At 68.6% G+C, this 55,744-nt stretch carries 56 protein-coding genes, 1 tRNA gene and 1 pseudogene (1 of these 58 cut by a window edge); 39 read left to right on the forward strand and 19 right to left on the reverse strand.

All coding sequences use genetic code 11. The features are described 5' to 3' along the window. Positions 1–200: 200 nt before the first annotated feature. Positions 201–686 carry a DUF4265 domain-containing protein gene (locus QNO09_RS33010; protein ID WP_283973908.1) on the reverse strand — a complete coding sequence of 162 codons (486 nt, stop codon included), beginning with the start codon at positions 684–686 and terminating at the stop codon, positions 201–203. Positions 687–1,048: 362 nt separating this feature from the next. On the opposite strand from QNO09_RS33010, the gene QNO09_RS33015 reads away from it, so the two are divergent. Continuing rightward, the gene (locus QNO09_RS33015) at positions 1,049–3,514 is read left to right on the forward strand and encodes an nSTAND3 domain-containing NTPase (RefSeq protein WP_283973909.1); all 2,466 of its coding nucleotides are present in this window, start codon (positions 1,049–1,051) and stop codon (positions 3,512–3,514) included. A gap of 344 nt (positions 3,515–3,858) precedes the next feature. Here QNO09_RS33015 and QNO09_RS33020 read toward each other — a convergent pair whose 3' ends face one another. From QNO09_RS33020 to QNO09_RS33030, 3 genes are read right to left on the reverse strand one after another with little or no spacing between them, the layout of a single operon-like run. After that, positions 3,859–4,245, reverse strand: a complete 387-nt coding sequence (locus QNO09_RS33020; protein WP_502962376.1) for a hypothetical protein — start codon at positions 4,243–4,245, stop codon at positions 3,859–3,861. After that, positions 4,239–4,664, reverse strand: coding sequence for an ATP-binding protein (locus tag QNO09_RS33025; RefSeq protein ID WP_283973910.1), 426 nt, complete (start codon positions 4,662–4,664; stop codon positions 4,239–4,241). The genes QNO09_RS33020 and QNO09_RS33025 overlap by 7 nt, the downstream gene beginning before the upstream one ends. A 46-nt stretch (positions 4,665–4,710) precedes the next feature. Beyond that, entirely contained in the window at positions 4,711–5,118 is a 408-nt protein-coding gene (locus QNO09_RS33030) for an NUDIX hydrolase (RefSeq protein WP_283973989.1), read from the reverse strand. Positions 5,119–5,225: 107 nt separating this feature from the next. On the opposite strand from QNO09_RS33030, the gene QNO09_RS33035 reads away from it, so the two are divergent. The 12 genes from QNO09_RS33035 to QNO09_RS33090 all read left to right on the forward strand — a co-directional run bounded on the left by QNO09_RS33035 (position 5,226) and on the right by QNO09_RS33090 (position 16,608). Further along, positions 5,226–6,014: a GntR family transcriptional regulator gene (locus tag QNO09_RS33035; protein ID WP_283973911.1), complete on the forward strand. Its 789-nt coding sequence runs from the start codon at positions 5,226–5,228 to the stop codon at positions 6,012–6,014. Positions 6,015–6,180: 166 nt separating this feature from the next. Continuing rightward, positions 6,181–6,537 (forward strand): SCO3933 family regulatory protein, encoded by a 357-nt coding sequence (locus tag QNO09_RS33040; protein WP_030851889.1) that lies wholly within the window; start codon positions 6,181–6,183, stop codon positions 6,535–6,537. Further along, complete coding sequence (locus tag QNO09_RS33045) at positions 6,537–7,913, forward strand: FtsK/SpoIIIE domain-containing protein (protein WP_283973912.1); 1,377 nt, start codon at positions 6,537–6,539, stop codon at positions 7,911–7,913. The genes QNO09_RS33040 and QNO09_RS33045 overlap by 1 nt, the downstream gene beginning before the upstream one ends. Positions 7,914–8,000: 87 nt before the next feature. Further along, positions 8,001–8,663 carry a DUF2637 domain-containing protein gene (locus QNO09_RS33050; RefSeq protein WP_283973913.1) on the forward strand — a complete coding sequence of 221 codons (663 nt, stop codon included), beginning with the start codon at positions 8,001–8,003 and terminating at the stop codon, positions 8,661–8,663. A 16-nt stretch (positions 8,664–8,679) separates the two neighbouring features. Then, a complete protein-coding gene (locus tag QNO09_RS33055; RefSeq protein WP_283973914.1) occupies positions 8,680–8,862 on the forward strand; it encodes a hypothetical protein in 183 nt (60 codons plus the stop codon). Positions 8,863–8,866: 4 nt separating this feature from the next. Continuing rightward, a complete protein-coding gene (locus QNO09_RS33060; protein ID WP_283973915.1) occupies positions 8,867–9,058 on the forward strand; it encodes a mobile element transfer protein in 192 nt (63 codons plus the stop codon). 15 nt (positions 9,059–9,073) lie between these two features. Beyond that, complete coding sequence (locus QNO09_RS33065; RefSeq protein WP_283973916.1) at positions 9,074–9,268, forward strand: hypothetical protein; 195 nt, start codon at positions 9,074–9,076, stop codon at positions 9,266–9,268. Between the two features lie 24 nt (positions 9,269–9,292). After that, positions 9,293–9,532 (forward strand): SpdD protein, encoded by a 240-nt coding sequence (locus QNO09_RS33070; protein WP_283973917.1) that lies wholly within the window; start codon positions 9,293–9,295, stop codon positions 9,530–9,532. Between the two features lie 139 nt (positions 9,533–9,671). Further along, the gene (locus tag QNO09_RS33075; protein ID WP_283973990.1) at positions 9,672–10,973 is read left to right on the forward strand and encodes a replication initiator; all 1,302 of its coding nucleotides are present in this window, start codon (positions 9,672–9,674) and stop codon (positions 10,971–10,973) included. Further along, a complete protein-coding gene (locus QNO09_RS33080; protein WP_086602848.1) occupies positions 10,966–11,148 on the forward strand; it encodes a helix-turn-helix domain-containing protein in 183 nt (60 codons plus the stop codon). Before QNO09_RS33075 ends, QNO09_RS33080 begins: the two co-directional genes overlap by 8 nt. Further along, entirely contained in the window at positions 11,148–12,299 is a 1,152-nt protein-coding gene (locus tag QNO09_RS33085; RefSeq protein WP_283973918.1) for a tyrosine-type recombinase/integrase, read from the forward strand. The genes QNO09_RS33080 and QNO09_RS33085 overlap by 1 nt, the downstream gene beginning before the upstream one ends. Before the next feature lie 658 nt (positions 12,300–12,957). Beyond that, entirely contained in the window at positions 12,958–16,608 is a 3,651-nt protein-coding gene (locus tag QNO09_RS33090; protein WP_283973919.1) for an NACHT domain-containing protein, read from the forward strand. 216 nt (positions 16,609–16,824) lie between these two features. Here QNO09_RS33090 and QNO09_RS33095 read toward each other — a convergent pair whose 3' ends face one another. Together QNO09_RS33095 and QNO09_RS33100 are read right to left on the reverse strand one after the other, a co-directional pair. Continuing rightward, positions 16,825–17,499, reverse strand: a complete 675-nt coding sequence (locus tag QNO09_RS33095) for a YdcF family protein (protein ID WP_283973920.1) — start codon at positions 17,497–17,499, stop codon at positions 16,825–16,827. Beyond that, entirely contained in the window at positions 17,496–18,290 is a 795-nt protein-coding gene (locus QNO09_RS33100) for a GntR family transcriptional regulator (protein WP_283973921.1), read from the reverse strand. The genes QNO09_RS33095 and QNO09_RS33100 overlap by 4 nt, the downstream gene beginning before the upstream one ends. Positions 18,291–18,680: 390 nt before the next feature. Between QNO09_RS33100 and QNO09_RS33105 the strand changes: the two genes are divergently transcribed. The 15 genes from QNO09_RS33105 to QNO09_RS33175 all read left to right on the forward strand — a co-directional run bounded on the left by QNO09_RS33105 (position 18,681) and on the right by QNO09_RS33175 (position 30,204). Next, positions 18,681–18,860, forward strand: a complete 180-nt coding sequence (locus QNO09_RS33105) for a hypothetical protein (protein WP_283973922.1) — start codon at positions 18,681–18,683, stop codon at positions 18,858–18,860. A gap of 94 nt (positions 18,861–18,954) precedes the next feature. Further along, on the forward strand, positions 18,955–19,224 hold the full coding sequence (locus QNO09_RS33110) for a DUF6284 family protein (protein ID WP_283973923.1): 270 nt from the start codon (positions 18,955–18,957) through the stop codon (positions 19,222–19,224). Continuing rightward, the gene (locus tag QNO09_RS33115; protein ID WP_283973924.1) at positions 19,224–19,649 is read left to right on the forward strand and encodes a hypothetical protein; all 426 of its coding nucleotides are present in this window, start codon (positions 19,224–19,226) and stop codon (positions 19,647–19,649) included. Before QNO09_RS33110 ends, QNO09_RS33115 begins: the two co-directional genes overlap by 1 nt. Further along, the gene (locus QNO09_RS33120) at positions 19,646–20,092 is read left to right on the forward strand and encodes a Pycsar system effector family protein (RefSeq protein ID WP_283973925.1); all 447 of its coding nucleotides are present in this window, start codon (positions 19,646–19,648) and stop codon (positions 20,090–20,092) included. The genes QNO09_RS33115 and QNO09_RS33120 overlap by 4 nt, the downstream gene beginning before the upstream one ends. Before the next feature lie 56 nt (positions 20,093–20,148). Beyond that, complete coding sequence (locus QNO09_RS33125) at positions 20,149–21,201, forward strand: conjugal transfer protein (protein ID WP_502962377.1); 1,053 nt, start codon at positions 20,149–20,151, stop codon at positions 21,199–21,201. After that, entirely contained in the window at positions 21,201–21,548 is a 348-nt protein-coding gene (locus tag QNO09_RS33130; protein WP_283973927.1) for an RRQRL motif-containing zinc-binding protein, read from the forward strand. The genes QNO09_RS33125 and QNO09_RS33130 overlap by 1 nt, the downstream gene beginning before the upstream one ends. A 2-nt stretch (positions 21,549–21,550) precedes the next feature. Then, positions 21,551–21,868: a hypothetical protein gene (locus QNO09_RS33135; RefSeq protein WP_283973928.1), complete on the forward strand. Its 318-nt coding sequence runs from the start codon at positions 21,551–21,553 to the stop codon at positions 21,866–21,868. 104 nt (positions 21,869–21,972) lie between these two features. Then, positions 21,973–24,090, forward strand: coding sequence for an FtsK/SpoIIIE domain-containing protein (locus QNO09_RS33140; protein ID WP_283973929.1), 2,118 nt, complete (start codon positions 21,973–21,975; stop codon positions 24,088–24,090). Between the two features lie 212 nt (positions 24,091–24,302). Then, complete coding sequence (locus QNO09_RS33145) at positions 24,303–24,764, forward strand: hypothetical protein (RefSeq protein WP_283973930.1); 462 nt, start codon at positions 24,303–24,305, stop codon at positions 24,762–24,764. 11 nt (positions 24,765–24,775) lie between these two features. Beyond that, positions 24,776–25,243 (forward strand): hypothetical protein, encoded by a 468-nt coding sequence (locus tag QNO09_RS33150; RefSeq protein ID WP_283973931.1) that lies wholly within the window; start codon positions 24,776–24,778, stop codon positions 25,241–25,243. 90 nt (positions 25,244–25,333) lie between these two features. Continuing rightward, the gene (locus QNO09_RS33155; RefSeq protein ID WP_283973932.1) at positions 25,334–26,062 is read left to right on the forward strand and encodes a DNA cytosine methyltransferase; all 729 of its coding nucleotides are present in this window, start codon (positions 25,334–25,336) and stop codon (positions 26,060–26,062) included. Next, the gene (locus tag QNO09_RS33160) at positions 26,059–26,907 is read left to right on the forward strand and encodes a bifunctional DNA primase/polymerase (RefSeq protein WP_283973933.1); all 849 of its coding nucleotides are present in this window, start codon (positions 26,059–26,061) and stop codon (positions 26,905–26,907) included. Before QNO09_RS33155 ends, QNO09_RS33160 begins: the two co-directional genes overlap by 4 nt. Positions 26,908–26,910: 3 nt before the next feature. After that, positions 26,911–28,386 (forward strand): AICE element replication initiation protein, encoded by a 1,476-nt coding sequence (locus QNO09_RS33165; protein WP_283973934.1) that lies wholly within the window; start codon positions 26,911–26,913, stop codon positions 28,384–28,386. Positions 28,387–28,864: 478 nt separating this feature from the next. Then, positions 28,865–29,062, forward strand: a complete 198-nt coding sequence (locus QNO09_RS33170; protein WP_033271141.1) for a helix-turn-helix domain-containing protein — start codon at positions 28,865–28,867, stop codon at positions 29,060–29,062. Next, positions 29,062–30,204 carry a tyrosine-type recombinase/integrase gene (locus tag QNO09_RS33175; protein ID WP_283973935.1) on the forward strand — a complete coding sequence of 381 codons (1,143 nt, stop codon included), beginning with the start codon at positions 29,062–29,064 and terminating at the stop codon, positions 30,202–30,204. Before QNO09_RS33170 ends, QNO09_RS33175 begins: the two co-directional genes overlap by 1 nt. A gap of 1,278 nt (positions 30,205–31,482) precedes the next feature. On the opposite strand, the gene QNO09_RS33180 is transcribed toward QNO09_RS33175, so the two are convergent. The 3 genes from QNO09_RS33180 to QNO09_RS33190 all read right to left on the reverse strand — a co-directional run bounded on the left by QNO09_RS33180 (position 31,483) and on the right by QNO09_RS33190 (position 35,083). Next, positions 31,483–31,558: transfer RNA gene (locus tag QNO09_RS33180), tRNA-Arg, on the reverse strand. 165 nt (positions 31,559–31,723) lie between these two features. After that, a complete protein-coding gene (locus tag QNO09_RS33185; protein WP_283973936.1) occupies positions 31,724–33,652 on the reverse strand; it encodes an IclR family transcriptional regulator domain-containing protein in 1,929 nt (642 codons plus the stop codon). 183 nt (positions 33,653–33,835) lie between these two features. Continuing rightward, positions 33,836–35,083 (reverse strand): M6 family metalloprotease domain-containing protein, encoded by a 1,248-nt coding sequence (locus QNO09_RS33190; protein ID WP_283973937.1) that lies wholly within the window; start codon positions 35,081–35,083, stop codon positions 33,836–33,838. Positions 35,084–35,456: 373 nt separating this feature from the next. On the opposite strand from QNO09_RS33190, the gene QNO09_RS33195 reads away from it, so the two are divergent. Next, complete coding sequence (locus QNO09_RS33195) at positions 35,457–36,101, forward strand: TetR/AcrR family transcriptional regulator (RefSeq protein WP_283973938.1); 645 nt, start codon at positions 35,457–35,459, stop codon at positions 36,099–36,101. A gap of 369 nt (positions 36,102–36,470) precedes the next feature. Next, complete coding sequence (locus QNO09_RS33200; protein ID WP_283973939.1) at positions 36,471–38,012, forward strand: MFS transporter; 1,542 nt, start codon at positions 36,471–36,473, stop codon at positions 38,010–38,012. A gap of 93 nt (positions 38,013–38,105) precedes the next feature. Here QNO09_RS33200 and QNO09_RS33205 read toward each other — a convergent pair whose 3' ends face one another. Then, positions 38,106–38,639 (reverse strand): MarR family winged helix-turn-helix transcriptional regulator, encoded by a 534-nt coding sequence (locus tag QNO09_RS33205; protein ID WP_283973940.1) that lies wholly within the window; start codon positions 38,637–38,639, stop codon positions 38,106–38,108. 87 nt (positions 38,640–38,726) lie between these two features. Between QNO09_RS33205 and QNO09_RS33210 the strand changes: the two genes are divergently transcribed. Then, positions 38,727–39,512: a dioxygenase family protein gene (locus QNO09_RS33210; protein ID WP_283973941.1), complete on the forward strand. Its 786-nt coding sequence runs from the start codon at positions 38,727–38,729 to the stop codon at positions 39,510–39,512. Between the two features lie 41 nt (positions 39,513–39,553). On the opposite strand, the gene QNO09_RS33215 is transcribed toward QNO09_RS33210, so the two are convergent. After that, entirely contained in the window at positions 39,554–40,072 is a 519-nt protein-coding gene (locus QNO09_RS33215; protein WP_283973942.1) for a GNAT family N-acetyltransferase, read from the reverse strand. A gap of 194 nt (positions 40,073–40,266) precedes the next feature. Here QNO09_RS33215 and QNO09_RS33220 point away from each other — a divergent pair, with 194 nt between their 5' ends. Together QNO09_RS33220 and QNO09_RS33225 are read left to right on the forward strand one after the other, a co-directional pair. Continuing rightward, positions 40,267–41,265 (forward strand): sigma-70 family RNA polymerase sigma factor, encoded by a 999-nt coding sequence (locus tag QNO09_RS33220; protein ID WP_283973943.1) that lies wholly within the window; start codon positions 40,267–40,269, stop codon positions 41,263–41,265. 594 nt (positions 41,266–41,859) lie between these two features. After that, positions 41,860–42,558, forward strand: a complete 699-nt coding sequence (locus tag QNO09_RS33225) for a TetR/AcrR family transcriptional regulator (protein ID WP_283973944.1) — start codon at positions 41,860–41,862, stop codon at positions 42,556–42,558. 90 nt (positions 42,559–42,648) lie between these two features. Here QNO09_RS33225 and QNO09_RS33230 read toward each other — a convergent pair whose 3' ends face one another. Continuing rightward, positions 42,649–43,632, reverse strand: a complete 984-nt coding sequence (locus QNO09_RS33230; RefSeq protein WP_283973945.1) for a helix-turn-helix transcriptional regulator — start codon at positions 43,630–43,632, stop codon at positions 42,649–42,651. A 62-nt stretch (positions 43,633–43,694) separates the two neighbouring features. On the opposite strand from QNO09_RS33230, the gene QNO09_RS33235 reads away from it, so the two are divergent. The 5 genes from QNO09_RS33235 (at position 43,695) to QNO09_RS33255 (ending at position 49,726) form a co-directional block, all read left to right on the forward strand. Further along, the gene (locus QNO09_RS33235; RefSeq protein WP_283973946.1) at positions 43,695–45,203 is read left to right on the forward strand and encodes an MFS transporter; all 1,509 of its coding nucleotides are present in this window, start codon (positions 43,695–43,697) and stop codon (positions 45,201–45,203) included. A 321-nt stretch (positions 45,204–45,524) separates the two neighbouring features. Continuing rightward, a complete protein-coding gene (locus tag QNO09_RS33240) occupies positions 45,525–46,286 on the forward strand; it encodes a DeoR/GlpR family DNA-binding transcription regulator (protein WP_283973947.1) in 762 nt (253 codons plus the stop codon). Continuing rightward, positions 46,283–47,230 carry a 1-phosphofructokinase gene (gene pfkB, locus QNO09_RS33245; protein WP_283973948.1) on the forward strand — a complete coding sequence of 316 codons (948 nt, stop codon included), beginning with the start codon at positions 46,283–46,285 and terminating at the stop codon, positions 47,228–47,230. The genes QNO09_RS33240 and pfkB overlap by 4 nt, the downstream gene beginning before the upstream one ends. A 145-nt stretch (positions 47,231–47,375) precedes the next feature. After that, positions 47,376–49,430: a PTS fructose transporter subunit IIABC gene (locus tag QNO09_RS33250; RefSeq protein ID WP_283973949.1), complete on the forward strand. Its 2,055-nt coding sequence runs from the start codon at positions 47,376–47,378 to the stop codon at positions 49,428–49,430. A gap of 140 nt (positions 49,431–49,570) precedes the next feature. Further along, entirely contained in the window at positions 49,571–49,726 is a 156-nt protein-coding gene (locus tag QNO09_RS33255; protein ID WP_283973995.1) for a hypothetical protein, read from the forward strand. A gap of 185 nt (positions 49,727–49,911) precedes the next feature. On the opposite strand, the gene QNO09_RS33260 is transcribed toward QNO09_RS33255, so the two are convergent. The 4 genes and pseudogenes from QNO09_RS33260 to QNO09_RS40110 all read right to left on the reverse strand — a co-directional run. Then, the gene (locus QNO09_RS33260) at positions 49,912–50,658 is read right to left on the reverse strand and encodes a DUF6227 family protein (RefSeq protein WP_283973950.1); all 747 of its coding nucleotides are present in this window, start codon (positions 50,656–50,658) and stop codon (positions 49,912–49,914) included. 191 nt (positions 50,659–50,849) lie between these two features. After that, positions 50,850–52,076, reverse strand: a complete 1,227-nt coding sequence (locus tag QNO09_RS33265; protein WP_283973951.1) for a L,D-transpeptidase — start codon at positions 52,074–52,076, stop codon at positions 50,850–50,852. A 205-nt stretch (positions 52,077–52,281) separates the two neighbouring features. Continuing rightward, positions 52,282–53,310 (reverse strand): P1 family peptidase, encoded by a 1,029-nt coding sequence (locus tag QNO09_RS33270; protein WP_283973952.1) that lies wholly within the window; start codon positions 53,308–53,310, stop codon positions 52,282–52,284. 76 nt (positions 53,311–53,386) lie between these two features. After that, positions 53,387–53,665: pseudogene (locus tag QNO09_RS40110) on the reverse strand (low temperature requirement protein A); the annotation flags it as partial. On the opposite strand from QNO09_RS40110, the gene QNO09_RS33280 reads away from it, so the two are divergent. Next, on the forward strand, positions 53,664–53,843 hold the full coding sequence (locus tag QNO09_RS33280; protein ID WP_030845027.1) for a hypothetical protein: 180 nt from the start codon (positions 53,664–53,666) through the stop codon (positions 53,841–53,843). The pseudogene QNO09_RS40110 and the gene QNO09_RS33280 overlap by 2 nt on opposite strands. Positions 53,844–53,859: 16 nt before the next feature. On the opposite strand, the gene mscL is transcribed toward QNO09_RS33280, so the two are convergent. The 3 genes from mscL to QNO09_RS33295 form a co-directional block, all read right to left on the reverse strand. After that, positions 53,860–54,309 (reverse strand): large conductance mechanosensitive channel protein MscL, encoded by a 450-nt coding sequence (gene mscL, locus QNO09_RS33285; RefSeq protein ID WP_451523785.1) that lies wholly within the window; start codon positions 54,307–54,309, stop codon positions 53,860–53,862. Positions 54,310–54,441: 132 nt separating this feature from the next. Continuing rightward, positions 54,442–54,951, reverse strand: a complete 510-nt coding sequence (locus QNO09_RS33290; RefSeq protein ID WP_283973991.1) for a hypothetical protein — start codon at positions 54,949–54,951, stop codon at positions 54,442–54,444. Between the two features lie 331 nt (positions 54,952–55,282). Further along, positions 55,283–55,744, reverse strand: partial view of an S-methyl-5'-thioadenosine phosphorylase gene (locus tag QNO09_RS33295; RefSeq protein WP_283973954.1) — the 3' portion only. 399 nt of this gene lie beyond the right edge of the window; only the last 462 of its 861 coding nucleotides appear in the window; the start codon falls outside the window, past its right edge — the gene reads right to left on this strand; its stop codon occupies positions 55,283–55,285.

Here is a 55,744-nt window from a genome sequence, read left to right on the forward strand (position 1 = left end):
AGGCACCAGCCGCTCAACGATCCCCACGGGCGATAGCCTACCGAGTCAGCCAAATGAGATGACTTCTTAGTGAGCTGGGTATTTGCTGGTCAGGGGCGGTGGGCTGGGGCGCCTGCTGGTCGTCGTTGGTCGTCATTGGCCACTGTCGAGCGGCGTCGGACGGCCCAGGGACGGCCCAGCCATGGGTCGCGTGGACGGCGTCAGTCGGCGGAGGCGGCTCGCCATTGCGCGGTGATGCACCCTTCTTCCATGTCCCACCACTCCTTGGCCACACCGTGGTTGAGCAACCGTTGCACCTTGGCGAGATCGGCGGTGGGAGGGACGTCCAAGGCGACCATGCGGAAGCGTTCTATGCCCTCGCCGCAGACGCCGAGTTCGTGAAAGGCGTTGAGCACGCTCTGCCGTGCGGCTTCCGAACCGCTGTCACGAAGCACGATGAGGCGGATGGTGCAGTTCTCCGAACGCCGAACGACCTCGCCGGCCCACAGCACGCCCTCCTCGTCGGGCTCCGTGGCCACGATGTCCCCGCAGGCAATGCCTCGGACGAACCAGGGGATGTTGTCGAGCCGCGCAGTGCCGTCGCCTTGGTCGACCGCCCACAGACTCTCCACCGATGCCGGGGGCCAGTCGTCCTTGATCTCGAGTCGGAAGTGCACCTTCACGTACTGGCCCTCGGGGTTCGTCATGGTGCCCAGGATGCACAGCCCTGTCGCGCCGGCCGCGGGCGGGTGACGATGACATCTGCTCAAGCTGAATACGAGTTCGTCTGTGCCTCAGCCGACGACAGTTAGCCACGGCGTCGGGTGCGCCGATCGATCACGCACGCGTATGTCTCGCTGCACCCCCACCGGCCTCCGCCACGCTGCCGGTGCCGTCGACCAGAGCAAGCCACGACGGCCGACCCGCAATGACGCTGCCTGAGCCCTCAGCTTGGGGACTGCGAGCACCAAACACGTCGCTCCTGGGGCCCTCAGACGTAGCACCTTGGTTGCGTATTCCGACCACTAACAGACACACTTCGCGTCAGGGTTCGGGGAGGCGTTTCAGGATGTACCAGTGGGGGAAACTTTCGGACCGCGACGCGGAGGAGATCGTTTGCGATCTCCTGTCCGCAGAATGGGGCGTTCACGTAGAGAGGTTCCAAGCAGGGGCGGACGGGGGCGTTGATCTAAGGGTCAATGGACCGTGCGCCCCTCCCCTGAAGCTGCCGGAGGGAAGTTATGCGGTAGCACAGGTTAAGCACTATCCGACGGCAGCCCTAGCTCGCCTAAGGGCAACTTTTCAAAAAGAGGCAAAGCGCGGCGTCCATCGCCTCAGCTTTCGCTATTTTGCCGTCACAACTGCGCCTCTCAGCATCCATGGAAAGAACGAAATTGCCAAGCTATACAGTGAAGAGTTTCCCGTCTCTCAAATTCTAGGCCGGGAAGATCTTGAGTCCATGCTGGCCCGGCATCCCCGAGTGGAGCAACGTCATTTCAAGCTCTGGGTGGGCAATACGCTGAATCTGCAGCGCGTCCTTCGCTCAAAAGAAATCAGGCGAAGTAAGCACCTTGTAGAAGAACTTGCCAGGGACAGCGCTTATCTCGTTAACACCCGTGACGTCGACAGAGCAAGAAGCATTCTTGAATCGGAGGGTGCAGTAATTCTGTCGGGGCCGCCAGGCGTGGGAAAGACTTCGGCTGCGAAAATTCTGATAGGCGAGTGCATTTCGGCTGGGTGGGATCCTGTCGTCGCAGTCAACAACATCGATGAGGCGGAAGAGATTCTGGACGATGAAAGACGGCAGGTTGTCTTCTACGATGACTTTCTAGGATCCTCCCTCCGGACCGCCTTCCTGAATGGAAAGAATGAAGACGCCCGCATCGTCGGACTGCTCCAGGACGCCCGCCGTTCAGACAATTTGCGTCTGATCCTGACTACGCGGGAATACATCCTGACGAATGCGAAAATGCACCATCAGAGACTTCAGGATACTAGCGTAGATCTATCTCGCCTTATCATGGACTCCTCGGATATGACGGCGCTGGAGAGGGCGGAAGTTCTATATCGGCAGATCTTTTTTTCCGGAGCCAATCCAGTGTTGCAGCAACCTCTAGCAGAGGCGGAATGGGTTGAGGTTATCAAGCATCGAAACTTTAACCCACGGTTGTCGCACTTCTATATCGACCGTGTGGCGAGCGTTGCACGTGGAGAAGATGCGTCGGCTCTAACCAGTCGAGAGCTTGCGCTGGGGCTTCTGCAGTCGTTCGAGTCGCCTCTGGATCTATGGAAGGGGATCTACGATGATCAGCTTACCGAGCTCCAGAGGTGCGTTCTGCAGGTGCTTAGCACGTTTCGTACACTGCTTTTCGATGACGCGGTGGAGATTACGACGCGATACACGCAAGAAATTGGCGAGCCAGCCACCAAAAGTGAAATTCGCCAGGCTATGCGTGCGATAGATGGGGACTTCATCGAAATAAGCGACTTCTATAGTTTGCCACTGGTGGGGTTTGCCAACGCGTCCATCGGTGACTACGTGGCCTTTCGGCTCTCTGCCGACACTGCAGCCATCGAAGGGCTTCTGGCCAGTGCTGTCACATTTTCGCAAGTGGAAGTGCTGGCAGGCCTCGTGACTCCAACAAGCGAGAAGGAGGCCTGGCTGGATGATGGGTCAGTGGATGAGGCGGCCCAAATTAGCATCGACCGGTTCGCTTCTCCCGTAGCTATTTCGGGCCCGAAAGGGAAGGCGACGCGCAGGGCATTCGTCGAAGCTATGCTACGACTGTTCCCTTCCGGGATTTATGAATTTCATCCCGCTTATGGCAATGGATCGCAGCGGTGGAAAGTCATGCCGCCGTTGTCTGCTGAGCGCAGGATGAAAGCCATCTGGGATTTCGTCAGGAGCCATCGAATGGAGCAAGAGGCTTGGATCCCAGAGTCGCTGACCCAAGCCTTTCCCTCCGCACGCATTGCGAGCAAGGAAGGGATGTTGTCCCACCTATGGTTCACGCGCGGCATGTCTGATCATTCGCGCTGGAGTGAATTTCGCGAATGGCTCATAGATCATCTACGCGATTACTTCTTCAGTCAGGTGTTTGCTCCGGCCCACTTCTCTACTGCTCGAATCTATGCCCAGCGATATCGGGCACCGGGGCAAGTCGAGAGAGCCTCCCTTCGTCTTAATCTAGGACAAGCAGCATGGAAGTTTCTCGATGATCTGGAACATGAAGTGATTCGGATTAGCCAGGGTGACCTCCATGAAGATGTTGATTGTCTTATCACTGCGGCAGAATGGCTGGGTGTAGATATTGGGCAATTGGTTGCAGGTATTCGAGAATTTGAGGCCGCAACTTACGCTCGCGACTCAGCTCTCAAGGATCATGGGTCATCGCTGGAATTGGAAGCCGATGACCTCTTTCTCCAGGGTGATGACTTGCAGGGTGATTATTCGAGTGCACCTATCCGAATCTACCCGGCCAGCATTAGCAATCATGGCCTAGTTGTCGCGGCCAGAATTCTGGGGCGGCCATGAGAGGTCGGCGGAGCGGCTTTGGGGTGGCGCTGCTTTGGCGCGAGTGATCATGGCCCCGTAAGCTTGCGGCGCGTCGGGCAGTCTGTGGACCTGCCCGGTAAAGCACGACGTTGGGGCCATGATCTTCGAGGCTCGCGCCAAAGTGGCTTCGTAAAGCCGTGTAGCCGACCGCCCCAGCCACGACGTGCCCCTTCTCTGAGGGCAAGCGGCTGATTGCTGTGCGCGCGGCACGGGCGCCGGCCGGGCTGGAGCGGGGCGGAGACAGGAGCGCAGGCCCGGCCGGGGGCCGGGCCGCGCGCGGGGAGCGGAGCGAGCCGCCTTGAACCAGTAGAGAAAGTTGTAACTCAGTCTGTGGTGTGGGGCTTGAAGTCGTATGCGCAGGCTGGGAGTTCGACATCTTGGCGGTGAGCCATCGGTAGGAAGATCACTGGCCGGATCCTCCAGGTGATGCGGGTGCTGGCGTGGGTCACCGAGACTGTGCAGGGTTCCATGCGTAAGAGGGCTCGTCGCGTGTCAATGCGGCCGTCGTAGAGCCAGGCCCAGGCCTCATCGGAGGCGTCTGGATCGAGTGCCGGTGAGATCGTGCGCAGGGCGACCGCTACCCATCTGTCTGCCTGCGGCGCCGAGTATGCGTCGAAGGATGCCCGGAGTGCTGGCGACCCTGCCTCGTCGTTGACGTCCTGCGTCCAGCACTCGCACCAGAAGCCCCGCCGGGGCTTGTCCATCAGCACGGGCGTCCTCCCGGCTGGGTGTCCGTGAAGAGTTCGGCGGTGACGGTGTAGCCGCTGTGGCTGCCGTGGACGACGACCCGGTGTGCGATGACGCTGACCATGCCCAAGCCGCGGCCGTGTACCGCGTCCACGCTCGGCTGCTCGACCTTCGGAGCGATGCCCGTCCCACCCTCGTCGGTGACCGACAGGGCAACCACCTTGGGGGAGACAGCCAGGGCCAGGTGAAAGCTGCCCAGCCCGCCGCTCGCCGTGTGAAGGATCGCGTTCGCGCTCAGCTCGCTCACGATCAACTCGGCGTCATCGGCCAGGGGAGATCCCCGCAGGATGTCCCGCGTCCAGCGTCGGGCCCGGCTCACCTCTTCCGGAAAACCTGGGCAAGTGAGTCCCCAGACCCGGGCGGTGCTCGTATACTCGTGCATACAAGTTCCTTCGTGCTGGTAGGCCGCCATGTGCAGCGGGTTCGGGCTAGACGAGTTTCACGCCGTCGTGGGCGCGGATGGCCGGCGGGGATACCGCGTCCAATGCGTCCAGGACGCGGATCGCGTATGCCTCGTCGGCGAGTTCGATGACTTCTTCGCGGGTGGCCCAGCGCAGTGCGCGGGTCTCGTCCCCGGTGGCGGGCGTGCCGTCGGCGGCCTCACAGCGGAAGACCATGGAGACGATCAAGCCCTTCATGTTCTTGTAGATCCCGGTCAGGGTCGCGGGAAGTGCGATCTTGATGCCGGTTTCTTCGAGAACTTCGCGCTGGAGGGCCTCGGGGATGGTTTCCTCGCGTTCGAGGATGCCGCCCGGGGGTTCCCAGTGGCCGTTGTCGCGGCGTTTGATCAAGAGGGCGCGGTCCTGGTCGTCGACGATGACTCCGGCGACGCTCACGGAGTGCGGACGGTCGGTGCTCACGTTCCTCTGCCCTCTCGGATGGCTAGGCTCTCCACCGTAGCAACAAAGCTCGCCCACTCGTCTAGATACCTAAAGGAGTACACGTGCCCCCTCTTTCCTCCGGCCTCCTCGGCGACCTCGACCCCACGAGCGATCGTGCGGTCTTCCGGCAGATCGCCGACCAGCTGCGCGAGGCCATCGACCGTGGGCGATTCCGCGAGGGCGAAAAGCTGCCCTCCGAGGCCGAACTAGTCGAGCATTACGGGGTTTCCCGTATGACGGTTCGAAACTCCTTCTCCGTCCTCCAGGGCGAGGGCCTGGTGCACGCCGAGCACGGCAAGGGCGTCTTCGTGCGACCACGCCCGCCTGTCAGGCGGCTCGCCTCCGACCGGTTCGCCCGGCGCCACCGCGAGCAGGGGAAGTCCGCGTTCATCGTCGAGGCCGACGCCGCCGGCAGTCACCCGCAGGTGGACAGCCTGGAGGTCAAGGAAGAGAAGGCCAGCCAGGACGTCTCCACCAGGCTCGGGTCCGTGCGGCGAGTGCTCGCCCGGCGTCGCCGGTATCTGCTGGACGGGCGACCCGTGGAGTTCGCCACCTCGTATCTGCCGCTCGACATCGCGCGGGGCACACCGATCGCCGAGCCGAACCCCGGGCCCGGTGGCATCTATGCCCGGCTTGAGGAGCTGGGGCACCGCCTCGACCACTTCGAGGAAGAGATCCGTGCCCGGATGCCCTCGCCCGATGAGGTGCGGACGCTGCGGCTGGCCTCCGGCGTGCCGGTCATCCACCTGATCCGCACCGCGTTCGACCAGGAAGGGCGGGCCGTGGAGGTCTGCGACACGGTCATGGCAGCCGACGCGTACGTCCTGTCGTACCAGCTCCCGGCGACGTGATCGCCTGACCGGTGGTGGTGCGCGGGGAGGCTCCTCCGAACTCGTACACCCCAACAGGCATACTCGTATAGACGAGTGGGCAAGTGGTGTGGCAAGGTGGTTGCCGTTCCCGGGAGATCGGGTTCGAACGCCGCATCTTGTATAGACGAGTAGATGGGAAGAAGTCTTGCGCACCATCCGTGTAGAGACCTCGGCCGCAACGATCCTGCTGACCGAGGCCCCCGAGCCCAAGGTCCGCGACCGGCAGACGGGCGAGATCGCCAAGGACGCCACCAGCGGAGAGGCGCTGATGACGATCGGCGTCGTCTACCTGGAGGACGGCGAATCGTCGCTGATCAAGGTCACCGTTCCCGAGAGCGGCGTTTCCGAGGGGCTGACGCTCGGGGCTCCGGTCTCGCTTCCGGGTCTGGTGGCCCGGCCGTGGGAGAGCGTCTTCAACGGGCAGCAGCGGCACGGCATCGCCTACCGCGCCGCCGCCGTGACTCCGGCCGCGTTCCCGGCCGCCACCGGGGCCGCTGCCTGATGACCGATCTGACGACACTCCTGGAAGTGGGTGGTCCTGTCGCCGCACTCGGCGGCGGGGCCGCCTACGCCCGGGCCAAGCATCCCGGGGTGTACTGGTCCACGGTCGGCTTGCCGATATCCACGGCCCGGCTGCTCAGCTCGTACGGCTCGGTTATGGAGGCCTGCGGCCTGACGGTGGCTCCGTCCCGGCTGCGGATGCTGGCGGTCAAGGCCACCACTCGCCGTGAAGTTCGTCCCGTACCGCCGCGTCGGGGCCTCATCCGGCCCACCTCGACCGGGCTGCGGCTCCGTCTGCGGCTCGCTCCGGGGCAGGAACCCGCCGACGTCGCCGCCTCGGCCGAACGGCTGCGGCACGCCTGGGGCGTTCACGCCGTGTACGTGACCACAGTCAGGCCCGGTGTGGTGGAGCTACGGCTGGTGGGCTTCGACGTGCTGCGGCGGGTGCGGATGCCTCGCAAGGTGAGCGCCGGGTTCCTTCAGGTGCCGGTGGCCCTGCGGGAGGACGCCATGCCGTTCGTACGCGACTACCGGACCGTGCCTCACCAACTCACCCTCGGCGCGACCTTGTCGGGCAAGTCCATGTACCTGCGGCACCTGATCGCTGGGCTCGCCCCTCAGCCGGTCGCCCTCGTCGGTATCGACTGCAAGCGCGGTGTGGAGCTGGCGCCATTCGCCTCCCGGCTCTCCGCGCTGGCGACCGACCCGGAGCAGGCGGCCGAGCTGCTGCCCGTACTGGTGAAGGAAATGGAGGACCGCTACGACCTGATCAAGGCCCGGCAAGGCATCGCCCCGGACACCCCGGCCGAGGAGATCACTTCCGACTTCTGGGGACTGCCCGAGTCCGAACGCCCGGTCCCGGTCGTGCTGTTCGTGGACGAGGTCGCTGAACTCTTCCTCGTCGCTACCAGAAAGGACGAGGAGCGGCGGGACGAGATGGTCACCCAGCTCATTCGCCTCGCTCAGCTCGGCCGTGCGGCCGGCATCTACCTGGAGGTCTGCGGGCAGCGCTTCGGCGCCGAGCTGGGCAAGGGCGCCACCATGCTGCGGGCCCAGTTGACCGGCCGCGTCTGCCACCGCGTCAACGACGAAGCCTCCGCGAAGATGGCACTCGGCGACATCGCACCCGAAGCGGTCTCCGCCGCCTGCGCCATCGCCCCTGAACGACCCGGCCTCGCCGTGGCCGGTGACACCTCCGGCGGCTGGTCGCGCATCCGCACGCCGTACCTGTCCCTCGGTGACGCTGCCGAGACCTGCCGCGAGTCGGCCCACCTGGTCCCCGACCTGCCCGCGCTCAAGCCCTTCCGGCCCGACGTGCCCGTACGGCCCGTCGAGACACCGGGCCCGGCCGTGCGGCCCCGGCCAGTGGCTGACTGACCCGCGTCCCACTCAACCTCGGTCGGCGTGACCGCCTCACGCCACATCCCTACCCCTCCCATGCCCGAATTCGGAAGGAGCCGCAGCATGCGCGCCCACCTGGCCCGCGTCGATGCGGTGCTCGTTCAGGCGGTTATCGCCGCCGCGCTGTCCTTCGCCCACCTGCACGATGTCGCCTCGGCGGCCGGACAAGACGGGTGGAAGGCGTGGGCCTACCCGATCAGCGTTGACCTGCTGCTCGTCGCCGCCTGGCGCCGACTGCGCTCCGGAGAGGCGAAAGCGGCCGGGTGGTGCTGGTTCCTGATCGCACTCGCCGCGTCCCTGGGCGCGAACGTCGCCACCGCTGGCCTGCTCGACCTGGATCACGTACCGGCCTGGCTGCGCATCCTCGTGGCGGGCTGGCCCGCGGTCGCTTTCCTCGGCGGAACGCTCCTGGTCCACTCGCCGCCGACAGCGCACGACGAGGCCAGTGACGCCGTAGACCAACAGGATCCTGACGACTTCGAGGACGAGGAGAACGCGCCCGATCCCACGCCAGACCCCCCGACGCCACCGGCGGCCGACCCGGCACCGGCCCCGCCGTTGGCCCCGCCTCCGGTCGCTGTCCCGGCCGCCCTGGTCGAGCACGCCCGCAAAGTCGCCGCCGAGCATCACACCCGCACCGGAACGGCCATCGACACGCCGACCCTGCGCGCACGCCTCGGTGTCCCGTCGCCCATGGCCGAAGCCATCGCTGCACAGCTCACCTGACCAGCCAAGGGAGACCATGCCGCTCTGCTTCAACACGGCCGCCGACTACCTCGCAGCGGCCCGCGAGATGGCCGTCATTGGTCGGCCGGCCCTTGCCCGGCTCCTCGCCGAAGAAGCCGCCGACCGCACGCAGGATCCGGAAGAAGCCGCCCGAATCCTGGGCGACTTCCCCCGTCCCAGCCCGCGACAGGAGGACTGACCGCATGCCCGCACCGAAGCGCTTCCGCCACGTCAGCCGCATCGGCCCAGTCCAGGTCGGCACGTACTACGACGGCCGGGGCCAGGAGAAGCACACCGCCGCCTGCACCGCCCCGCGCTGCGGCTTCTCCACCGACTACGACGGCCGCGCCGCCGCCGAGCTGGCTGCCCGCACCCACCGCTGCCCCGTTCGCTGAAAGGACCCTCGCCTCGTGACCGTCAGCCTGCCGCTTGTCGTCGTCCTCGGCTTCTTCGTCTGGGGAGCAGTCAGGTTCCTCGGCGTCCGCGTCTGGATCGTCGTCCTGATCGCCCTCTTCGGCTTCTGGCTCTCCCACACGTTCCTCGCACCCGCTATCGAGTCCGGCACACGTTCCGGCGTAACCGTCATAAACGGCTCACACATCTAGACGAGTAGATAAGGAGCCCTGACCGTGTTCCTCCCGAAATACCCCGACAGCCCGACCCCGCCGCCTGCACACACTCACACCCCGACCGAGCCGGCACCCGTACGGCGCTCGCTCCCGTCGGTCTCCGTCGATCAGAAGACCGTCGTGGTCGTCGGCGGGGTTGTCCTCACCGCGCTTCTGGCGGCCGTCGCCGTCACGGCCATCTCCGTAGCCGTTGCCGCCGTCGTCCTGCGCTCCATGCTCCGCGATCACCACCGCCGCTGAACCGCGCTGGCCTCCGGGGCGGCGGCACACGACCAAGCATTTCGCCGCCCCGGCGCCTGCTCCTCCCGACCCAGCAAGTCAGAAGGGGAACGCCATCTTCACCCGCACCACTCCGGCACCTCTCCCGGAACTCGCGAACCTGGCCGCGCAGGGCACGCTGCCGGGTATCCTCCGCCAGCTCTCCGGACTCGGCGGCTGCACCAGCCCGATCCGCCTTGACGGCCACCGCACCGAGTACGACGTCAACACCCGCACCGGCGAGATTGGCAACGTCCTCCACCGCCTCGACTCGACCAGCCTCCCGGCCGGACAGCTCCTCGTCCGCTGCAACAACCGCCGCACGACCCGCTGCGCGGCCTGCGCCGAGGTCTACCGCCGCGACACCTTCCACCTGATCACCTCCGGCCTGCGCGGTGGCAAGGGCATCCCCGAACACGTCGCCATGCACCCGCGCGTGTTCGCCACCTTCACCGCGCCGAGCTTCGGCCCGGTTCACAACCGACCCTCCAGCGGGCGTCCCTGCCGCTGCGGCACCCACCACGACCAGGACGATGACGTACTCGGCTCCGCGCTCGACCCGGACACCTACGACTACGAAGCTGCCGTGCTCTGGAACGCCCACGCCGGTCCGCTCTGGCGGCGCTTCTCCACCTACCTGCGCCGAGAGGTCGCCAAGCGCGCCGGCCTGTCTCAGCGGTGCTTTCGCGAGCACGCCCGCGTGTCCTTCGCCAAGGTCGCCGAGTACCAGAAGCGCGGCGCAGTCCACTTCCACGCCGTCATCCGCATCGACGGCCCCAGCGGCGGCGACACTCCACCCCCTACCTGGGCAACCGCCGATCTACTCACGGACGCGATCCGCGCTGCCGCTGCCAGGGTTCGCGTGGACGGACCGGTCCTCGACGGCCGTGCGCACACCTTCACCTTCGGCCGCCAACTCGACGTCCGCCCCATCCGCTCGGCCGACTTCAACGACGGCCAGGAGCTCACCGAACGAGCCGTCGCCGCCTACATCGCCAAGTACGCCACCAAGGGCGCTGAGACAGCGACGGGAGCTCTCGACCGACCGCTCAAGTTCGCCGCCGAACTCGCCCAGCTCGACATCAGCGACCACGCCCGCCGCATGATCCGCACCGCATGGTTCCTCGGCGCACGCAAGGACCTCGAACACCTCCGCCTGCGCGCCTGGGCCCACATGCTCGGATTCCGCGGCCACTTCTCCACCAAGTCCCGCCGCTACTCCACCACCCTCGGCGCCCTCCGCGACGCCCGCGCCGAATGGCGCCGTGCGCAAGCCACACCTGGCGACGGCCCCGAGCCCGACACGACGTACGTGCTCTCGCACTGGGTCTTCGCCGGAACCGGCCTCTCGGACGCCGAAGCCTGGCTTGCCGCGTCCCTTGAACCCGCCCCCGGAACGGAAGGAGAGCCCACCCATGCATGACGACGAACTGCTGACGGTGCCTGACGTGATGGAGCGGCTGAAGCTCGGCCGCTCAACCGTCTACGACCTCATCCGCTCCCGTCGTCTGCCCTCGATCACCATCGGCCGATGCCGTCGCATCCCCGCGCGGGCTGTCCGCGAGTACATCACCAACGAACTGGAGGCAGCCGCCTGATGGCCCAGCAACGCAAGCGCAACCCCAACGGCGCCGGCACCATCACCAAGCGCAAGGACGGCCGCTTCCAGTGCGCGGTCTACGTCCTCCAGCCGGACGGAACCCGGGCCCGCAAGTTCGCCTACGGCAAGACTTGGGCCGAGTGTGACGCCAAGCGTCGTGAGCTGCTCGACAAGGTGGACCAGGGTGTGCCCGTGCCCACCAAGTCGGCCAGGCTTTCGGACTGGCTCCCTTACTGGCTGGACAACGTCATCAAGCCCCGGCGGAAGCTCAGCACGTTCGACAAGTACGAGGCACACGTCCGGCTCTACCTCGTGCCCCTGCTCGGCTCCAAGCGGCTCGAATCCCTCGGCGTCGCTGACGTCCGCCGCTTCCTCGTCCGCCTGGAGAGGGAGACGACCGCCGCAACGGCCAAAGAATCGCACCGAGTTCTGCGCTCGGCGCTGTCCTCCGCCTGCCGCGAGGAGTTGATCACGCGCAACGTCGCCAAGCTCGTCGAGCCGCCCCGCACCGACAAGCCTGAGCTGCACCCCTGGACCCTCGACGAGACGCTCGACTTCCTCGCAGCCTCCCGCAAAGACCCGCTCTACGCGGCCTTCGTCCTCGCCATCGCCATGGGGCTCCGCCGGGGAGAGATCGTGGGCCTGCGCTGGTCGGACGTCGACCTCGACAACCGCGTCCTCTACGTCCGCCACCAGGTCCAGCGTCGCCGTGGCGTCCTGTATGACGACGACCCCAAGAGTCGCCGTCGCAGGGCGGTTCCTCTCCCCGCCCTGTGCATTGCGCCCCTGCGCTGGCACCGCCTACGCCAGGCAGAGGCTCGTGCCAAGGCGGGGGAGAGGTGGCAGGAGTCGGACTACGTCTTTGCCACCCGCACCGGTCGGCCTGTCGAGCCGCGCAACCTGTACCGCTCCTTCACCCGCGTCGCCCAGTCCGCCGGCCTCCGTGTGATCCGGCTGCACGACGCTCGCCATGGAACGGCAACCTTGCTCACGGCGGCCGGAGTCGCGCCCCGCGTTGTGATGGAGATCCTCGGGCACAGCCAGATCAGCATCACGATGGACGTCTACACCCACGTCGTCCAGGACACGCAGCGCGAAGCCATGAGCCACATGGATCGCCTGCTCAGGAGACGCCCCATCCGCGCGTGACCGCCCGCGTTGATGTCAGATGTGGATGTCAGAAGGGCCCCACCTCCGAAATTTCGGAAGTGGGGCCCTTCTGAGCTGGTGCCCCCGGCAGGATTCGAACCTGCGACACCCGCTTTAGGAGATCATCCGGGCGCTCCGCTGGTCAGCGCCAACGCGTGCCCGCCTCCTGCGGAGGGTGTGGGGCCGGCCCTCCGAGTACGGCAACGTTCGCTGGTGTTGCCGTCAGAGACTGCCGTCACCCCGCTGCTTCCCCCGGCCCGCTTCATGCGCGAACGTGAAGGGGCGGGCTCGCCCTTGGGTGCTGGTCCGCATATGGCCCATTACCTCTGGAGTTCCTCAACTCACCTGCGCGGATGAGCGCCTGCGCGGATATCCAAGTCGCTGGTTCTCACCAGGGCTGGACTGTCGTCATCTGTCGTCATCTGTCGTTGTGGGCCGCCTTCGGACGGCCCACAGACGGCCCAGGCCTGCCTATGGCACGGGGCCTCACGATCATTGACGTGCACTTGAGACCCGCGCAGCACTATGGCCGTGGCCGTGGTGCGGGCCACCGGCCGGCCGGGGCGCCGACATTCGGGGTCATCATGTGGTGATCATGTAGCGGAGCGTGACGTAGCCCGCTAGCCTGATGGTCTGTGAGGAAACGGGGGAGCCAACCATGGGTGAGATCGTAACTTCAGCGGTGACCTTCCTAGGCAGAGCAGCCGCGGCGCCAGTTAAAGACGCAGCCCTGCGGCGCCCTGAAATCGTCAATATCTTGAAAAAGCTTCGCCTAGACCCTAAGCAGCCTCCCCGAGACTTCTACAGCCTCTACGCTTACGCACTCGTTGAAGGGCTATACGGAAAATCAGATTCGCTCCTGAAGCTCTTCAACGACGAGTATGTGCAGCAGTCCTTTTTTCGATCCTTTTCTGATGGAGACTGGTCTCGTCTTGAACGAGAGGTAGCGGAGGCTGTTGAGCGCAATCGAGAGACAAGAGAATTCGGACACCTACCATACGATGTCGATAGTGAAACCAGGGAGTTTATCGACAAGTTTCAGGAGCTCGTTAGCCGCAGCAGAATGGCGTACGAGGCGCGCTTCGAGAATAAATTGGACAACGTCTCGAACATGCTCGACCAAGTACTCAGGACGCGAGATGAGGAGGAGGAGCATCGCCAGTCTGAGGATCCAAAGCGCGCCGTTTCAAGCCCTGAGGAAAGGCTTGGAAGCGATGTACAGGTTTGGTTCCAGGCTGTCGGATATCGAATCCGCGATCAATGGCATGTCGGGGATTTTGGTATGGCTCTCAGTGTGGAGGTCCCCCAGCGCCGACGAGGCAGATACGACCTCGTCCTGGCCCTCTGCGTCGATGGAGAACTGGCACCCTATCATTTGGAAGTCTTGCAGGAGCTAGTTTGTGAAAAGGGCTTCTCTGAGGGGTGGGGTATCGCTCAGCTGAGAGTGAGTGAAGCTGCTCGCCGACTGGCAGAGAACTCCGATGGCGCTTTGTATTGCTATTCCTTTGATGAGTTGATCGATCTTGAGGCTGACTTCGAGCCGTACATTGCGTGGCTCGAGAAGGAAGTGCGTACTCGGCATATCGACTCGCGGTTCGTGCCTCTTTCGTGCCGCAAAGAGGAAATCGATCCGAGGACAGAAAAATCCTTCGGAACCAGCGAGTATGACTGGCGAGATGGCGGTCTCGACAAGTATGTGGACTCCTGGCTCGCGGACCCAGCAAAAAAGCATCTCTCCCTCCTGGGTGAGTTCGGTATGGGTAAGTCGTGGTTTGCTCTCCATCTGGCTGGAAGATTGGCGGCAGGCTGGAAGGACGCAAAGGCGCGCGGAGTGGCCCGCCCGAGGATTCCATTGATCATTCCTCTACGCGACTACGCTAAGCAGACATCAGTTTCCGCACTACTCTCTGAGTTCTTCTTCCATAAACATCAAATCGAAATTCGAAATTACGAAGTCTTCAACGTCCTGAACCAAATGGGGCGTTTTCTTCTCATCTTCGATGGTTTTGATGAGATGGCGTCGCGAACCGACCGCAACACTATGGTTGCCAACTTTTGGGAGCTGGCAAAGGTCGTAGAGCCTGGAGCTAAGGTACTTCTTAGTAGTCGCACTGAATACTTCCCTGAAGCCAAAGAGGCTAGAGACCTCTTCGATGCTCGGGTTTCAGCTGCCGCTACAAGTGTTCCGTCGGAGGGGCCAACGTTTGAGATAGTAGAACTTGTGCCTTTCGATGATGAGCAAATTCGAAGGATGCTCTCTCATTTGCTGGCTCCAGAAAAGCTTGCGATCGTGATGGAACACGAAGGCGTGCGCGACCTCATGCGCCGGCCCGTGATGTCGGAGCTTGTTATCGACGCCCTGCCTGAAATCGAGCAGGGCGCAGCGATAAATTTGGCGCGCATCTATCTTTACGCGATCAAGAGAAAAATGGATCGGGATGTGTCATCCGAGCGCACTTTCACATCTCGTGCAGACAAGTTGTTCTTCCTGTGCGAGGTAGCATGGGAGATGATCAGAACAAATCAGCTGAGTCTCAACTATAAGGACTTCCCTGAGAAGCTTCGCGCCTGTTTCGGCTCCGTTGTCGAGAGTGCACAGGATCTCGACTATTGGGAGCAGGATATGCGCAACCAAAGTATGCTAGTTCGGAACGCGCGTGGAGATTACGGCCCTTCGCACAAGTCTCTCCTTGAGTTTCTCATTGCTTTCAGATTTGCAGCCGAGCTGGGTTTGCTTCAAGGGGACTATTTGCGCCTCATTCCCGGTGCAGAAAAGCAGGGCGGAAAGCCGTTCTCGTGGTCCGAGTACTTCACGCTGCGTGGTGATGATGGCGAATTTCCTGGGATCTCCGCGTTTCGGTCAGAAGATATCGACAAGTTGGCCGACACCTTCGGGAGCGCGGAATATAATCCAGTTGTTTTCGACTTCCTTGCAGCTATGGTCAAGGAGTCAAATGCGTATCAGACGGTACTCTTGGCTCACATTCGGGGTACAGCACGTGCGGTGGATGCGCGATCTCTCGGCGGTAACTGCGCTCATCTGCTCGTGCAGGCCGGCGGGGACCTCGCAGGAGCGGATCTCAGTGGTAGTAGCCTGAGTGGGCTCGGTCGGTCGGGTGACACTTTCATCGACTTGTCACTCGAAGGCGCTGACCTTTCTCGCTCTGATCTGACTGGTTGTACCCTTTCGTATTTCGATAAGCGAGGCGCGAACTTCGCAGGGGCTCGACTGCGAGGCAGTGATTTCCTCATCAGTAGAGTTTTTGCCCAAGATATCATTATTCAGGCTACCGGTGCGGTCACGATTCTCCGTATTACCACGCACGATGGGCGGCCCTGGAATCTTGTCGAAGCGGTTGCCTTGCACTGGCCGTTAGGTGATATCTCCACGCAACCCATGGAATTTCCCCTTCGGGAGGTGGATCCGAACTCTTTTCTTGCAGGATGCAGGATTTTCACCTGGGGTTCAGAAGCGTGGGGATCCTCTGATGCAGAGGGGACTGTGATCCGATCAACGATCACTGGCGAAGTGCTTAAGCGCTACTCTGGTCGATTTGCATCTGCTGTTAGCTGGGGTAATCGACTAGCTGCAGTCGAGGTGTCCGGCCCTAAGTTGTCCTGGCGAGTAGTTAACCCTGATTCTGGCGAAATGCTCGCAGAGTGTGATGGCGACAACATCCGCCCTGAGGGTGTGAATATGTGGGCCATGGTTCCAACATCTCGGGGGGTAGCTCTGTGGTCCGCAACTGAATCGCAGAGCCGAAGGGCTGAGATGACGGCCGAAACTGGGGGACTCCTAGCGGAGACTGCGACGTTCGCGGTTGGCACCGCTAATGCCGTGTCGAAGAATTCCGGCATCGAAGTTTTGGCGGACGACGATACTGTCTATGTTCATGATTACGAATTCACTGCCCATATTTTCGCTAGGCAGGAAGTTGGAGATGCGCTTGATGAATTGTCGAGTGCGCATTACCAGGCTCTCACTCCGGATCGACGCCACATGGTTGTCGCCTCAGGGCACACGCTCTCGGTGTGGGATGTCGGATTGCGACCGTGGCGAAGGTTGTGGAGCCAGCCCATCAGCTCCAGCCTGAGTACGTCTCCAGGTTTCTCCGAGGGGGGGAACTATGTCCTGATTGGCTTGCGGTCCGGTGAGCTCATGGCATGGTCTGTCCAAACTGGTGAGCTCTTGGGCGCGATCAGTTTGAACCCTCACCTCGAAGACGCGACCTTCTCATATGAAGGGGACCTGAACCAGTGGGAGCAAGACACGATCCTCCGGTCGGGGGGAAGGATCGAGGAGGGATAGCTACCTAGCCACCTACCGAAGATCGGTGCGCATCTCCGGCATCGGGTGGCTGATCGCCCGAAAGAGGCAGGGGCCTGGAGCGCTTGCCGGGGTGGAGTGGGGTCGACGATGCGTGTCCTCAGCGTGCTTCGGCCACCTCGGAGTAGACAGCCTGCGCTGCAGAGGCAGCGCAGGCACGAGGTAGGGAAATTCAGAACGCTACTGCTTGCCCTGGCATCAGGTGCCCGGGCGGGCCGCTACATCAGCTGGCATGAGTCGGCTGGTGAAGCCTTCGAGGCACAGTCGCTGAAAGGCGGCTACAAGGGTGTCTGGAACGTCCTGCTCGATGGACAGACCCAACGTTGGAAAGACGAGCACGCGTTGCAGGGCGCCCACGATCATGTCGATCACCATGCGAGCGTCTCCGATGGAATCGGCGTACTCCTTCAAACCCAACGAGTTGGACGCGCACACCACTTCGACCTCGGGCCAGAGCTTGCGCATCATGCCGTACGAGCGCCGCTCTTCGTACGGCTTGCTCACGAGCAGGACGGACGAGACCTTGACACCGGCCTCTGCCAGCACCGCTTTCGTGAATTTGATGTTCTCGCCGGTGTTCGTGGCACGCGGCTCCAGGAGTACCGCGGACTCCGGTACCCCTAGCTGCAACGCCCGCTCGCGGTAGTGGACAGCTTCACCCCGCGGCATGCGTGCCTGGGTCGTAGGGCTCGTGGCCCCCGTGAAGACGATGACCGGCGCCATGCCCTGGTGGTACAGCTCCGCTGTCACGTCAGCCACGCCGAGGTCGTGACTGCCCAGCCCCACCGCCACCGAACACGGCCGTGGAGCATGGTGCATGAAGTGGTAGTCCCACAGGAGTTGAGCATCCGCCCATGCCTGAGCCGAGATCATTCCTGCCCCTTCGTGTCCTGTGCCGAGTCGGGAACCTTGAAGTCGTACTCCCACGCGAAGCGGGAAGCCGCGTGAACGCCCACCGCGAACTCAACCACCGTGCCATCTGCGGTGTACGTGGTCCGGTGCAGCTCGACCACAGGCTCGCCGGCGGGGAGCTGTAGGAGCTGCACTTCGTCCGTTGTCGGGACACGGGCGAACAGGGCCTCCCTCATGTGGTCGATCTCGTATCCGGCGTCGTAGAGGACCCGGTACCCGCCGCCACGGCCGGCAGGCCCCGGGGTGGGGTCGACGATGCGTGTCCCCTCAACGTGCTCCGGCCGGTAGTAGCTGGTCAGGGTGTGAGTCGGCTGCACCCCTTCCTTCACGAGTCGGGCGCGTGCGTACACCTCGGAGCCGACTGGGACACCCAGCCCCTCCGCTACGAGGTTGTCCGCCTCGATACGGCTCACGGTCTGCGTCTGCTCGTTGCGCTTGTACGCGCGTCCCGATGCGACGCGGTCAGCGATGAACGCGACTTCGTCACCGTCGCGCCACTTCGCCTTGTCGTAACGGGCGATACCCAGCCGCTTGAGTGCAGTGCGAGGACGCACGACGGTGCCGTGTCCGCGCGTCGAAGTCACAAGGCCTTCGGCCTCCAAGGCCTTGTAGGCCTTGTGGACGGTCTCCTTTGAGCCTTCCCCCGCCTCCACTAGCTCTCTGATCTGGGGCAACTGGGCGCCCGGCGGCAACTGACCGCTCTTGATCTGCTCCGCGAACCTGTCCGCCAGGTCGCGCCACTTCGGTGCCACGCAGAACTCCTCTCGACCAAGCCAGTGAACCACATAGTCCTAGGACTGTTGACAGTCCTAGGACAGCGTGGCACTGTCATCTCAAGCCGCTCGCAGTCCTAGGACAGCGGGTCGGAAGGGTCTTCTTTGGGCTGCTTCCAGGCCGTACCGGTTCGGGATAGCTCGCCTTTCGGGGCGGGCCCCTTGCCGGAAGCTCCTTGACAACTCAATGGGGATTACGCCGCCTCTCCTCGGCCAAGTAGGCGGCCACACGGGTTCCCCGTGTGAGGTACAGCACAACTCGATCTCCGCAGCCTCGCTGCGGCCGGTTGCCTCCGCTGCTCGTCGCGCACGAGCAGCGCTGAGGGGAGCCGCGTGGGCTTCACCCGTCATCCATCGAGAGGACTGTTCATGGACCGCCTGAAGGCACAGGCCTCGAAGAACCGTGAGGCAGCGAAGGTGCTGCGTAGCCGTGGCAAGGACACCGCCGCGAAGCAGATGGAGGCCCGTGCCGACGAGTTGGAGTCGGGCCGGGTTACCGACGTCACCGACTCGGTCGTCGGCCTGTTCCGCTGGGCGCAGGGCCGCTGACCTAGAACTTGCTCATCCCGTAAACGGCGCGCCCCCGGAGCTGGCACTCCGGGGGCGCTGTCGGGCCGTACCCGTTGAGAGGACACACGACCCAATGAGCCACATCGTTACTGTTCAGGACGCTGTTACCGCGTTCGCCGACTTCATGGAGCCGACGGACGCGGAGGTGGACGCGATCGAGCAGGAGATGCCCGTCATCCTGGCGGACATCGAGCTGCTGGACGCGCACATCGTCACCCTGGATCGCATCCCGACCGAGCTGGACGCCCGCCGCATCCGCCGGGCCCGGCGGAGGGCGCTCGCCGCCCGTGTCGCCCTGGTCAACCAGGCGGCCGGCGAGAGCCTGCCGGGGGGTGCCGCGTGATGGCCCGCTTCGGCCTCACGCCGCTCGAACGGTGCCACGTCGAGAACGCCCGCAAGGAACTCGCGGCTGCGCAGACGTTGAACCTGCTCGACGAGAACGCCATGGCCCGCACGATCGGCCGACTTGAGGTCGCCGTGGAGCGGCTGATCGAGATGGTCGACGCGGGCACCGGCGAGATGGCCGGCCGGTGCCCGGCCGCGCACCCCGAGGACCTGACGCCGTGCACCGGCCCGGTCGTGGTGACCGTCCTCGACGCGGCCAACTCCGGTGCCGGGGGCTGCGAGCACCACGCCGCCCGTCTGCTGGCCTCGATCACTGCGGGGCGGCCGGTCGCCATGCCGGATGCCCCCGCCGGAATCGCCGTGCGCATCTTCCGGGCCGCGCACCACATGCGGCCCTACCCGTGGCGGGAGGAGCGGGCATGACCGCGACGAACGAGAACCTGGCCGCCGCGCACGCTGAGGTGAAGGCGGAGATCACGCGGACCGACACCAAGACCGGTCTGCTGCTGGCGTTCGTCGGCGCGGTGATGGCCGGCGCCTGGACGGTCGCCCGTGACCTGCCCCTGACGCTCCCCGCCTACATCGCGGGCGGGCTCGGGATGGTGCTGCTGGTCGTGGCGGCCGGGCTGCTGCTGCGCTCGACCCGGCCGAACCTTCGCGGCCGGCACGGTTTCCCGCTGTGGGCCACGCTCACCGCCGAGGAGATCACCGCCGCGGTCGCTACCGACCTGGCCGCAGACATCGCCGGACTGTCCCGGCTCGCGGTCGCCAAGTTCACCACCCTGCGCCGCGCGGTCGACCTGACCATGACCGGCGGCACCCTGCTTGTCATCGCCGCGCTGCTCACGGTGGGGGGTGCCCGGTGAAGCACACCAAGCTGACCCGCGTTCAGGTCGGGGTGCTGGCCGCCGCATTCGTGCCGATGCTCGCCACCGGCGTGTTCGGCGGGATCGGCACCTACAGCAACATCGGCCACGCCTACGGCAAGGGCACCGCGCTTGGGGCGCTCGCGGCGGGTGAGGGCGCCACCGCCGTGCTCGCCCTGGTCCTGCTCGGGCTGACCATGCTCGGGCAGTCCTCCCCGCGCATCGTGCGGGTGGGTCTGTGGGCGCTGCCGGCAGCCGCCGCCGTCATGGGCGCGATGGCGGCGCCCGATCCGGGCCGCACGGTCATCTACGCCCTGACCCCGATGGGCATGTCCGTCTCGGCTGAGGGCATGGCGTTCCTCGCCCGGCGGATCGTCGTCCACACCGACGGCCGCGACGCGGAGAACGAGCGCCGCACCGCCGATCTGGTGCAGGCGCTCGCCTACCATCGCGCCCGCGCCGCCTCCCACCCCAGCGACCGGGTCCGGACGTGGTCGGAACGTAAGTCGTGGCGGCTGGCCCGCAAGGTCGGAGTCGGCGACACGGCACTCGGATCGAGGCTGCTGGACGTGCAGCGCGACCGGGTCACCGCCGGTGCGGATGCCGCACTCGCCTCGATGTTCGGCGGCACCGCCCCCACCCCTGCCCTCGATTCCGCACCGTGTGCGAATGCGGATGAATCCACCAAGACCATCATGAAACGGTCTACGGCTGAACTGCGGGAATCGACCCCGGACCCGGTAGTGACGCTGACCCGTCTGACCGTGCCGGAACCGGTCGCGGTCGACCTGGGCAAGTCGATCCCTCCGCTCAAGCCGGTGCCCGCGATCCCCGCCCCGATCGAGCCCCCGGCTGCCAAGCCCGTACGGCGGGCCGTGGCTGCGGAATCGACCCCGCCGCCACGTCGGGCGACCGGCCGGCTGCCCGACGTGGCCCGATCGCCCCGGCCCAAGCGCACTCCGGAAGAACTGCTGACCGAAGCGCGGTCGGTCACGGCCGATTGGCCGGACGCGAAGGTGACCGCCGAGGGCATCCGCCGCGCGATCCACACATCACCGGCCAACGCGCGCAAGCTGCGGGATGCGCTGCTGGGCGAGCGGGCCGCGTGATGAGGGCGCTGCCGGTGTTCCGGTGGCGCCTTGCCCCGGACGGCTACGCCACCCGCCGACAGCTCAGGGCGCGTGGCTTGCGGCCCGGTGGTCAGGACGTGGCCGCGACCCTCGAACGCCCCCGCCGACGGCGGGGGCCGCTGGTCGCCTACCTCTACCGCGTCGACCTGGCCAAGCCGGTCCGACCGATGACGCCGGGCCGGTGGGCGGCCCTGGCCAAAGCCAACGCCGCCCGCCGCCTCTGCCCCGCCTGCCGCCGGGATGCGGGCTACGTCATCCCCGCCTCACTCGGCACCTGCGTGCCCTGCGCCTACCCCGACCCCGCCGACTCCCCGAGGAGTGCCTGACCATGCGCAACGCCGACATCCGCCGCCTGGACCGCGAGATCCAGACGACGACGAAGAAGCTGGAAGCGGTCCGCCGGGGCGAGTGGTGGCCGCTGAACGGCAGTGAGCGCCGGGCGATGGCCCGCGCGCTGGCCGGTGGCGCCTACAAGGTGGCCCGGGGCCGCAGCGCGGGCCGTGAGGAGCAGCGCATGGACGCCACCGGCAGCTCTGCCGAGATCCGGCTGAACGCGGAGCTGACCGCCCTGCACGGCGAGCGGCAGCGGCTCCTCACCGAGGCCGCCCGCGACAAGGCCAAGAAGAAGTCGTCCGGCAGGTTCTGACCAGCCACCACGCCGGGGTGGCCGCTCTTTCCACGGACCCGGCCACCCCGGCCTCTCTCCCTCATCTCCCGCCCCCTGCGGGGGCAGTCAGGAGCCCTCCCAGCATGTCTGAGAACGTCGTCCACCTCCACAAGCCCACCGACCCCCCGACCCCCGACACCGCCCCCACCGTGCTCACCGTCGTGCCAGACGCGCCGCCGGCGCGACCCGTGCCGCTGTGGATCCGCTCCGGCCGCGCTGTGAAAACGGCCGTCACACACGAGCGCACACGGTCGACGGGGCGAGCCATGGCCCGGCACGCCTCCTACACGTTCAACGGCGGCCGGATCGTGGCCCGCCGCACCTGGGACGGCCGCACCGGCTCCCGCTACGAACGCATGATCCGAGCCGCCGAAGCCGCGGGGAACCTGGAAGCGGCTGAGGAGTGGGAGGAGCGGTTGCAGCGCTTCCGCGCCGCCCGGCATCACCGCCGCATGGACCTGCTGCACTCGCCCGTGGAGGCCGCCAAGGGCGTCGCCGTCGGCGCCGGCATGAGCATCGGCACTCTGGTCGCCCTCGGCATCGTCATGGCCATCAACACCGGCCACTTCGGCGACGTCATCACCCCCCTGACCGCGACCATCGACTTCATAGCCCTGCTCATCCGGATCGTGCAGATCGTGTGGGGCCCGGCGCTCACTATCGCCCCGTTCCTCGCCCTGCTCGCCCTGTGGTCGGTTGGCCGCAAGCAGCACGCCGCCCCCGCCTGGGCACTCCCCGCCAACGTCCGCAACGGCGAAGGTGAGCCGATCACGCCATCCATCGTGGTCAAGGCCCTGCGCGACCTCGGCGTGCCCGCGCTGCGCAACGCCATCAAGGAGATGGGCGACGCCGGCGCCTCGATGCTCGGCCCGATCCGGATCGCCGGATGCGGTGTCGAGGTCGACGTCACCCTCCCGTCGGGGGTGTCGACGGTCGAGGTGCAGCAGCGGCGGCGCAAGCTCGCCGAGAACCTCACCCGGCACGAGCACGAGGTGTTCATCACCATCCCTCAGGCCGCACGGACGGTGCGGCTGTGGATCGCCGACTCGGGTGCGCTGGATGAGCCGATCGGCCCGTCTCCGCTGGTCACCGACGAGACGATGACCGCCGACTACGCCAAGGGCAAGGCGCCCTGGGGTCAGGACCTGCGCGGAGATGCTGCCGCGCTGAGCCTGTATCAGCGGCACCTGCTCATCACCGGGTTGTCGAACCAGGGCAAGACCGTGGCCCTGCGTTCGCTGGCGCTGTGGCTGTCGCTGGACAAGTCGGTGCAGTTCCTCATGGGCGACCTCAAGGGCGTGGGCGACTGGGCCATGTTCGACGGGCTCGCCACGACCCTGATCCAGGGGCCGACGGATGAGCACGTGATCCAGGTGACCGAGATGGTCGAGGGCGCCGTGGACGAGATGAACCGCCGTATCCAGGCTCCGCCCGGAACGACGTTCCCGCCGCTGATTGTGCTGGTCGACGAGGCACAGGTGGCGTTCATGTGCCCGGCCAAAGACGAGGACAAGCGCCCCTACGGCGGCGCCAAGGCCAACTCCCGGTACTTCATGGCCGTCCGCAAGATTCACAACCAGGGCCGTGCGGTGAACGTGCTGATGTGGCAGGGCACCCAGGACCCGACCAACGAGAACCTTCCCAAGCTGGTCCGCGAGGGCGCCCACACCCGCGCATCCCTCGCCCTGGGCACCGAGTCACAGGCCCGCATGGCCCTGGGGGACAAGGCCGTCGACGGGGGCGCCGCTCCGAACCTGCTGCGTCCGGGCCTGGACCGAGGAACCCTGGTCGTCGCTTCCGACGGCATCACCATCCCGGCCGGACAGTCCTCGATCACGGTGCGCACGCACTACATCGACGACGACGCAGCCGAAGCCATCACCGACCGGGCCAAGGCCCTGCGCGACGGCGTCACCACCCTGCACGCCATCGAGCGCAGCGCTGAACACGACCCGCTCGCCGACATCGCCGCCGTCATCGGCGACGCGCCCCGCGTCCGTACCAAGGACGTCCTGGCGCGGCTCGCCACACGCAACGCGGACGCCTACGGCGGCTGGTCGTTCATCGACCTCAAGCGCGTCCTGGACGACGCCGGCGCCGAGCCCTACAAGTCCGACGGCGTCATGGTCGTCGCCCGCGACCGCGTCACCCGCGCCCTCGCCAACCGCGACACCGAGGGTTCCGCTTCCGCCGCCGAATGACAGGGAGCCGACCCCCGACGGGCCAGGGAGGCAGGGAGAACTCCCTCACCCCCTCCCTGACCCGCCTCCCTGGCCCTGACCTGCCTGAATGATCCATCAGGGAGCCAGGGAGCCAGGGAGGCCCGCAGGTCAGACCCCCGAAACACCCCTCCACAACGCCCCCCGAAGGGGGTGCCTCCGCCTCCCTGAACCGACACCGGAAGGGATTCCGTATGTACCCCGAACAGCACGGCAAGGCCCCTGCCGAGAGGGCCGTGGAAGTCCACCACCCCACCCCCATCACCCCGGCCGCCGTGTCGCCGGCGCCGCTCGTTCCCGTCCAGCCGCACGGCGTGCCATCGGTCGCGAGCGTCGTCCTGCCCGACGGCCGTGTCGTCACCGGCTACGCCATGAGCCCCGTCCAGCCCGAGCCGGTCGCGGCCAAGCCGCCGGTCTCTCGCGCGGCGGTGAACGTCGCCCTCGGGGGCGTCGGGTTCCTCGCGGTGTGCGGCGGCCTGCTGCTGCTCACCACGTTCATCACCGCCCTGACCGCGCTCATCACTCAGCTCATCACCCTCGCCGCCGTCATCTTCGGCGGATGGATCGCCCTGCAGGTCTTCAGCGCGAGCGGCTCGGGTGGCAACACCTTCAACATCCGCAAGGCCGTCTTCAAGCGCAACCACTTCAACGGCTGACAGGAGCCCACGTGTTCGAGATCCGCGTCATCTGCGACCCCGCCGACACCGACCGCGTCACCACCGCACTGACCACCGCATTCACCACCGGCGTCTTGCGTCGGCGCCGGACCCGCGACGGCGCGCGCACCCGCCTCTACCTCACCGCCGACCACATCCCCGACCCTGCGGACTGGCCCAGCCCCGAGCAGGCGTACGCCAAGGCCCCGAGCATCGTGAGCGAGATCGGCTGGACCGCGCGCACCATCGCCACGGCCGAGTGCTTCACCGAGCTGGACCGTGAGTTCTACCTGCGCAAGGCCGCCCTGCTGGACCGCATCGCGCTCATGGACGAACCCGAGGATCTCTTCAGCGAAGCCACCGAGACCGCCCATGCGGCGGCTCTGTCCCTGATGGACACGGACCAGCCCGGCCTCATCTGCGACCCGCGCGCTTACGTCCGCCAGCAGTACGCCCTCCTGACCGTCAACGACCAGTAGCTACGCCAAGGGCGGCCCCCTCATCTCGCCAAAGATCCAGGGCCGCCCTTGTCCAACCGTCCTCAACAGACCTGTTGGAGGTCTCCCAGCATGACGCAACCCATCACCATCCGGCGAGTGCGCGGCGAACAGCCCCGCTTGCTGGATCTCTTCTGCTGCGCCGGCGGTGCGGCCGTGGGCTACGCCCGCGCCGGTTTCGCCGTCGACGGCTGCGACATCGCCGACCGATTCAACTACCCCTTCCCCCGCCACCAGGGCGACGCGCTCACCTACCTCGCCCACCTCCTGGAGACGGGCGGCATCCGCCGGTACACGTTCGTGCACGCCTCCCCGCCGTGCCAGCACGGCTGTGCGCTGACCGTGGGCACTAATGCTTCGCAGGGTTGGGGCCGCGCGCACGTCGACCTGGTGGCGCCTACTCGTGAGCTGCTGGACGCGTCGGGTCTGCCGTACGTGATCGAGCAGCCCAACGGGCGCGCGAAGATCCGCAAAGACCTCACCCTGTGCGGGGAGATGTTCGGGCTCGGGGTGATCCGGCACCGCAACTTCGAGGCCGGCGGCTGGAGCGTCACCCAGCCCGCGCATCGCCCGCACAGGGGCCGGGTGCGCGGCTACCGACACGGCCGGTACTTCGACGGCCCGTACGTGGCCGCATACGGCAACGGCGGTGGCAAGCCGTCGGTTCCGGAGCTGCAAGCGGCGATGGGCATCGACTGGACCGACGTGCGCGAGGAACTCACAGAAGCCATCCCGCCCGCCTACACCGAGCACATCGGCGCCGCGTTCCTCGCCACAGCCACGCTGGGGGTGGCGGCATGAGCATGCAGCCCGAACCGCTGCGGACCGCGCTGACGCTGGCCGCTGCCAGCGTGCCGGTGCTGCCCTTACGCCGGGGCAAGGTGCCCTTCGGCAACTGCCGCTCTTGCGCGGACAACGCGTGCGGCGGACGTCCCAACATGAAAGCCCCGGGCCCGTGCCGGTGCCCCGGCGTCTGCCACGCATGGGCCGCCGCCACCACCGATGCGGCCGTCCTTGCCTCCCCGGCCTGGACGACTGCATGGCGGCGGGCTGTCGCAGTCGCCTACCACCCCGGCGGCGCCGGACTGACCGTGGTTGACCTGGACGACGCCGACGCCATCGCATGGGCCCGCACCGCCCTGCCCGCCACCCGGACCGTGCCGACGACGCGCGGTCAGCACTGGATCTACCGGGGCGCCATGACGTCCCGCAACGCGGTACGCCCCGGTGTGGACATCAAGTCGTCCATGGCCTACGCCCGCTATCTCGGGCCCGGCACCGGCCACATGGTGGACCTACCGGACGCCGTGCGTGCCCTCGCGGTGATGAAGCCGCCTGCGGTCAGCCCGGCGCCGCACGCCGTCACCGTGCCGGCGGGGCCCGGGGGCGGGGAGTGCCCGCACCGCACGCCGACGTACCTGGAGCATGGCATTGCCATGGCCGTGCAGCGCATCACCGAGGCTCGCAGCGCCGTGCACGCGACCGTCTACCGGACGTTCCTCGCCGTGCTGTCGACGCACGGCCGATGCGGCTGCCTCACCGACACCCACGTCAACCGGCTGTTCACCGCCGCGCAGGCCAAGGGCGAGTCCCCCCGGCACTGCATCGACGCGTGGACCAACGCCCTGACCACGTTGGGACTGTGACCCGTGTCCGACGACGACAAGAACCCCGCCCGACAGGTCATCACCGACTACGCGCAGTCCCACTTCCGGTACTTCCGCACCGTGGACGGGACCGTGTATGCGCAGCGCACCGGCCACCCCGTGGCCCGTCCGATCCGCTCCCAGGGCACGACCGGGAGCCACCGGCAGGAACTCATGGTCGGCCTCTTCCGTGACGGGGTCGGCGTCTTCAACGGAACCGCCCTCAAGGAGGCGTTGGACTTGATCGAGGCTCTCGCCCTCACCGAGCAGGTACAGCCCACCCACATCCGCGTGGCCCCCGGATTCGACGGGGCCACCTGGCTCGACCTCGGCCGCGACGATGGCCGGTCTGTCCGCATCCACCCCACTGGCTGGGACATCCGCGTCCCCGACCCCGAGGAGGTGTGCTGGCGGCGCACCCAGCTCACCGGGGAACTCCCCGTGCCCGCCAGGGACACCAACGGCAAGGGCATCGACCTGCTGATGCGGCTGTGCAACTTCGCCGACGCCAAGACCGAGGCCCTGGCCATCGCGTGGCTCATCGGCTGCCTGGAGCCGTCCGTGCCCGTCCCCGCCCCGTTCCTTACCGGCCCGCAGGGCGCCGGCAAGTCGACCGGTGGGCGGATGCTCGTGCGGATCATCGAGGGCATGACCGGCGACCTGCGCAGGGCGCCCAAGGACGAAGAGAACATGATCACGGCGGTCGCGGCGGGGTGGATCACTGCCCTGGACAACCTCTCCCACCTGCCCCCGGACCTGTCCGACCTCATGTGCTGCGTCATCACCGGGGCCGAGAGCATCAAACGCGCGCTGTTCACCGACGGCGACGTCGTCCGCTCCCGCTACCGGCGGCCCATGCTGCTGACCGGCATCGACGTCGGCGTGATCCGCCCCGACCTCGCCGAACGGCTCCTCACCCTGCGCCTGGAGCGCCCCCGGGTGCGGCGCACCGAAGCAGAGCTGTGGGCGGAGTATGCCGAGATCCTGCCCGTCGTCCTCGGCTCTCTGCTCGACCTGACCGTGAAGGTCCGCGCGGTGCAGGCCGAGACTCCGACCGATCTGCGGATGGCCGACTTCGCCCACCTGTGCGCGCAGCTCGACGCGGCCACCGGCTTTGGGACGCTGGAGGCGTACCGGGCCAGCCTGGACGACTTGAACGACGACGTGATCGAGGGTGATCTCCTGGCGCAGACGGTCCTCAAGTACGCCGCCGACCTCACCCCGGGCGAAGAGGTACGGATGACGTCGGCGGAGTGGCTGCACGCCCTGACCGGCCTCTACAGCGGCGAGGAATGCCGCCCCCTGCCCAAGGGCTGGCCCACCACCGGCAAGGTGCTCTCCGACCGGCTGAGGCGCATCCAGCCCACCCTTGCCGCGCGGGGCGTCCTGGTCGACTGGGGCCGCACCAGCGCCGCCCGCTACATCGAACTCAGCCGCCAGGCCCCGCCCCCGCCGCCCGAGCAGCAGACCGCGTTCTGACCGCACTCCCGGACAGGCGGACAAGCAAGAGGAGCACGGCGCGCCGATGGGGTGCTCCTCTTGCTGTTCGGCGGCGACAGCCGCCCTGTACAGGTCGCGCCGCGAAGCGGCCCGTTCTTCAAGCCCTGAGCGGACGTAAGACCACAGACGCCACCCCTGTCTTTTTCCTAAGTAGGGAAGATCTGCGTCACTGCGTCACCACGGGCCCGACAGACGGCCGCTCACCTGCGGCAACAGCAGTGACGCAGACGGCGAATCCCGCGTCATCGCGCGTCATCAACGTCACCCCGTGACGAGCGCCCACGTCATCGGTGACACAGGACCCGCCCGCTGCGTCACCGGAACCCGCAGGTCAGACGCCTGATTGACGCAGGTGACGCGATGACGCAGAAATCCGCACCTCGGACAGGCACGGCCACGTAAGGCCCAGCCCTCAACACATCCCGTTTGCAGGCTCACCTCCAAGAGGAGTTGTGGCATGAACTCCCCCCTGCCCACGAGTCACCAAGCCCTGACCGTCCCGGAGGTAATGAGCGCCCTCCGGATGAGCCGCTTCAAGGTCTACGACCTGATCCGGAGTAAGCGACTCCCGAGTTTCACCGAAGGGCGTTTGCGCCGCGTTCCGGCAGACGCGGTGGCCACGTACATGAAGAACCGTCTTGAGGAGGCCGCCTGATGGCGCGCAAGCGAAACCCGAACGGTGCCGGAAGCATCTGGCAGCGAAAGGACGGCCGTTACGAGGGTCGCGTGTACGTTCCTCAGCCGGACGGCACCCGCGCCCGCAAGACGGTCTACGGCAACACGTGGGAGGAGTGCGACGAGAAGCGTCAAGAACTGGTGCGCCGCGCCCGTCAGGGCATCCCGACGCCCACCCGTTCCGCCAAGCTCTCCGAGTGGCTGCCGTACTGGCTGACGCAGTACATCGAACCGCGCCGCAAGCTGAGCACGTACGACAAGTACGAGATGCACGTGCGCCGCTACCTGGTCCCTGTGCTGGGCACCAAGCGGCTGGAGTCGCTCAGCGTCGCCGACGTGCGTTGCTTCACCACACGCATGCAGAACGTCAGCACGGCCGCGACCGCGAAGGAAGCGCACCGCGTGCTCCGTACCGCGCTCACGGCGGCCGTGCGCGAGGAACTCATCACGCGCAACGTCGCATCGCTCGTGGAACCGCCCCGAGTGAAGCAACGCGAGATCAGTCCCTGGTCCCTGGAGGAGACGCTGACTTTCCTGGAGGCCGCACGGCGAGACCCGCTCTACGCCGCGTTCGTCTTGGCCATCGCTATGGGCCTGCGGCGCGGTGAACTGGTGGGCCTGCGCTGGTCGGACGTGGACCTGGACAACCGCGTCTTGCACGTACGCCAGCAGACGCAGCGCCGGCGCGGCACGCTCTACGACGACGACCCCAAGAGCCGCCGCCGGCGCGTGATCCCGATGCCCGCGTTGTGCATCGCGCCGCTTCGCTGGCACCGACTGCGGCAGCGGGAAATGTTCGCGCGTACCGGGGTTGAGTGGTCAGAGAAGGGCTACATCTTCGCGACGCGGAATGGTCGCCCGGTGGAGCCGCGGAATGTCTACCGGTCGTTCACGCGGGTGGCTGCTGATGCGGGGCTGCGAGTGGTCCGGCTGCACGACGCCCGGCACGGCTGCGCCACGCTGCTGACGGCGGCCGGTGTCGCGCCGCGCGTCATCATGGAGATCCTCGGCCACAGCCAGATCAGCATCACGATGGATGTGTACACGCACGTCGTGCACGACACCCAGCGGGAGGCAATTAGCCACATGGACCGGCTACTTAAGCGCCGTCTTCCCACTTGAGTAAGCGACCGATGCGTCATGTTCCTGCCGTCGCAGGCAGGAACATGACGCATCACTAGGTCGCGCTGCTACATGTACCCGTCCCTACCCTGACGCCGCCGCTCGAGGAGTGAGTCCCGCCTAGCCTGCAGCAAGGCCAGCAGAGGGGTCCTGAACGCCACAATGGCGACGAGGGCGACCGCAGCGCCACCCCACGCCACGAGCTCACCGCGAAGCCAATTGACGCTGTGAGAAACCGTGTTAGTGACGCTAAAATGAATCGTTACGGGCTCAGATGTTGCTAGGGAACGGTTCGACTCTCCTTGGTACGTGGTGATTCGCAGCACGAGTCTGTATTTGCCTGGCTTACTCGCGCTGACCGCCCACTCCCATTCCGCTTGATCTGTGGGCTGCGTGACTATCTGCTTCACGCTGGAGTCAAAAAGTGGGCGGATTTTGACCTCATTGCTAGGTGAAGTCAGGGACGCTCCTTCGACACCGCCCACCGGGATACGGCCGATCTTGGAACCCGCAGGTGGGGGCGTCGGCGGGCCGGTGGATCCCGGGCTCTTCTCGTCCATCCAAAGCTTCACCGAAATGCTTGTTGACTTCCCCACGGCGGAGCTTGCGGAGTCAGGGAATTGAAATCCTCCCGGTACCAGAGTCTTCCTGTCTTCGCTGACGTCCTCCAGGAAGGTCGTCTGATTCGGGGTCGCAGTCGGTTCCGGTTCACCCGCAGTCGGGTCCGGTTCAGTTGGCTCATCGGTCGGAAAGGTGGGTGGGGGAGTGGGGCGGGGGTTAGGAGCGTCATTACCTTGAAGCGTACTTACCAGCACCCCCGCGATAGCACACGCAAGGGCCAGGACCCCTAGCAGGCCGGCCACAAAGCGGCGGCGTCGGTCTCGCCGCCGCCTCTCCGCGATGGCGGCCACGAGTCGCCTGTCCGCGATGGCGGCCACGACTAAGCGTCGGCGGTCTCGCTGCTGCGTGTTAGTGTCAAGGACACGCCAAATACCTGACGTGCTGTCCCACACCTTCTTCACGGCTGCCCCCATGCCACACAGAGGCCAGGCATAACCTGCTGGCCCACCCCGGCATTCTCCCCGCAGTTGCCCCTTGCCCATGGCCCTTCGAGGCAATCGGAAGCAGGGCCGCCCCATGGCCGCAGAGCGTGCTATGAGCGGTGCCGCTCGGACTCCTGGCGCCCTTGCGAGGGCGACGGTGCGGTGGTGAGCCACCATTGCCGTCAAACTTCGCCGTCAAAGGCCCCGGACCATGATCGGTCCGGGGCCTTTTGGCTGGTGCCCCCGGCAGGATTCGAACCTGCGACACCCGCTTTAGGAGAGCGGTGCTCTATCCCCTGAGCTACGAAGGCAGTGGCAGCAAACGCAAGCAGCGACGTGCCCGTGGTCTGGGAGGACCACAGGCGTCAGCGTACCGGATGTGGGTGGGGCGGGTGTGGGGTCAGGTCAGGGATCCGGACCGGCCGGGCGGCGTGGGGGCGCCCGGGGAAGCGGCCCCGGCCCGGACGGGGCTGGGGTCAGGACATGGGGACGTGGGTGAAGCGGGCCGCTGTGTGGAGGTCCGTCTGGATGCGGGCGGCCGTCGCCGTCAGTTCGGGGAGGAGGCCCGTCACGCACTCCCGCGGCGTGCGGCGGCTCGCGTGCATCGCTGCGTTCAGGGCCGCCACCACCCGGCCCGACCGGTCGCGGATCGGGACGGCGATCGAGCGGAGGCCCTCTTCCAGTTCCTCGTCCACCAGGGCGTAGCCCTGCGAGCGGACCGAGGTCAGGACCATTTCCAGGGTCTGCTGTTCCGTGATCGTGTGCGGGGTGAAAGCCCGTAGGGGCTCCGGTCGGGGGGCGTCTTCGGGCGCGTCCGCCAGGAGGACCCTGCCCAAGGCCGTGGCGTGTGCCGGCAGACGTGTGCCCACGGTGATGTTCACGCTCATCACCCGAGCCGTCGCCACCCGGGCCGTGTACTGGATCTCCTCGCCGGAGTCCGACAGCACCGCCAGTGACGTCGACTCGTGGACGCGGGACGTCAGGTCGGCCAGGTGGGGCTGGGCGATCTCGGGGAGGGAGGTGCGGGACAGGGGCGGGAAGCCGAGGGAGAGGACCCGGGGGGTGAGGGCGAAGGTGCGGCCGGCCGGGGCCACCATGCCCAGGTGCTCGTAGGTGATCAGAGCCCGGCGGGCCGTCGCCCGGGCCAGGCCCGTCGCCCGGGCCACCTCCGTGAGGGTCGGTTCCGGCCTGCCCTCGCCGAAGGCCGTGAGGACCGTCAGGCCCCGGGCCAGGGATTCGATGAACTCGCGGCCCAGTTGCTGCTTCGAGGCGCCCGTCCAGAGCGCCAGGTCCGAGGGGGGCGGGCCGGGTTCGGGGGGCGGGGTGCGGCGGAGTGCGCGTTCCATGTCCGCGACCGCTGACCGCAGCCTCGGCAGGAGGGCCGTCCTCAGGTGGTGCGCGGTGTGCCGGCTCGTGTGGCTGACCACGCTCGCCACGCACACGATCCGGCGGTGCGGGCCGGGAGCGCGGACGGGTGCCGAGATCGCCACCAGGCCCGGCTCGATCAGCTGGTCGTCCACGGACCAGCCGTGGGCCGACGCCTCGGCCGTACGGTCGGCGAAGGCCTCGTCGTCCCGCGTGTCCGCCCCGTCTCTGCGTGGCGGTACGGCCGTGAAGGACAGGTCCCTCGGGTCCGCCGCCCTACGGTCCCGCCAGTGCTGCCAGTCCGCGGCCGTCCACTCCGTCGCGAACAGCGGCCCGGGCGCGGTGCGTTCGGCGGGGAGGAGGTCGCCGATGCGGAAGCTGAGGGACATCGCGCGGCGGCGGGTCGCCTGGTGGATGAAGCGGATGCCGTCGCGGTCGGCGACCGCGAGGGAGACCGACTCGTCCAGTTCGTCGGCCAGGGCGTCCGCGTGCGGGGAGAGGAGCGCGGGCAGGCGCAGGGCCGACATGTAGGCGTTGCCCAGTTCCATCAGACGGTGGGACAGGTGTACGTCCCTGCCGTCGAAGCGGATGTAGCCCATGCGGGCGAGGGTGGCCGTGATGCGGTCGACCGTGGAGCGGGCGAGGCCGGTGGCCCGTTCCAGGCCGCTCAGGCTCAGCGTGCCGTCCGCCTCCGTCAGTTCCCGCAGCACCGCGATGCCGCGGATGAGGGGAGTGACCGCCTCGGTGGGGATCTCCCTCTGCCGGGCGGTGCTCGCCGTGCGAGCGGCCGGCGCGCCCTTTCGCGTGGCCGGCGCGGTGGCCTTCTCTGTCGGTGGTTCGTTCTCGGTCGACCGATCTTTCTCGGTCGGCGGTCCATGCTCGACCGGTGGCCTCTTCTCGACCGGCGGCCCTTCGACCCGTGGCCGCGTCTCTCCCGGCGGCCTCTTCTCCACCGGCGGTGCCTTCTCCACTGGCGGCCTCTTCTCGGCGGCCGGCGGGGCGGACCTCTGCGGGGTCTCGGACGTGGGCTTCGCTGGCATCGGCTCTCCGGTACGGCGCTCGCGACGGTCGCGGCAGGCCCACCGTAATCCGGAATCCGCTGTCCGGAGGCAGGGAGGGGTTCGAAGGGCCGGCGCCTGCGGGCGTCGCCCATATGCCCCTGCCTGAGTCGCCGTAAGTCTGCGGGCGTCGCCCGTGCGCCCTTGCGCGTGTCGCCGTACTGCTTACCCCCTCGTCACCCGCACCCGGTAACCCCCCGCCGCGTTCGCCCCCGCCGCTCCCGTCCCCGCCTCCGCCACCTCGATCGTGATGCCCCTCCCGGTGTCCCGGAACGTCTCCCCGGGTGTGAACGGCGCGTCCGACAGCTCCGCGTGGACGTTCGGTGCGCGTGTGCAGCCGCCGCTGTCGCGGCGGGAGTCGTGGACGGTGACCGGGCCCATGCCCGTGTCCACCTGCGCGTCGACCTTGTAGATCAGGACACCGGGGCGGCAGACGGCCTCGTCGTTGCCGGCGCGGGTGCGCAGTTCGACGGCGTAGCCGGTTCTGCTGTCCAGGGGGACGAAGACCAGCTTGGAGCCGCCGGCCCGGGCCAGGGGTGTGAGGGTGTACTCCGTGGTGCCGGGGGTCGCCGCGCAGTGGACCTGGGTGGCGTCCAGCCAGCCCAGCTTCCACTTGTGCCAGCCGAGGAAGTCGTTGTTGGCGCCCCAGTCCTCGCTCATGATGTCCCAGTGCCCTACCGCGCCCCCGCCCTCCGCGGTGTACAGGTCGGGCAGGCCGAAGACGTGGCCGTTCTCGTGGGGGAGGACGCGGTAGCCGGTGCGGTCGTAGGAGCCGGAGCCGTCGTCCTGGCGGGAGTAGACGAAGGAGGCGTTGGCCACGGGTATGCCGTCGGCTGTGGGGGCGTCCGGGTTGCCGGCGAAGGTGACGGACAGGACCGTGTCCAGGGCGGAGGGGCCGGCGTTCGGGGTGACCAGGACGTTCACAAGGTCGTACGCGCGGAAGTCCACCTTCGGGTCGGCCGCGGCCACGAGGTCCTGGACCAGCGCGCGGTAGCCGGGCTCGAACGGGGCCCCGCGCTCTATGCCGTACTCCCGGAAGGACTTCGGCATCCGCAGCCAGCCCCGTATCGGGGTCTCGGGGCGGTAGTCGAGGCGGCCGTAGGAGCTGGTGCGGAACCACTCGCGGGTCTGCGGGAAGAACTCGCGGAAGCGGTCCTGGGCCTCGCCCTCGCCCGGGGCGTCGGAGAAGTCGATCATCAGGGTGAGGGCGCGGACGGTGCCGGTGGAGCGGGTGTAGCCGGGGGAGGTGGGGATGCCCTCGGACATCTGGACCTCACGGGCGCCGCGGATCATGCAGGGGCCGTGTGCGGGGGTGTGGGACAGGACGATCGGGCCCGCTCCCGCCGTACTGGCACCCGGGGTGAGACGACCCGTGCCGGCCGAGGTGCTGACCGTGAAGGTCAGCGCGGACACACAGGCCAGGGCGGCCAGTCGGCGCCTGGGTATCCGGCGGCCGGCCGGACCCGTACGGTCCGGCCGGGGGCGCCGAGGCTGCGGCTGCCTGCATGGGACCTGCAAGGGACCTCCCGCGCCACGGCAGCCCCTGGTCTCCGGCTGCACCCTTGCGCTCACCCTGCGTCGCGGGGTGGGGGGACGCCCGTTGGAGGAGACCGATCGTGGGGTTCCCGCCAGTAGCGGCCCGTGAGGTTTGTGAGTCAGATCACAAAACATTTCTGCGTCAGCGGGAAATACCGGGGATCCACTCCCCGTTTAGCCATGTGTCCGACCGAAACGGGGACCCGCTCCCCGGATCGGAGCAGCACCCCTTCCAGAGCAGGAGTACGCCGTGCAGATCGCCGGCCCCGAAGCGCGCAAGGTGTCCCGGCCCCGTGCCGACGCCCTGCGCAACCGGGAGCGGATCGTCACCGCCGCCCGGGAGATGTTCGTCGAGCACGGCCCCGAGGTGCCGCTCGACGAGATCGCCCGCCGGGCCGGCGTCGGCAACGCCACGGTGTACCGCAACTTCCCGGACCGCGACGCACTCGTCCGCGAGGTCGTCTGCTCCGTCATGGACCGTACGGCCGCCGCGGCCGAGCTCGCGCTCGCCGAGACCGGCGACGCGTTCGAGGCGCTGGAGCGCTTCGTGCATGCCGCCGCCGACGAGCGGATCAGCGCGCTGTGCCCGATGGTCTCCAGCACGTTCGACAAGCATCATCCGGACCTGGAGGCCGCGCGCGAACGAGTCGAGCGGCAGGTCGCGGAGGTCATGTACCGCGCCAGGTCGGCCGGACAGCTCCGGTCCGACGTGGATGTGGGGGACGTCATGATCGCCGTGGCCCAGCTCAGTCGGCCCCCGGCCGGCACGGACTGCTTCCGGGCCGACCGTTTCGTCCACCGCCATCTTCAGCTGTTCCTGGACGGGCTGCGGGCTCCCGCTCGCTCGGCTCTCCCGGGCACGGCCGTGACCCTGGAGGACCTGCGCCGGCCCTGACGATCAATCCGTCCAACGACCAGCTCGATCCGATCGGTTCAGTCCGATCAGCTCAGTCCGATCGGTTCGCCCACCGGCCAACCCGGCCCGGTCGGTTCCGTCCGGCCAACCCGGCCCGGTCGGTTCAGTTGCACCAGCTCAGTCCGATCGGTTAGTTCCACCAGCTCAGTCCGATCGGTTAGTTCCACCGGCTCGCTCCGATCGGTTCCGTCCGATCGTCTCAGCCCGATGAGTTCAGGCCGCCCCACCGGTCTGAAACCCGAACGACAGTCCCTGTGGCCGTCCCCGTGGACGAGCCGTCGGCTCTCGTCACCCTTTTCAGCAGGACGTCCCGAATTTCCGTCACGAAGTCCCGAAGTGGGTATCCCCATGTCTGAAGCAGCCTCGAAGACTCTCGGCGCACCGGCCAGAGAACCGGACCCCGGCCGCTGGAAAGCGCTCGTCTTCATCGCGCTGGCCCAGCTGATGGTCGTCCTGGACGCCACCATCGTGAACATCGCCCTGCCCTCCGCCCAGCAGGACCTCGGCATCTCCGACGGCAACCGGCAGTGGGTCGTCACGGCCTACGCCCTCGCCTTCGGCGGTCTGTTGCTGTTCGGCGGCCGGATAGCCGACCTGTGGGGCCGCAAGAGGGCGTTCGTCGTGGGGCTCGGCGGTTTCGCCGTGGCCTCCGCGCTCGGCGGGGCCGCCACCAACGAGGCGATGATGTTCGGCGCCCGCGCCCTCCAGGGTGTCTTCGGCGCGCTGCTCGCGCCCGCGGCGCTCTCCCTGCTCGCGGTGATGTTCACCGACGCCAAGGAGCGCGCCAAGGCGTTCGGCATCTACGGTGCGATCGCCGGTGGCGGCGGCGCCGTCGGTCTGATCCTGGGCGGCTTCCTCACCGAGTACCTGGACTGGCGCTGGACGTTCTTCGTGAACATCCCCTTCGCCATCGTCGCCGCGGCCGGTGCCTACTTCGTCATCCGTGAGCCGGAGGGCGGCCGCAACCGCTCCGCGCTCGACATCCCGGGCGTCATCCTCTCCACCCTCGGCCTGGTCGCCCTGGTCTACGGCTTCACCCGCGCCGAGTCGGACGGCTGGAGCGACTCCGTGACCGTCGGCATGTTCGTCGCCTCGGCGGTGCTGCTGGCGTCCTTCGTGCTCGTCGAGTCCAAGGTCAAGGCCCCGCTGCTGCCGCTGCGCGTGATCACCGAGCGCAACCGCGGCGGGATCTACCTCTCCCTCGGCCTCGCGATCATCGCGATGTTCGGCCTGTTCCTCTTCCTGACCTACTACCTGCAGATCGTGAAGGGCTACTCGCCGGTCAAGACCGGCTTCGCCTTCCTGCCGATGATCGCGGGCATGATCACGGGCTCCACCCAGATCGGCACCCGCCTGATGACCCGGGTCGCGCCGCGCCTGCTGATGGGCCCCGGCTTCCTGGTCGCCGCGCTCGGCATGCTGCTGCTGACCCAGCTGGAGATCGGCTCCTCGTACGCCGCTCTGCTGCTCCCGGCGATGCTGCTGCTCGGTCTCGGCATGGGCACGGCGTTCATGCCGGCCATGTCGCTGGCCACCCAGGGCGTCGAGCCGCGGGACTCCGGTGTCGCCTCGGCGATGGTCAACACCTCGCAGCAGGTGGGCGGCGCGATCGGCACGGCCCTGCTGAACACGATCGCGGCCTCGGCGACCACGGCGTACGTCGCCGACCACATCGCGGGGGCGACCAGCCGGTCTCAGCAGCAGCTGGTCCAGCTGGAGGCCATGGTGGAGGGCTACACCAGCGCCATCTGGTTCGCCGTGGGCATCCTCGTGGCGGCCGCCGTGATCGCCCTGACCTTCGTCAACGCCGGACGCCCGGGCACGACCACGGTGACCGGCTCCGACGCGGACGCGGCGGACGAGGTGCAGATCCCGGTCGTCGCCCACTGACGGCCGCGCACCACCCCCCTTCGGGCCATCCGCAGGTACGAGGAAGGGGACGCCTCGTACCTACGGAATCCAGGACCTGCCCGGGCTCCCGCGTCAGCGGAGCCAGGGCAGGTCCGCACCCGCTTCGGCGGGCTGAAGTCCCTCGGCGACGATCCGCATGATCTCGCCGAGGGACTTCTGCTGTTCCGGGGTGAGCCGGTCGAAGACCGCCTGACGCACGGCCTCCACGTGGCCCGGCGCGGTCTGCCGCAGCACGTCGAGGCCCTCGTCCGTGAGGACGGCGAACTGGCCCCGTTTGTCGTCGGGGCAGTCCTCGCGGCGCACCCAGCCGTTCTTCTCCAGGCGCGCGATGGCGTGCGAGAGACGGGACCGGGTGATCTTCGCCAGCATCGCGAGCTCGGTCATCCGCAGCCGCCGCCGCGGTGCCTCGGCGAGCTTGACCAGAAGGCCGTAGTAGACGTGCGGCATGCCCGCGTCGCGCTGCAGCTGACGGTCGAGATGGTCGTCGAGGAGGGTGACGCCCTCCATGAACGAGCGCCAGACGCGCTGCTCCTCGTCGGTGAGCCAGCGCGGTTCCTGGGGCGCCGCGGCGGAGCCGGGTGTCGGTGCGGATGCGGGTGCCTTCATGTCTTCCACTCTACGTGGACCCTTCTTGAACTTTAAATAAATGGCCCGTACAGTTTGTCAGGGAACCATTGTGGAAGGAGCCGCAGCATGTCCGCCGCCACTCAGGAGCGCATGCCCGCTCTGTACCTCAGCCACGGCGCGCCACCCCTGGCGGACGACCCCGTCTGGCCCGGTGAACTGGCCGCCTGGTCCGCCGGACTGCCGCGCCCCAAGGCCATCCTGATCGTCTCCGCCCACTGGGAGGAGGCCCCGCTGGCCCTCGGCGCCACCGAGACCGTCCCGCTCGTCTATGACTTCTGGGGCTTCCCGGAGCACTACTACCGGGTGACGTACGACGCCCCCGGTGCGCCGGAGCTCGCCGAGTCCGTACGCAAGCTGCTGCGCGCCCCCGGCGTGCCCGTCCAGGACGTCCCCGACCGCGGCCTCGACCACGGCGCCTACGTCCCGCTCGTCGAGATGTACCCGGAGGCCGACATCCCGGTCCTTCAGGTGTCCATGCCGACGCTCGACCCGGTCCGGCTGCTGGAGATCGGCCGCAAGCTCGCCCCCCTGCGGGACGAGGGCGTGCTCATCGTCGGCTCCGGCTTCTTCACCCACAACCTGGCCGCGCTCCGGCAGGGCGGCGTCCCCGCCTGGTCGGCCGAGTTCGACGACTGGGGCCGGCGGGCGCTGGAGGCGCGTGACGTGGACGCCCTGCTCGACTTCACCCGCAAGTCGCCCGCCGGGCGGCTGGCCCACCCGCGCACCGAGCACTTCGCCCCGCTGTTCGTGACCATGGGCGCGGCCGACGCGGTCGGCGAGCTGGACGCTCAGAAGTCCGTGATCGACGGGTTCTGGATGGGGCTGGCGAAGCGGTCGGTGCAGTTCGGCTGAGGCGGGGTGGGCTGTGGGGCGTGGGGCTGTGGGGCAGGCGCCTACAGCGGCTTCTCGTACCAGGCCACGTCCCAGTAGCGGCCGAACTTGCGTCCGACCTCCCGGTACGTGCCGACGGGCCGGAAGCCGAAGCCCTCGTGCAGCCGGGCCGACGCCTCGTTCGGCAGCGCGATGCCCGCGTACGCGCGGTGCAGATCCTCGCCGGACAGCGCCTCGAAGAGGGCCGTGTAGAGGAGCGTGCCGATGCCGCGCCGGCCTGCGTCCGGGGCGACGTACACGGTCGTCTCCACGGAGGTGGCATAGGCGGGCTTCGTTCGGAAAGGGCTGGAAGTGGCGTAACCCAGAATCCGCTGTGTGTCCGGCTCCCTGGCAACCATCAGGCGGTGCGGCCCGTCTTCAGGGTGGGAGAGCAGCCAAGGGCGGCGCTCCTCCGGAGTGAAGATCGCGGTATCGAATGTGATCGCCGTCTCACGTACATAGTGGTTGTAGAGGACGGTGAGGGCTTCGAGGTCGTCCTCGACTCCTGGTCTGACCTGCACCTCTGTACGTTCCGACGGCATCGCGCCTCCCTGCGTGGCCGGACAGGGTACTGCATGATCAGAAAAATCGGGGGGCGGGTTGGGAATTCTGTCCTGATTCCAGTCGTTGTTTCCATCGGATGCAGGGCACCCGAGGAGAGTCCGGAGAGTCTCGAAAGACGGAGTCCAGCGTCCGAAGGACCACCCGCTGACCTCACCATCGCAAGGGAGCTCGCATGGCAACCCGTGCCGTCGCCCGTCGTCAGTCCGCCACCGGCGAGACGGCCGACGCGGCAAGCAGTGTTCGCGCCCATGGCGGCGAGATCGCCGACCGCGACCTGGTCGGCATGTACCTCGACGAGATCGCGCGCACACCGCTGCTCGACGCCGCCAAGGAGGTCGAGCTGTCGCAGATCATCGAAGCGGGTGTGTTCGCACAGCAGATCCTCGACGGCCAGGAGGAGAACAAGGCCGGGGCCTCGCCCGAGGAGCTGCAGGCCCTGGTCGACGCGAGTGAGCGTGCCAAGGACGTCTTCATCCGCTCCAACCTGCGCCTGGTCGTCGCGGTCGCCCGCCGCTACCCCCGCAGCGGGCTGCCGCTGCTGGACCTGATCCAGGAGGGCAACGCCGGCCTGGTGCGCGCGGTCGAGAAGTTCGACTACCGCAAGGGCTTCAAGTTCTCCACGTACGCCACGTGGTGGATCCGCCAGGCCATCACGCGGTCGATAGCGGACCAGTCCCGCACGATCCGCCTGCCCGTCCACCTCGTGGAGGAGCTCGGCCGAATCCGCCGTGTGCAGCGCGAGTTCAACCGTGAGCACGGCCGGGACCCGGAGCCCGCCGAGATCGCGACCGAGCTCGGCTCGACGCCGGAGCGCGTCACCGACGTGCTCGACTGGGCCCGCGACCCGGTCTCGCTGAACATGTCGGTGGACGACGAGGGCGAGACCCAGTTCGGCGACCTCCTGGAGGACACCTCCGCGGTGTCGCCCGAGCAGTCGGTGCTGACACTGCTGCGCAGTGAGGAGCTCGACGACCTGATCGGCCGGCTCGACCAGCGCACGGCGTCGATCATCAAGATGCGCTACGGCATCGAGGACGGCCGGGAGCGCACGCTGACCGAGGTCGGCAAGGAGCACGGCCTGACCCGCGAGCGCATCCGGCAGATCGAGAAGCACGCGCTGCTGGAGCTGAAGAAGCTGGCCCGCAGCACCGGGTTCGACGCGGCGGCGTGACCCCCGCGTCCGCGTCCGCCCGCGCGTCCGGCCCCGCCCGCGCGGCGCGGACCGCCCGTTCGCGGGTCGGCGCGAGACCCGTGAGCACGGTGAGCACGGTGAACGTCCGGGCGTACGACCCGTTCCCACGCCCAGTGGGTGACGGACCGTGTGCGCCCGGGGGTCACCGCGTACGCCGGGTGGCGAAAGACCGCGCAAACATGGCGTTGTAACGCCGCTTCAACTCGCGGGCTCAGGGAACAAGACTTCTGGGCCCACCAGTTCGAGCCCGGGGCACACCCCCTGCCCCCGACAGCCAAGTCCCGTCGCACTCCCCCCGGCGCCGGGACTTTCCCGAGGCCGGGCTTCGGCGTCCTTCCCCCCGGATGCCGGAGCCCGGCTTTCATTCTGTCCGGCTGCCGTCTCCGGCCGTTGCCTCTGGCCGCCGTCTCTGGCCGCTCGCAGGGCTCCGGTGTGGTGGCCCGGTGTGGTGGCCCGGTGTGGTGGTCCGGCGGAGTGTGGGATGGGCTGCTGGAGGGCGGGGCACCCCGTACCTGAACCACGGGGTGGCCCGCCAGATGGCAGATTGTGTCACATGGGCATAGCCTGCCGGGCGTGAGCAGCACCACCCCGAACCCGCCTCCGTCCTCACTGACCGAGCGGCGCAAGGCCGAGACGCGTATGGAGATCGCCCGGGCTGCGGCCGGCCTCTTCGTACGGCACGGCCTGCGCGCCACCCGCGCGGAGGACATCGCCCAGGCCGCGGGCATCGCCCCGCGCACCTTCTACCGGTACTTCGCGACCAAGGAGGAGGCCGTCGCCCCGCTCTACGCGGCCGGCGCCTTGCGTTGGGTCGAGGCGGTGCGCGCCGCTCCCGCCGGCACCGGCGTGCTCTGCGCCCTGGAGCAGGGGGTCCGCCACGCCCTCACCCCGGGCCTCGGCGTCTCGGCGTCCTCCTGGGAGTGGGTCCGCACGCTGCTGCGCCTGGCCGAGGCGAACCCGTCCCTGCGCAGGGTGTGGGCGGAGGTGTGCCAGACGTCGGAGCGGCTGCTGGGAGAGGCGCTGACGGAAGTGGTGACACGTGCCGGTGCCTCGAGAACGCCCGCAGGGCCGGACGGTTCCGACAACGTTGCCGAGGGCCCCCGGGCGCGCTTCGCCGCCGCCGTGGCCAGTGCCGCCGTGCGGACGGCCCTGGAGGCCTGGGCCGAAGGGGACGGACCCGTCGATGGCCCGGACGGCCCGGCGGAACTCGCCCTGCGGAATCTCGCGGCGCTACGGGACTTCCCGTGGGGGCGTGACCTCCCGGGGGTGTGACCTTCGGGGGCCGAGTCCTCCGGCGGGAGTGACCCGCGAGGGTCGTAGACCTGAGTGGCATGAACCTCCGGTGTCCGGGGCCGCGAGGGCTCACGCCCCCTCCGCGTCCCGGCCGCCGGCCGCCCTGCTCAACCGCGCCCCCAACTCCCGTACGGCCGTCACCAGTTCCTCCGGCTCGTGTACCACGAAGTCGCACTCCAGCATCGCCAGCCGCAACGCCACCCACTGCACGGCGTCGCCGATCGACCCGCGCAGCCGGCACCTGTGCTCGTCCAGCGGTTCGGGCGTGCCCAGCCACGCGGGCACCCGGGCGGCGACGAAAGCGGCCGGTGCGGCGAACGTGACCTCGAAGTCGTAGGTCCGCTGTTGCCGTTGCATGGACTGCCGGAGGTACTCCGCCGCGTTCCCCGTCGGCAGCTCGCGGGGCACGAACCGGGCCCCGGTGGCGAAGGGCTCGCTGACCCGGTCGACGCGGAACGTGCGCCAGTCGTCGCGGTCGATGTCGTACGCCACCAGGTACCAGCGGCGACCCGTCGACACCAGTCGGTACGGCTCCGTCAGACGCCGCGACTCGGTGCCGTCCGCCGCCCGGTAGGCGAACCGCAGCCGCTCGTGCCCGGCGACCGTCGAAGCCATGACGGTCAGGGTTTCGGGCGCGATGCTCGGCCCGTCGCCGCTGGTCAGTGGGGTGGTCGCGGCCTGCAGGGTGGTCACGCGGTGACGCAGCCGACCCGGCAGGACCTGCTCCAGCTTGGCCAGGGCCCGCACCGAGGCCTCGTCGAGGCCCTCCACGGCGTGCCCGGCTCCGGCGCGCAGCCCGACCGCGATGGCCACGGCCTCCTCGTCGTCGAGCACGAGCGGCGGCATGGCCTTCCCGGCGACCAGCCGGTAGCCGCCGTCGGAGCCCTTGGTCGCCTGCACGGGGTAGCCCAGCTCGCGCAGCCGGTCGATGTCCCGCCGGACCGTGCGGCGGGAGACCCCGAGCCGCTCGGAGAGTTCCCCGCCGGGCCATTCGCGGGGCGTCTGGAGAAGGGAGAGGAGTGTCAGCAGCCGAGCCGGGGTGTCCGTCGTCATACGCATGAGGATGCCGCACCACTAGGTCATGAACTGTCCTAGTAGGGGTTTAACGTCGAAGCATGAACTCCACCGACACCTCCCCGGGCACGGCGGGCGGCGGGACCGACCGCCGACGTTGGTTCGCCCTCGCGATCGTGATGACCGCGGCTTTCATGGACCTCGTCGACGTGACGATCGTCAACATCGCCATCCCGTCCATCCAGCGGGAGGCGGGCGCCTCCTTCAGCCAGATCCAGTGGATCACCGCCGGTTACGCCCTCGCCTTCGCCGCCGGTCTGATCACCGGCGGACGGCTCGGCGACATCCACGGCCGCAAGCGGATCTTCCTCGTCGGCATCGGCGGATTCACGGTCGCCTCCGCGCTGTGCGGCCTCGCGGTCAACCCGGAGATGCTGGTCGCCTCCCGCCTCCTGCAGGGTGGCATGGCGGCGCTGATGGTGCCGCAGGTGCTGTCGATCGTGCACGCGACCTTCCCGGCGCACGAGCGGGGCAAGGTGTTCGGGCTGTTCGGCGCGGTGGTCGGTCTCGGAGCCGTGTCCGGTCCGTTGCTCGGCGCGCTGCTGACCGAGTGGAACCTGTTCGGCTGGGGGTGGCGGTCGATCTTCCTGATCAACCTGCCCGTGGGTGTCGCCGGCCTGATCCTCGGCGGCCGCTTCATCACCGAGTCCAAGGCGCCGCGTGCCCTGAAGCTGGACCTGGTGGGCGTCGCACTGGTGACGCTGGGCCTGCTGATGCTGATCTACCCGCTGACCCGAGGCCGCGAGCTGGGCTGGCCGGTGTGGGGGTACGTCTCGATGGCCGGCTCGCTCGTCGTCCTCGCGGCGCTGGTGGCGTACGAGAGGCGCAAGACCGCGCGGGACGGCTCCCCGCTGGTGGAGCTGTCGCTGTTCCGGGTCAAGAGCTTCGCGGCCGGGATCGCCGTGCAGACCGTCTTCGGGATCGGGCTCGGTGTGTTCTTCCTGGTGTGGACGCTGTACATGCAGATGGGGCTGGGCTGGAGCCCGCTGAAGGCCGGGCTGACCGGGGTACCGTTCTCGATCGCCGTGTCCGCGGCCGCCGGGATGTCGGTGCAGATGCTGGTCCCGCGCTTCGGGCGCAAGGTGCTCCAGGCGGGCGCGCTGGTGATGGCGGCCGGGGTGCTGCTCTACATCTGGGAGTCGGGGCACTACGGCCTCGCCATAGAGCCCTGGCAGATGGCCCTCCCGCTCGTCGTCATGGGCGTGGGCATGGGGCTGATCGTCGCTCCGCTGACCGACGCGATCCTCTCGGAGGTGCCGCGCGAGCACGCCGGTTCGGCGTCCGGCCTGATCAACACCGTGCAGCAGATGGGCAACGCGCTCGGTCTCGGACTGGTGTCCGTGGTGTTCTTCGGCACGATCTCCGACCACCTGCGGCCGGAGCAGATCGGTCCGGCCTTCGCGGACGCCTTCCAGAACGCGCTGGGCTGGGTGGCCGCGGTGATGGGCGCCATCTTCCTGCTGATGTTCGCGCTGCCGAAGCGGCCCGCGCAGCATGTGGAGGGGGAGCGGGCGCCGGTGGAGGAGAAGGAGCGGGTGCTGGTCTCCTGACAGCGGCGGTCGTGTGGGCGGGCCTGGCACTACGGTGCCGGGTCCGCCCGTGTTTCCGGTCGGCGGGTACTACGGTGCCGGGTCCGTCCGTGTTTCCGGTCGGCCTGGCACTGCGGCGCCGGTCCGTCCGCGTCTTCGACCGGCCCGGCATTACAGTTCCCGGCCCGCCCGCGTCTTCGATCGGGCCCGGCACGACGGCTCCGGGTCCGTCCGCGTTTCCGATCATGCCCGATTGGGTCCGAAGCTGTTTACTTCTCGGACATCTCGGCGTAGCGTGCCGCTGAAACCACACGTTCGGGCATGAGGCGGAGGCGAACGGACATGTACGCACCGGAGCGGCAGCAGGAGATCCTCCGGCTCGCCCGTGACGGCGGCCGAGTGGATGTCGTGTCGCTGGCCGAGGAGTTCCAGGTGACGGCGGAGACGATCCGCCGGGATCTGAAGGCCCTCGACCGCGCGGGTCTGGTCCGCCGGGTGCACGGCGGGGCCATCCCGGCCGGCCGGCTCGACTTCGAGCCGGACCTCGCCGAGCGCGAGACGACCGCCGCCGACGAGAAGGACAGCATCGCCAAGGCGGCCCTCGCGGAACTGCCCGTCGAGGGCACGGTGATCCTGGACGCCGGGACGACGGTGGCCCGGATGGCCGCCGCCCTCCCGCTGGAGGCCTCCCTCACCGTCGTCACGCACAGCCTCCCCATCGCGGCCCGCCTCGCCGACCACCCCGGCATGCAGCTGCACCTCATCGGGGGGCGCGTACGGCACCGTACGCGCGCCGCCGTGGACGCCTGGGCGCTGCGGGCGTACGGCGAGATCCGCGCCGACGTGCTGTTCGTGGCCGCCAACGGCTTCTCCGCCGAGCACGGTCTGACCACCCCCGACCTCGCCGAGGCCGCGGTCAAGCGCGCGGCCGTGGCCGCCGCCCGCCGCGTGGTGCTGCTCGCCGACTCCTCCAAGCACGGCCAGGAGCACTTCGCCCGCTTCGGCGATCTGAGCGATGTGGACCTGCTGATCACCGACAGCGGGCTGAGCCCTGAAGACGCCGTCGCGATCGAGCGCGGCGGCACGGAAGTAGTGCGCGCATGATCCTCACCGTCACCCCCAACCCGTCCCTGGACCGGACCTACGAGGTGCCGTCCCTCGACCGCGGCGAGGTCATCCGCGCCACCGGCGAGCGGATGGACCCGGGCGGCAAGGGCGTGAACGTCTCGCGCGCCGTGGCCGCCGCGGGACAGCGCACGGTGGCGGTCCTGCCCCTGGGCGGCGCCCCCGGTGCCCTCGTCGCCGAGCTGCTCGACCAGCAGGGCATCGAGGTCGCGCCCGTCCCGGTCGCCGGGGCGACCCGGTCCAACATCGCCCTCGCCGAGTCCGACGGCGTCCTGACGAAGATCAACGCGCCCGGTCCCGAACTGTCCGACGCCGAGCGGGAACTGCTCCTGGAGACCGTGCGGCAGCAGTCCCGCGAGGCCTCCTGGATCGCCTGCTGCGGCAGCCTGCCGCGCGGACTCGCCCCCTCCTGGTACGCCGAGCTGGTCGCCCGCGCGCACGCCGCCGGGACCCGGATCGCCCTGGACACCTCCGGGCCCGCGCTGCTCGCGGCCCTGCGCGAGCGGCCGGACGTGGTCAAGCCGAACGCCGAGGAGCTCTCCGAAGCCGTCGGCCGCCCCCTCGCCACCGTCGGCGACGCCGTGAAGGCCGCGGAGGAACTGCGCGAGATGGGCGCCCGGGCCGTCCTGGCGAGTCTCGGCGCCGACGGGCAGCTGCTCGTCTCCGACGAGGGGGCCTGGTTCGGCAGCGCGCGCGTCGCCGTCGTCCGCAGCAACGTGGGTGCCGGCGACTCCTCCCTCGCCGGTTTCCTGATCGCCGGCGGCAACGGCCCCGAAGCCCTCGCCTCCGCGGTCGCGCACGGTGCGGCCGCCGTCCAGCTGCCCGGCAGCGTGATGCCGACCCCGCGCGACCTCGACCCGGCGGCGGTGACGGTCACGGGCGAGGTCCCGACGGACCGAGTGCTGAAGGAGCCGGTCACATGACGTACGGCGAGCAGCATGGACCTACGCGCGAGCGGCGGGCCTCTCCCTTACCCCCCGCCTCCCTCTCCGCCACCCCCCACCGCACCCCCGTCCCCCTCCCCGCCCACCCCTCCCACCGGGCGATACGCGTGCTAAGGAGCCCGCGATGAGCGACATGATCACGGCGGACCTGGTCGATCTCGACCTCTCGGCCGACACCAAGGAAGCGGCGGCGCGTGCCCTCGCCGAGCGCATGGTGGCCCTGGGCCGGGTGACCGACCTGGACGGCTTCCTCGCCGACGTGGCCGCCCGCGAGGCCCAGATGCCGACCGGCCTCGACGGCGGCATCGGCATCCCGCACTGCCGCAGCGCGCACGTCACCGAACCGACGCTCGCCTTCGGGCGCAGCGCCGACGGCATCGACTTCGGCGCCCCGGACGGCCCCGCCGACCTGATCTTCCTGATCGCCGCGCCGGCCGGCGCCGACGACGCCCATCTGACGATCCTGTCGTCGCTGGCCCGGCAGTTGATGAACAGCGAGTTCACCGACGCCCTGCGCGCGGTGAGCGACGCGCAGGCCGCGGCGGCCCTGATCCGCGGCGACGAGCCGGACGCACCCGCACCGGCGGGTTCCACAGACGCCGTGGCGTCGGCGGGAGCGGCCTCTCCCGCCGACGCCACGGTCACCGACGACACCACCGCTGAAGAACCGTCCACCGAGCGCCCGTTCCGCATCGTCGCCGTCACCTCCTGCCCCACCGGCATCGCCCACACCTACATGGCGGCCGAGTCGCTGGAGAACGCCGGCCGGGAGGCGGGCGTCGAACTCACCGTCGAGCCGCAGGGCTCGGCCGGTTTCACCCGGCTCGACCCGCAGGTCATCGCGGCGGCGGACGCCGTGATCTTCGCCCACGACGTGCCCGTACGGGAGAAGGAGCGGTTCGCCGGCAAGCCGACCGTCGACGTCGGTGTGAAGGCGGGCATCAACCGCGCCGCCGAACTCATCGCCGAGGTCCGTGAGAAGGCCGCCCGCGGTGAGGTCACCTCCGGATCCGCCCCGGCCACTCCGGTGGAGCGCTCCGGTGACTCCGGCGAGGGCTACGGCACCAAGCTGCGCAAGTGGCTGATGTCCGGCGTCAGTTACATGGTGCCCTTCGTCGCGGCGGGCGGTCTGCTGATCGCCCTCGGCTTCGCGATCGGCGGCTACGAGATCAACAAGGCGCCCTCGGTGATGGACCACTTCCTGTGGACCCAGGCCGACAGTTGGGCCGCGCTGCTCTTCCAGATCGGCGGCGTCGCCTTCGGCTTCCTCGTCCCGGTCCTGGCCGGCTACATCGCCTACGGCATGGCCGACCGGCCCGGTCTCGTCCCCGGCTTCGTCGGCGGCTCGATCGCCCTGACCATCAACGCCGGGTTCCTCGGCGGTCTCGCGGCCGGTCTGATCGCCGGTGGCGTGGTGATGGCGATCCAGAAGGTGAACATCCCGGCGGCGCTGCGCGGCATCATGCCGGTGGTGGTGATCCCGCTGATCTCCTCGCTGATCGTCGGGTTCCTGATGTTCGTCGTCATCGGCAAGCCCATCGCCGAGGCGCAGAAGGGCATGACCGACTGGCTGAACGGCCTGTCCGGCAGCAACGCGATCCTGCTCGGCACCCTCCTCGGCCTGATGATGTGCTTCGACCTCGGCGGCCCCGTCAACAAGGTCGCCTACACCTTCGCCACGGCCGGCATCGCGGTCGCCGCCCCGAGCGACTCGGCGATGAAGATCATGGCGGCGGTGATGGCGGCCGGCATGGTCCCGCCGCTGGCCATGGCTCTCGCGACGACCGTGCGCGGCAAGCTCTTCACCCGGACCGAGCGCGAGAACGGCAAGGCCGCCTGGGTGCTCGGCGCCTCCTTCATCTCCGAGGGCGCGATCCCCTTCGCCGCGGCCGATCCGCTGCGCGTCATCCCGGCCTCCATGGCGGGCGGCGCGGTCACCGGCGCCCTGTCGATGGCCTTCGGCGCCACGCTGCGCGCCCCGCACGGCGGCATCTTCGTGGTCCCGCTGATCGGCAACGCGTTCCTCTACCTGGTCGCCATCGCCGCGGGCGTCTGCGTCACGACGGCCCTCGTCGTCGTCCTGAAGGGCCTGCGCAAGCCTGCCCCGGGTGCCGCACCGGCCTCCGGTGAGGACGGCGCGGTCCGCACGGCGGAGACCAAGCAGCCCGTCGCGGCGTGAAGCGCTGATGCGGTGAAGCGGTGAAGTGATGGAGGTTCGCCCCTTTCGGGGTGTGTGAACCGTTCATGCCACCTGCGAGATAGATCACGAAAATCACGGCCCGGGACCGAAGTCCCGGGCCGTGGTGTCTACTGGGGCGCATGCCCGAGCACGTCTCCCGGTGGCCCGAGGGCCACCCGCTCCCCGCCCTCCCGCAACAGCGGCAGACGGGCTCCCGGTCGGAGTCCGTGGAACTGACCACGGAGGAGAGAGCCGCCTTCGCCGAGCTGGTACGCCAACTCGGCGACAGGCTCTAGGCCTAGCGTCTGGATCAGGCCGGCGTGAGGTACAGCGCCGTGCGGCCGACCCGAGCGGGGTCTGGTGCGTGCGGCTGCAAGGCGGAGGTGGGAGTCGACGCGGAGGCGTCGGCGCGTGACGACAACGCGGCAGATGTGCGTGCCAGACCCCGCGACGCCGGGACGATCCCAACGCCGGCCCTGGCTCAGGACAGCTGCGCCGCTCGCCGCTCCATCGCCTCGCGTGCCGCGTCCTCGCTGGTGTACACCTCGCACATGTGCCGCCCGTCCGGCGTCGCCGTGTGCTCGACCTCCCAGAGGGAGACCTCCTCGCCGTCGCGCAGCAGGAACGCGTGCTCGTAGAGCGAGAAGCCCAGCCCCGCCCGGCCCGCGCGGCACGGCCGGCCGAACGCCTGGGTGATCTGGTGCCCCGACGCCGTGGCCAGCAGGGCCGCCGTGTCCGGGCCCGGCCGGTCCGCGTTCTCCGCCCGGCGCAGTAACCTGCGCGCGTGGTCCGCCGAGTTCTCCCCGGCGTAGGCGTGCCGGGGCGTGGGGGCCGGGGACAACTGCACCGTCACCGGCAGTTCGAAGTCCGGGGTGTCCGGCGGCAGCGGCAGCCGCGTGGTGGCGGCGCGCAGCTCCTCCTCGTCGACGTACACCTCGTGCTGCGGTTCGCTGCCCGGCGCGGTGTTGTGGACGAGCTCCCAGAGGGTGAGTGCCGAACCGTCGGCCAGCAGCCACGTGTGCCGGTAGGTCTCCCGGTGCAGACCCGCGCTGTGGTGCGCGGAGTGCAGCGAACCGTCGTGCGCCAGCGCACAGTCCAGGCGCCTTATCGTCTCGTCCGGTAGCTCGAAGGAGTTCAGGGCGCGGCCGAGGAGTCGCGCGAGGTGCTCCTCCGGAGACTCGGGCGAGTCGTGGGGTTCGTACGCTGCCGTCTCGTACGGAACGCTCAAGGTTTCTCCCGGCGTTGCTGCATGTCACCTTGTGGGTGCATACCGTAGCCCCTCGGTCGGACATCATGTCCGGGAACCGAGAAAACGTACGTCCGGGAAAACGCGCGGACCGCGCGAAAAGTTCCCGCGCGGCCCGTTCGGTGCGTCAAAAACCCCAGATGGGACGATCTTTCAGATGGTCTTACGGTCAGTCAGGACGCGCTGCCCGCGACCCACTGGCTCCATGCCATGTTCCATCCGTTGAGCCCGTTGTCCGGCGCCACCGTCTTGTCGGGGGAGTTCTTCACGATCACCACGTCCCCGATCAGGGAGTTGTCGTAGAACCACTTGGCGGGCGTGTCGCCCCCGGCGCCCCGGACGTCCGCGAGACCCACGCAGCCGTGGCTGGTGCCCTGGCGGCCGAAGGGCGGATTGCCCTTGTTGTACCAGTAGTTGCCGTGGAGGAACGTACCGGACGTCGTCAGGCGCATCGCGTGCGGCACGTCCGGGATGTCGTACTCACCGCCCAGCCCCACCGTCCGGCTGTTCATCCGGGTCTGGACGAACTTCTCGGAGATCACCATCTGCCCGTTGTACGTGGTGTGCTGCGCGTCGCCGGCGGAGATCGGGACCGACTTGAGGGTCTTGCCGTCCCGCACGACCGTCATGGTCTGCGTGTTCGCGTCGACCGTGGAGACCTGCGAACGCCCGACGGTGAAGGTGACCGTCTTCTTCTGCACGCCGAACACGCCGTTCGCGCCCTCGACGCCGTCCAGGTCGATCTTCATCGTGACCTTGGAGCCGGCCTTCCAGTACTCCTGCGGCCGGAAGTCCAGCCGCTGCCCGTTGAACCAGTGCCCGACGACCTTCTGCCCGCTGCTGGACGTCACCGTGATGTGCGACTGCACGTCCTTGCGTTCGGTGATCGCCTTGTCGAAGGTGAACGACACCGGCATGCCCACACCGACCGTCGTGCCGTTGTCCGGCGTGTACGTCCCGATGAAGCTGTTCGACGTCGTCACCGTCGTGAAGATGGAGTTGGCCGCGGCGGTCTTGCCGTCCGCGTCCTTGGCGGTCGCCGATATCTGGTACTTCGTCCCGCGCTCCAGCTGTTCCTTCGGCTTCCACACCTCGCCGTCGGCGGAGACGGAGCCCGCGACCGTCTGGTCGGTGCCCGCGACCGTCATCTTCACGTCGGTCAGCTTTCCGTCGCTGACCTTCACGCCGGTGCTGTTGATGGACGCTCCGGTCGAACCGTCCTTGGCCGAGATGGCGATCCTCGCGACGGACGTCTTGGTGCCGCCCTTGCCGCCCTTGCCGTTCTTCTCGTCGTCCTTGGCGTTGGCGCTGCCACCGCAGGCGGTGAGCGTCAGGGCGCCGACCACCAGGGCGGCACAGGCCCCCAGAGTGCGCCGCGCTGAAATGTTCGGCGTTGTCACGGGCTGCTCCCAGTTCGTGTGATGGCGCGTGATCCGCTCCAGTACGTGAGGCAAGAGGTGCCGGGGAGCCGGTCGGGTTCCGTCCGTTCCTCATGAAGGCCGTCACGTGACAGAACCGCGACAAATTCCGGGGCGGCTGTGGATCCGCTGAGTGCCCGGAGGCCGGGCGGCGGCTGTGGAATCCGCTGAGCGCCGCGGGCCCGGTTCAGCGGCCCGCGTACAACTCCCCGTACGACGGCCACGCCCCGCCCGGGCCGTCGACCGGCTCCGCGGCCCGTACGGCCCGCACGATCGCACGCGTCACCATGTCCGCGCCCGCCGCGAGGATCTCGTTCAGGGCCAGCGGGTTCGCGGCGTCCAGTGCGCGGTCCCCCGTCGCCAGCGCGAACACCGTGTCCCCGTCGTTGAGCAGGTGCACCGGACGCACCGCCCGGGCGATGCCGTCGTGCGCCGTGCCGGCCAGCTTCTGCGCCTGCGCCTTCGTCAGGTCGGCGTCCGTGGCCACCACCGCCAGCGTGGTGTTGAGCGGGGGCGGCGCGCTCCGCGCGGCCGTCTCGGCGAGACGCCGCCGCGCGGCGGCGTGGACCTCCGCCTCCGGATACTCCACCCGCCCATGGAACAACTCCCCGTACAGCACCCCCGTTTCCGGATCCACCGTCGACCCCGCCGCGTTGGCCACCACCAGCGCGGCCACCGTGATCCCCGAGTCGAGCACCGCGCTCGCGCTGCCGATGCCGCCCTTCACCACCCCGGTCACCGCTCCCGTGCCCGCGCCCACGCACCCCTGCGCCACGGGTGCGCCGAGCTCGCTCGCCGCGGCGGCCTCGACCGCGGCACGGCCGGTCGCCGCGTCCGGCCGTGCCCGGAAGTCACCGCCCCGCCCCAGGTCGAAGACGCAGGCTGCGGGCACCACCGGCACGACATGTGCCGGGTCGGCCCCGACCCGGATCCCGCGCCCCCGTTCCTCGAGCCAGGCCATCACCCCCGATGCCGCGTCGAGCCCGTACGCGCTGCCGCCGGTCAGCACGACCGCCTCCACCTTCCGCACCACGTTGCGTGGATCCAGCGCGTCCGTCTCCTTGGTGCCGGGTCCGCCGCCCCGCACGTCCACGGCGGCCACGGCCCCGCCCTCCGGGGCGAGCACGACCGTGATGCCGGTGAGCCAACCGTCGCCGGTGCGTGTCGCGTGCCCCACCCGCAGGCCGGCGACATCCGTCAGTGCGTCAACTGTCATAAGCCACAGTGTCGTCCAGCCGCCGGCCCCGGCGGGCACGGCGAGCCGGTCGGTGCCTCGTCAGCCGACTGACCTCGTAGTCGACGATCCCCCGGCCCGCGTGCCCCTCGGCGACGGAGTGCACCAGCTCGATGCCCGCCTGCGCGACGGCCACGACGAAGCACAGGTCGAAGAAGAGCTCCAGCGGCGAGGCCGTCCGGTGCGCCTCGTCGCGGCCACGGGCCCGGAGCCGGCGCAGCGGTCCCCTCCCGCCGGGCGCGCCGGAGGGGACGGGCGGGGAGCGGGGCCGGCGGTCATGCGTCCCAGCAGAGCAGAAGGCGCGGGGATCTTCTCCGCGACCGTACCCTGGTCGTATGAGTACCGTCCCCGGCCCCGAGCCGCGCGAGCCGAAGCCCGCGCTGGTCTTCGACGACCCGCTCGACCAGCAGTCCTCCGACGACACCGACCGGGGCTGGGGCGAGCGCACCGACTCCGGCGGCAGCGCCGCCGACCTCAAGCGCTTCCTCGACGAGAAGCCGCCCCACCACCTCTGAGCCGCCCGCGGCGCCGCTACCGCCGGTCGTGCCCCGAGCCGCGCTGGGCGACCAGGGCGTCCCGGATCTCCTTCAGGACCTCCAGCTCGGTGACCTCGAGGACCTCCTGCGCGCCCTCCTTCGCCTTCCGGCGGGCCTCCTGGCGGGCCAGGTACTTCGACATGGGCAGGACCATCAGGAAGTAAACGACCGCCGCGGTGATCACGAAGCTCAGGGCGGCGCCGAGCACGGACCCCCACAGGATCTGGATGCCCTGCTCGCCTTCGCAGGTCGAGCTCAGACATGAGCTGTAGTGGTCGAGGTTCTTGGTCCCGATCGCTCCGACGACCGGGTTGATGATCCCCTTCACCAGGGCGTTGACGATGTTGGTGAAGGCGGCGCCGATCACCACCGCCACCGCCAGATCGACCACGTTCCCGCGCATCAGGAAGGCCTTGAAGCCCTGCCAGACGCTCGGCTCCTTCATCTCGCTCACCTCGGGGCCTCTCCTCGCACAAGCAGCTTGTGGAACAAAACGCTCCGCAACCTACGTCACCGTTGGGCCGAACAGGGCAACCAGGTCCCTCGAACGAGGGCCTTGACGAGATCATGCACACGATCACCACAGCGTCACCGCCAACCGTGCCGTGGCACTCGCACCGGCCAGCCTCGCCGCCGTGGCTCGCGGCACCGACAGCACGACCAGCGCCCCGCTGTCGCCCGCGCCCTCCATCGGCTCCGGCACCTTCGTGACCCTGGCTCCGCGCGCGACCACCCGGGCATCGCCGCCGGAGACCGTCTCCTCGGCGGCGATGACGTCGACCCGGTCGCCGGGCCGCAGCAGCCGCACGGTGGCGGCGTCGGAGATCCGGATCGGAGCCGTCACCGGCCCCGCACCGCTCGGGTGCGCGGGCCGCGCCCCGGACGTCGAGGCCGTGTGGGCCGGGGGACGAGGGGGATGACCGCGCGCCCCGTCGGCATCGCGCGGGCCCGCCGCCACGAGCGCCGTCGCGGTGACGGCGAGTCCGGCGGCCACGGCCCGCCGCCGGTGCCGTAGGAGCCGGCCCGGTCGGTGGCCGCCGCGAACCCGGACCGGATCGAACCGCGGCACCTCACGGGTCGCGGGCACCTCGGCGCCGGGCGGGCACGGGGCGACGGACCAGGAGGGAGACGAGGGGACGACCGAGGATCGAGCGAGGGACACGGAGACCACCACCTGCGACGAGGGACCGGCTTGCGCTCCCCACGATGAGGCCTCCGGACGCCGCCCGCTCGGGCCTGTGGACCCACCCCCGGCCTGTGGACAACTCCCTCACCCGAACGGTGACTTCCGGCTCTCGCGTGGGCACCCGCACGGCCTGTGGACAGGCGGGGGCCGGGTGGTGACTCCCTCACCCGAACGGTGACTTCCGGGTCCCGCGTGTGCATCCGCCTCGACGTTCGTCCGGCGATGCGAACCCCTACGGCAGCGCGAATCCCGGATCCATGCCGCCCAGCGCACCCACACACAGGCAGTCCCGCTCGCCCTCGCCGGGCAACCCGGCCACCGCGTCGAACAGCACGCCGCGAAGCCGGTCCACGTTCGCCGCGAACACCCGCAGCACCTCGTCGTGCGAGACACCCTGCCCGGTCTCCGCACCCGCGTCGAGGTCGGTGACCAGGGTCAGGGAGGTGTAGCAGAGCTCCAGCTCACGGGCGAGCGCCGCCTCGGGATGGCCGGTCATGCCCACGACCGACCAGCCCTGAGCCTGGTGCCACAACGATTCGGCACGGGTCGAGAAGCGCGGCCCCTCGACGACGACCAGCGTGCCGCCGTCCACCGGCTCCCAGTCCCGGCCTCGTGCCGCCTTCAGCGCGACGGCCCGCCCGGCGGGGCAGTAGGGGTCGGCCAGCGACACGTGCACCACGTTCGGCACCGAGCC

This window comes from Streptomyces sp. 378 (assembly GCF_030124145.1).
In the GTDB taxonomy this organism is placed as follows: domain Bacteria; phylum Actinomycetota; class Actinomycetes; order Streptomycetales; family Streptomycetaceae; genus Streptomyces.

Coding starts and splice junctions, on each gene's coding strand:
- QNO09_RS33010 (WP_283973908.1), bottom strand. CDS start 686: ATGACGAACCCCGAGGGCCAGTACGTGAAGGTGCACTTCCGACTCGAG.
- QNO09_RS33015 (WP_283973909.1), top strand. CDS start 1,049: ATGTACCAGTGGGGGAAACTTTCGGACCGCGACGCGGAGGAGATCGTT.
- QNO09_RS33025 (WP_283973910.1), bottom strand. CDS start 4,664: ATGCACGAGTATACGAGCACCGCCCGGGTCTGGGGACTCACTTGCCCA.
- QNO09_RS33045 (WP_283973912.1), top strand. CDS start 6,537: ATGACCGATCTGACGACACTCCTGGAAGTGGGTGGTCCTGTCGCCGCA.
- QNO09_RS33050 (WP_283973913.1), top strand. CDS start 8,001: ATGCGCGCCCACCTGGCCCGCGTCGATGCGGTGCTCGTTCAGGCGGTT.
- QNO09_RS33055 (WP_283973914.1), top strand. CDS start 8,680: ATGCCGCTCTGCTTCAACACGGCCGCCGACTACCTCGCAGCGGCCCGC.
- QNO09_RS33060 (WP_283973915.1), top strand. CDS start 8,867: ATGCCCGCACCGAAGCGCTTCCGCCACGTCAGCCGCATCGGCCCAGTC.
- QNO09_RS33080 (WP_086602848.1), top strand. CDS start 10,966: ATGCATGACGACGAACTGCTGACGGTGCCTGACGTGATGGAGCGGCTG.
- QNO09_RS33085 (WP_283973918.1), top strand. CDS start 11,148: ATGGCCCAGCAACGCAAGCGCAACCCCAACGGCGCCGGCACCATCACC.
- QNO09_RS33090 (WP_283973919.1), top strand. CDS start 12,958: ATGGGTGAGATCGTAACTTCAGCGGTGACCTTCCTAGGCAGAGCAGCC.
- QNO09_RS33095 (WP_283973920.1), bottom strand. CDS start 17,499: ATGATCTCGGCTCAGGCATGGGCGGATGCTCAACTCCTGTGGGACTAC.
- QNO09_RS33105 (WP_283973922.1), top strand. CDS start 18,681: ATGGACCGCCTGAAGGCACAGGCCTCGAAGAACCGTGAGGCAGCGAAG.
- QNO09_RS33110 (WP_283973923.1), top strand. CDS start 18,955: ATGAGCCACATCGTTACTGTTCAGGACGCTGTTACCGCGTTCGCCGAC.
- QNO09_RS33115 (WP_283973924.1), top strand. CDS start 19,224: ATGGCCCGCTTCGGCCTCACGCCGCTCGAACGGTGCCACGTCGAGAAC.
- QNO09_RS33120 (WP_283973925.1), top strand. CDS start 19,646: ATGACCGCGACGAACGAGAACCTGGCCGCCGCGCACGCTGAGGTGAAG.
- QNO09_RS33125 (WP_502962377.1), top strand. CDS start 20,149: ATGCTCGCCACCGGCGTGTTCGGCGGGATCGGCACCTACAGCAACATC.
- QNO09_RS33130 (WP_283973927.1), top strand. CDS start 21,201: ATGAGGGCGCTGCCGGTGTTCCGGTGGCGCCTTGCCCCGGACGGCTAC.
- QNO09_RS33135 (WP_283973928.1), top strand. CDS start 21,551: ATGCGCAACGCCGACATCCGCCGCCTGGACCGCGAGATCCAGACGACG.
- QNO09_RS33140 (WP_283973929.1), top strand. CDS start 21,973: ATGTCTGAGAACGTCGTCCACCTCCACAAGCCCACCGACCCCCCGACC.
- QNO09_RS33145 (WP_283973930.1), top strand. CDS start 24,303: ATGTACCCCGAACAGCACGGCAAGGCCCCTGCCGAGAGGGCCGTGGAA.
- QNO09_RS33155 (WP_283973932.1), top strand. CDS start 25,334: ATGACGCAACCCATCACCATCCGGCGAGTGCGCGGCGAACAGCCCCGC.
- QNO09_RS33160 (WP_283973933.1), top strand. CDS start 26,059: ATGAGCATGCAGCCCGAACCGCTGCGGACCGCGCTGACGCTGGCCGCT.
- QNO09_RS33170 (WP_033271141.1), top strand. CDS start 28,865: ATGAACTCCCCCCTGCCCACGAGTCACCAAGCCCTGACCGTCCCGGAG.
- QNO09_RS33175 (WP_283973935.1), top strand. CDS start 29,062: ATGGCGCGCAAGCGAAACCCGAACGGTGCCGGAAGCATCTGGCAGCGA.
- QNO09_RS33185 (WP_283973936.1), bottom strand. CDS start 33,652: ATGCCAGCGAAGCCCACGTCCGAGACCCCGCAGAGGTCCGCCCCGCCG.
- QNO09_RS33200 (WP_283973939.1), top strand. CDS start 36,471: ATGTCTGAAGCAGCCTCGAAGACTCTCGGCGCACCGGCCAGAGAACCG.
- QNO09_RS33205 (WP_283973940.1), bottom strand. CDS start 38,639: ATGAAGGCACCCGCATCCGCACCGACACCCGGCTCCGCCGCGGCGCCC.
- QNO09_RS33210 (WP_283973941.1), top strand. CDS start 38,727: ATGTCCGCCGCCACTCAGGAGCGCATGCCCGCTCTGTACCTCAGCCAC.
- QNO09_RS33215 (WP_283973942.1), bottom strand. CDS start 40,072: ATGCCGTCGGAACGTACAGAGGTGCAGGTCAGACCAGGAGTCGAGGAC.
- QNO09_RS33220 (WP_283973943.1), top strand. CDS start 40,267: ATGGCAACCCGTGCCGTCGCCCGTCGTCAGTCCGCCACCGGCGAGACG.
- QNO09_RS33230 (WP_283973945.1), bottom strand. CDS start 43,632: ATGACGACGGACACCCCGGCTCGGCTGCTGACACTCCTCTCCCTTCTC.
- QNO09_RS33235 (WP_283973946.1), top strand. CDS start 43,695: ATGAACTCCACCGACACCTCCCCGGGCACGGCGGGCGGCGGGACCGAC.
- QNO09_RS33240 (WP_283973947.1), top strand. CDS start 45,525: ATGTACGCACCGGAGCGGCAGCAGGAGATCCTCCGGCTCGCCCGTGAC.
- pfkB (WP_283973948.1), top strand. CDS start 46,283: ATGATCCTCACCGTCACCCCCAACCCGTCCCTGGACCGGACCTACGAG.
- QNO09_RS33250 (WP_283973949.1), top strand. CDS start 47,376: ATGAGCGACATGATCACGGCGGACCTGGTCGATCTCGACCTCTCGGCC.
- QNO09_RS33255 (WP_283973995.1), top strand. CDS start 49,571: ATGCCCGAGCACGTCTCCCGGTGGCCCGAGGGCCACCCGCTCCCCGCC.
- QNO09_RS33270 (WP_283973952.1), bottom strand. CDS start 53,310: ATGACAGTTGACGCACTGACGGATGTCGCCGGCCTGCGGGTGGGGCAC.
- QNO09_RS33280 (WP_030845027.1), top strand. CDS start 53,664: ATGAGTACCGTCCCCGGCCCCGAGCCGCGCGAGCCGAAGCCCGCGCTG.
- mscL (WP_451523785.1), bottom strand. CDS start 54,309: ATGAAGGAGCCGAGCGTCTGGCAGGGCTTCAAGGCCTTCCTGATGCGC.